The organism is Natronococcus sp. A-GB7, assembly GCF_029688865.1.
In the GTDB taxonomy this organism is placed as follows: domain Archaea; phylum Halobacteriota; class Halobacteria; order Halobacteriales; family Natrialbaceae; genus Natronococcus.
In genome coordinates this window covers 56862-114532 of sequence record NZ_JARUKV010000013.1, presented here as the reverse complement: position 1 = coordinate 114532, position 57671 = coordinate 56862, and the positions used below count along the sequence as shown (strand labels likewise).

Genomic DNA, 57671 nt, shown 5'->3' with positions numbered 1-57671 from the left:
TCATGAGTACGGCTCCTGCTACTAGGTCGTCCGTCTCACCGAATAAGTCTTGGTCGGATTCTACAATTCCAAGAATCGGCCTCTCGGGACGTCATCGCGTCGTTCGACGAGGACGGTGATGCCCAAACGAGGACACTCGTGCGCTGTCAACGGTCGCTTTTCGACCACGCTATCGGAAAATGAACACTTCAATCTCGCTCGTTGCCTCGACCGGGTCTCGAAGGTAACGCGACCACGCCTTCGACGACGATCGGTCCAGGTACTGCGTTTCGGCCGGAGCTCGACGGGCCACGAAACGGTTCCTCGACTTTGTACAATATTCGCACAACCCTTATACCGGCGCGGCTCCTACCTCGATTCAGTAATGGCAAACTCGATGGCGGAACAACTCCAGCAGGACATGCAGTGTGAGGGGCTGCTCGAGTGTATCCACGGTCTCAAACAGCTCGACAAGGACTGCTTCCGGGCGCTCGTCGAGAGCGAGGAGCCGTTGACGATCGACGAGGTCGCCGAACGGGTCGACCGCGAGCGCTCGACGGCGTATCGAGCGATCCAGCGGCTGCTCCAGAGCGGGTTCATCCAGAAAGAACAGATCAACTACGACCAGGGCGGCTACTACCACGTCTACTACCCGACCGACCCGACCCAGATCGCAAACGACATGCAGCGGATGTTGAACGACTGGTACGCGAAGATGGGACAGCTCATCCAGGAGTTCGAGGACAAGTACGAGGGTGTCGAGGACGGGACGCCGGCGGTCGAGGACACTCGAGCCTGATTACCGACCCGTATCGTACTTGTACGTCGCCGTTTCCGGGTCGATACCGAAGTCCTCGGCGCTCTCGTCGTCGTCCTCCTCGGGCTGTTCGGTCGCCCCCTTGAACGCCTCCCGGAGTCGCTCCGGCATCCGGAACCGATCGGTCTCGATCTGAAGGGGCACCGCGTCGGAATCGATCCGCTCGCGTTTTTCACCGTGGCGCTTCTCGAGCGGTGCGGGCAACTGCTCGGCGTCGATCCGGCGGAAGCCGAACCGGGCGAGATAGGCGCTCTCGCCGGTGAGCGCGTAGACGGTGTCGAACCCCTCGTCGCCGGCGTACTCGAGCAGCCGTTCGACGACGTGGGCGCCGACACCCTGGTCGCGCCACCCCTCAAGGACGCCGATGCTGGTCAGCTCGCAGACCTCGTTCGGTCCCTCCTCCTCGGGGTCGGTCCTGTGGATCCGAATCCGCCCGAACCCCGCCTTCTGGCCGGAGACCTCGTCGACGGCAACCACGTAGTCGCGGGAGCGAAACGCCGTGTCGTCGAGTCCCATCGACTCGATGTGGTCGAGCAGCCAGACCTCCTCCCTGTTTTTGGCGTCTCGGACGTACATGATCGGACCTAGGCCATCTGCTACCAAAAGGGTTTGCGAGTCCACGCGGGCGACCGCGACGACGCGCCGGAGCGGGCTCGAGTCGCCGACTCGCGGCACAATAGGTGGCTGAGCTACTACACCTATTGAAGCTATGTGAGCTATTGTACCGAAGTCGGCAGGATTATGTTCCTCTCATCAGCTGTGTCCAGTATCCGCTGAGAGTGACGTTCACGGACGAATAGGGAGCTATCATTCAGTGGATGAGACACACTATGACAGACGAGCCACGCGCGGTAAGCGTAGTCATCTTGAAAGGCGGTGTCGGAAAGTCGACGACCTCGATCAACCTCGCACGGCAGCTCTCGGAGCGCGGATCGACGCTGTTCGTGGATCTGGACCCGAACGGCCACGCGACGAACGGCCTCGGGTTCGAGGAGGCCTACCACAGCGAGACGGATCTCGGAAACGTCGTCCTCGAGGGCGACGCCACGCCCCACGACATCATTCGGCAGACGGAGTACGGGTTCGACCTGCTTCCCTCCTCGGACTCCCTCGAGGACGTCGAGACCGAACTGGCGGGCGCGATGCAGGGGTCGGCCCGCGTCAAGTCAAAGATCGTCGATCCCCTGCTGGGCGACGTCTACGACTACGTCGTCTTCGACTGCCCGGCCTATCCCGGGATGCTCAACAACAACGCCCTGGTCGCGACGGGCAACGTGATGATCCCGATCGAGCCCGGCTCGAGCGCGATCGGCGGCTACAAGCGGACGATGGAGCGGCTGATCGAGCCCGCCCGCGAGTACATCGACGTCGAGGTCCTCGCGATCGTTCCGAACAAGCTCGAGGACCGCATCGATCAGCAGACCGAGGCCCGGGAGCTACTCGAGAGCCTGAACACGGCCGAACACGAGGTCAACCCCGGTCAGCCGCTGCCGGAGGTCGTCCCCGGGTTCGCCCGGATCACCGCCGCCGAGTTCGAGCGCATCGACGCCGGCGAGCTCGAGCCCCCGAAACCGGGCATCCGCCACCGGGCGGCGCTGTCCCGATCGCTGAGCCACGAACAGCCCCTCCAGGACTACGCCCCCGACTCCGACCAGATCGCCTCCTACGAGGAGCTCGCCGAGATCGTCGCGAGCGGAGGTGTCGATCGATGAGCAACCCGTTTGACGATCTCGAGGCCGAGACCGCCGAGTCGCCGAACGTCGAGGACGAGGGAACGACCGAGGCCGCGTCCGTCGACGAGTCGCTCGAGCCCTCGACGGAAGAATCCGCGAGTGCGGTCGAGTCGACGCCCGCTTCGCCCGCCGAGAGCGGTCCCGCCTTCGAGTACGACGCGGTCCGCCAGCGGCCGCTGTACGCCCGCGGCGAGACCTGGGACGCCTTCGAGAAGAAGCTGCGGACGACCATCACGCCGACGCTGGCCCGCGAGGACGTCGTCGACGAGGAGACCCGCGAGATCCACGATGCGGTGCTCCGACTGGCGACCGAGGAGCCCGAACGGATCGCCGAGCTGGTGCTCGAGGCTCGTCGCGAGGAGTAACTCCGTCGCGGTCCGTCCTGATAGCTGCGGAGCTCGTCGGTATTTTTGGTACAGTAGTAGCTGGAACCGTGGGTTCCGAGAGGTGGAAGCGGCCACCTCCTCCCTCTTCGACGTTTCTGCCTTGCAACGTCCACGCTCAGCGATTTTTTCGACTCTCCTGTAGACCCTCTATGAGCCGTTTCGACAGTATCCGAACGATCGCCTCGCGAGCAAGCGACGAACACATTACGTTCTACGCTTCCAGCATTGCGTACTATGCGTTCTTTTCGGTCATCCCGTTGTTACTGCTAACGCTGGCGATCGGATCGTTCGTCGGCCAGGAAGCGTTCGCCGAGCGAATCATCGCTGCGGTCGAAGAGCATCTCTCGGCGTCCGGCCGCGAGATCGTGAGTCAGACGCTCGAGAACCAATCAGGACAGGTCGGCGCGTCGATCGTCGGCGTTCTCGGCTTAGCGTGGTCGGCGGTCAAAGTCGTTCGAGCGATCGATATGGCGTTCGACGAGGTCTACGCAGCGGACGTGGAAACGCCGTTCACACGCCAAATTCTCGACGGGATCGTGGTGTTAGGGTTGGTCGGCGTCGGCGTCAGTCTCATGGTCGGCATTGGAACGTTCATCAGTCGTCCGACCATCGTCGACCTTCCGTACGTCGATATCGTCGGCTGGACCGTTTTGGTGGTTGGACTCACGATCGTGTTTCTCCCGATGTATTACGTCATGCCACCGCAACAGATGAGTCTCGCCGCAGCGCTGCCGGGAACGCTCGTCGTTTCCGTCGGGTGGCTGTTCCTCCAGGCCGGCTTCCAGCTGTACAGCAGCTATGCTGCCGGGTTCGAGGCGTACGGAGTCATCGGCGGTGTCCTGCTGTTTCTCACGTGGTTGTACTTCGCCAGTACCCTCCTTCTCCTCGGTGCGGTCGTCAACGCGGTCCTCGAACAGGACCTCGAGCGAACATCTCCAGTCTGAGGCCGGGAGACGCCGGCGTGACGTACGAAACTCCGGCCACTGCAGGTCGTTCGATCGATGGTCAAGACCTGCACCGCTGTTCCAAGGAGGTGTTCGAAAATCTCCTATCGGCCGAAGCGCCGAGCTATTCGCCCTCGTGCTCGTACTCGAGTGTCGGCCTCGAGCGAGCAGCCCGCTCCTCGTCGCCCTCGTCGGTGTAAACCCCGTGTTCTCGCGGGTAGTCCGCGTGGAGATCCTCGCTGTAGACGTGGACCTTCTCGGTGTCGGGCCCTTCGTCCATCGACTGGCTGGTTGGGGGCGTCGTCTCGCCTGGCTCGGGTCGGCCCTCGGGTTTCGGGATCTCGATGCGCTCGCGGAGGTCGGCCTCGACGTCCATCGCCAGCGTCGTCCCGAGTCGTAGGCTCTCGAGCAACCGTCTCGAGGTGTCCTCGGTAAGGTACTCGCAGGCCGCCCGCTCCTCGCCGACCTCGAACAGTTCACGAGCGTTGGCCTCGACGGCGTCACGCTCCTCGAGCAGCTCTCGTTCGAACCCCTCGATGGTGCCCACCACGTCGGCGTAGAACGCCTCCGGATCGGCCGAGGTGAAGTACAGCAGGCGCTTGAACTCCCGGGTCGCGTACCGAGTGGCCTCCTGGAGCTTCCACTCGTCGTCGAGGAAGTTCGCCGCCGAGTTCGTGGTGAGATACCGGTGCTGGCGGAACTCCGGGGGGACCTCTTCGACGCCGACGGGAACCGGGACGTACGGCGTCGTCACGGCGCTCGTGACGGCGGTCCACAGCGTCTGGAGCTCTTCTCGAGCGTCGGGCCGCAGGTGAGCGACCTGGCCGTAGCCCGCGTGGTCGGTCGCCCAGCGCGGGTCCCGCACCAGCGCGAGCATGTCCTCGAGGCTGACCGGTGCCAGCTCCCGCAGCTCCTCCTCCCGTGCGGGCGGGTAGCGCGCGTCCTGGTAGAACTCGGGAGCCGTGTACTCGTCGGCCTCCGCGGGGAACTCCCCCAGGCCGTAGACCTCGAACAGGTCGAGGGTGTCGCCCTCGCCGTCCCACCACCCCTGTTCTTCCGCGAAGTCGACCAACCGATCCGAGCCGATGAAGCCCGGATCGTCCTCGTGATCGACGGGGAACTCGCGGATGTAACCGAAGTAGGACACCCGTACCTCGTCGGCGCCGAGCCGCTCGGCTGCCCAGAGGTCGCCGTCGGGGTGGGCGAAGTTGATGAACACCCATCCCTCGTCCTCGTCGGCGAACAGGTGGGAGTTCCCGCCGTAGGTCGAGTAGCCGTGCTCGTCCATCAGCCCGCCGACGACTTCGACGGCCTCGCGGGCGCTCGAGGCCCGTTCCATCGCCGCCTTCGCGAGGTCGGAGTACTGCGGCCCCGTCTGGGGCGCCTCCTCCTCGGCCAGTTCGACCAGTTCCGCCCGCGAGGGCGACCAGATGTCCCGGGCGGCGACGCCGTGCTCGTTGAGCCCACCGTTGGTCAGCGGCGGCGGGAACCCCGCCCACTCCGAGTACATCGAGGCGACGTACTTGTTCGTCGTCTCGGCCTGCGGGATCTCGGTCAGCTCGCCGGGGATATCGGCGTCCTCGGTGACGCCGACGGTCACGGTCGCGTCCTCGCCGTGGTCCTGGCGGGGGACGACCTCGAGCCAGTGGCTCGAGGGCTCGTGGCCGAACCCGCCCAGTAGGGTCGATCCGTCCTCGGTGAGCTCGCTGCCGACGTAGAACCCGATGCTCTTCCCGTCGAGGCTGCGGGGATCGCTCGGGTTCTCGAGGCCGGCGTCCGTGTCGAATCCGCGGTCGCCCCGCCCGGCGCCGGCGAACAGCGCCGCGCTCACGCCCAGTGCTCCGAAGCCACGTCTCGAAAGTCGTCTCTTAGCCACGTACTGTCACTCCGTCGAGTACGTTCGACGAATCCCGTGATAATAGTTAGCAATGATTATGAAAGGTGAACGTAACGGTCCAAACCGGTGTGGGAGCCCCGGCATAGCCGGCGACCAGGCGCGGATCCGTCGCGATCGTTCCGGCTTCCGACTCGAGTCGCGGAATCGACTGGGGACAAAACCATAAAATACCACACACTAATAAACCGGAGATCAGACCCTCCACTGATCGCCCCTTGAGGCAAATATTTCGGTTTCCGAGGAATCATTACGATCGTTCATCTCAATTTAACGATAACCCTTATGCGCGACGACCCGCTCGCCTGAGACAGGATGGCACGAGAGAGCTGGGCGAGCCGCGCCGGATTCATCCTGGCCGCGGTCGGGAGCGCGATCGGACTGGGGAACATCTGGCGGTTTCCGTGGATGACCGCCGAGAACGGCGGGAGCGCGTTTCTACTGCTGTACCTGCTCATCGTTCTCTTCGTCGGCGTTCCCGGGCTGCTGGCCGCGTTCGTGATCGGTCGACGCTCGAATCGGAACCCGGTCGGGGCGTTCAGATCGCTCGCGGGATCGCGGGCCTGGACGGGGCTGGGCGTGCTCTGTGTCGTCACCGCGATCATGCTGATGTCGTTCTACAGCGTCGTCGGGGGGTGGATCCTCCGGTACTTCCTCGAGAGCGCGACGGGCGCGTACTTCGCCGACCCTGGTGCCCACTTCGAGACGATCAGCTACGGCGCCGAGGCGTTCGCCTACCAGCTCGCCGTCCTCGCAGCCACCGCCGTGATCGTCACCGCGGGGATCAGACGCGGTATCGAGGCGACGACGAAGCTGATGATGCCCGGCGTCGTCGTCCTGCTGATCGCCCTGGCCGTCTGGGCGGCCCGCCAGCCCGGCGCCGCGGCGGGGTACGAGTTCTACCTCGGCTTCGACGGCGCCTATCTCGCGGAGAACTTCACGTCGGTGCTCGGCTCGGCCGCCGGCCAGGCGCTGTTTACCCTCTCGATCGGCGGCGGAACGATGATCACCTACGCCTCCTACGTCGACGACGACCGATCGCTGCCGCTGGACGCCTCGGTCATCGCCGTCCTCAACCTCGGTATCGGCGTGCTGGCCGGGCTCGTGCTCTTTCCGCTGCTGTTTTCCTTTGCCGCCGGGCCGACCGAGGGCGGTCCCGGCGCCCTGTTCGTCGGCATGGCCGGTGCGTTCGCGAGCCTTCCCGGCGGGCGGATTCTCGGCCTGATCTTCTTCCTCGTCGTATTGCTCGCGGCCCTGACCAGCCTGATCAGCATGCTCGAGATCCCGGTTTCGTTCCTGGTCGACGAGTTCGACCTCGAGCGGAAGACCGCGACGCGCAGCCTGTTCGGGCTGGTCGTCCTCACGGGCGGGCTGAACGCGTTCAGTCCCGCGGTGTTTACGCTGTTCGCCGACCACCTCGTCGACCTGCTGCTCGTCCTCGGACTCACCGGGTTCATGCTCTACACCGCCTGGGTGCTCGGGCCGGACGCCGTCGACGAGTACCTCGACGGGGCGGGTCCGGTCTCGCGCCCGCTCGTCGTCCCCTGGCGGTACGCGATCGGGACCGTCTTCCCGGCGTTCCTGCTCTTTACGTTCTACGCCGACGCCGCGGCGCTGGTCGGACTCGCCCTCGAGACCGAACACCTGCTGCTCGCGACGCTGGTGACGCTCGGACCGTTCGTCCTCTACCTCCGTCAGTCGGATCGCGACGAGCCGAGCGGAACGACCGAACCCGCGGACTGACGCGCTACTCGGCCGTCTCCGGGATCGGAGCCCTGTGCTCCGATTCGACGACGTAGCGGTCAGGGAGATCCGGTTCGGGCTCCCGACCGACGGTGAAAAAGCGCTCGGTGCGGGTCAGCTCCTCGGAGGCGGGGCTCGGTTTCGCCATTCGCTCGTACTCGACGACGACGCCCTCGGGCTCCTCGGCGATGCGAACCGCCGGCAGCTGGTAGGAGGGGTAAAACACCGGCGGGAGGAGCCCGATGATTCCGTCCCGACGGTGGAGCCGCTTGAGCCAGGTTCCGGTGTTGACCAGCAGTCCGCCGTCGACCTCGCGGACCCCCGGACGGTGGGTGTGTCCGTAGCAGAAGATCGTCGTCTTCGGCTGTTCGGAGAAGACCTCGCGGGCCGCCGCCTCGTAGGGCTGTTGGGGATCGACGGTGAGATCGGTCTCGAAGACGCCGAACCGGTCGATAGTTTTCCTGAGATCCCGGCGGATAAAGTACAGCGGGATCCCGACGAGCGTCAGCAGCCCGCCGACGGTGACGTTCAGCGCGAGGAAGAACCAGGCCGCCGTCCCGGCCGCGCCGAACTGGCTGAGGAAGGCTTCGGTCCGGTCGACGGGCATCGACCAGATCCCCGCGAGATCCAGCCCCGCGAGCACCGCCAGCAGGACGCTGATGTTGAACAGCAACAGGAACGGGAACATCGAGTACCGCAACAGCGGGTTCATCTCCCGGTAGAAGTACTTCGAGAGGAGCCAGACGGGCATCCGTTCGGTCGGCGTCACCGCCTGGACGTCCTTCATCCAGTTGTACCGTCCCCGATCGGAGAGCTGCCCCGCTCGGCTCGTGACGAGGGTGTTGTAGTAGTAGCCAAGCGGCGTCGCGTGAGGGTTCCCCCAGTCCTCGATCCGGTTGTTAGCGTCGTGCTGGTGGCCGTGCTCGAAGTGGATCGCCTGATCGCCGATCTCCCGGGAGAGCCACCGCTCCTGGACCAGTTCGACGTTGTACTCGGCGAAGCGCTCGACGTACTCGTCGTAGGCCGCCAGCTCGTGGTCGTGGTTGCCCGGCAACAGCGTGATCGGCACGTTCTCGCCGGTCGCCCGGAACTGTTCGAACAGCGTCGGATAGGTGCGCTCGAGCACCTCGAACTTCTCGATCCCCTCGACGGTCGTAAACTCCCAGAGCCCGAACGCGTCGCCGTTGATGAGCAGCTCGGCGTTCTCGTCGGTCTCCTCGAGCCGCTCGAGGAAGGCCAACAGCTCGTCGAGAAACTCGACGTCCTCGAGTTGCTCGTCGCCGCCGATGTGGAGGTCGCTGATCACGTAGTAGACCCGATCATCGGTCTCGGTGGCCATCATTTCCACACCTCGTCGCCGTCGCAAAAGCTTTGTCGTCCGTCGCTCCCCGCGATACCCGTCGGCTCCTCTCGATTGGCGTGGACGAGCGGACCGTGGCCGGTAGAACGCTCGTTTCGCTCACGTTCCGGATACCGGCGTCCCGCACGTACCTCGATGTGTGGCTCGCTCGAGCCTGCGTCCGACGAGGATTCGATCGGGGCCTCGAGTCCGATAGCGCCCGAAATCGCAAGCCCAACGCCTACCCGGAGCAGCGGAGTAAGAGGGGTATGGTCAGAATCTCGACGATCGTCATCGTACTCGCGATCGTGCTCGGCATCGGCCTCCTGCCGATCCCCGTCATCCCCGGCGTGGGGATCCTCGTCGGTCTCACGGGGATCGTGCTGGGAATCATCCTCCGGTTGCTCGGGTACTAGCTCGGCGGCGCAACGTCCCGGACCGGATTCCCGATTTTCGCACTGCCTCGTTCGAAGCAGCCGTCGGCTCGAGCGTTCGGCTCGTCCGCGACCGCTCTTCGAGGACTGCCCGCTCGAGCGCCTCGCGATCCGTCCCTACCGATACTCAGTGCTCGACGAACTCGAGCAGGATCCCGCCCGTGTCCTTCGGGTGCAGGAACGCGACCGTATGGCCCCATGCGCCGGGGCGGGGCTGCTCGTCGACGAGGGCAACGTCGTGCTCGCGGGCACGCTCGAGGGCAGCCTCGATGTCGTCGGTCGCGAGCGCGAGGTGGTGGATCCCCGGCCCGTTCGCCTCGAGGTAGTCGGCGATCGTCCCGTCCTCGACGGGCTCGAGCAGCTCGAGGTAGCCGTTTCCGCAGTCGAGGAAGACGACCTCCATCCCGTCGAACGTCTCCTCGTGGACGGTCTCGAGGCCGAACAGCTCGCCGTACAGCGCCGCCAGCGCCGCGGCGTCGTCGGTCGCGATCCCCGCGTGGTCGATGTGCATCGGAAGACGGATTCGAGCCCGCGGGGCCTGAGTGTTGTCCTTCCGGCGACGATTTCGTACGGTCTACTGTACGCCGTTTCCGGCGCAACCGCGACCCGAGCGGCGGTTGCGCCGGTAAACCGCTCCAGCGATCCGCATCAGTCGTCGACGGCCGGAAGCGTAACCGAGAACGTCGACCCCTCGCCGAGCTCGGAGTCGACGCGGATCTCCCCGCCGTGGCGCTCGACGATCCGTTCGCAGAGCGCGAGCCCGATCCCGGTGCCGTCGTGGGCGCCGCGGCCGTGCAGGCGCTGGAACATCTCGAAGATCTGGTCGCGCTCGTCGGCCGGTATCCCGATCCCCTCGTCGCGTACCGAGATCTCCCACACCGAGTCGCGTCGCTCGGCCGAGACGTGGATCCGGGGTGGGCCGTCGCTGTACTCGATCGCGTTGTCCAGCAGGTTCTGGAACACCTGTCGGAGCTGACTCTCGTCGCCCTCGACCGTCGGCAGAGGGTCTACGGTGATGTCGGCGTCCGTCGCTGAGATTCGCATCTTGAGATCCGAGCGGGCATCCTCGAAGACGGCGTCGAGATCCACCGGTTCGAGCGGTTCGCCTCGCGTCTTGACCCGGGCGTAGGCGAGCAGCCCGTCGATCATGTTGCGCATCCGTTCGGCTCCCTCGAGGGCAAAGGCGAGGAACTCTCGGCCGTCATCGTCGAGCTCGTCGGCGTACCGTCGCTCGACGAGCTGGAGGTAGCTCGAGACCATCCGCAGCGGCTCCTGGAGGTCGTGAGAGGCCGCGTAGGCGAACTGCTCCAGGCGTCTGGTCTCCGCCCGAAGCTCGTCGATGTACTCCTGGCGCTCGAAGTGAAACGTCATCAGCGTCGCGAGCGTGTCGATCAGCTCCCGCTCCTCGTCGACGAACGGGTCGGGCTCGCGTTCGGGCGGCGGTTCCACGAAGCCGACGTCGATCCGGATCGGCGTCCCGCTGGCCGTGCTGGTACGGGCAGTGATCTGGCGCTCGAAGGTGTCGCAGGCGTCGGTGGCCGCCTCGTGATCGCCGACGGAGACGTGGGCCGCGGTTCGGTCCGGGTACCGGAACGACTGGGGGAGCTCCGAGACGAACTCCTCGAGCAGCTCCTCGACCGGTCGGTCGCCGGTCTCGAGCAGGTTCGTCGCGAGCCGGACCCCTGCGATCTCCTTCTCGCGTTCCTCGAGTTCCCGTTTGCGTCGCTCGACCAGCTCCTTCAGGTCGGTGATGTCGGTTGCAGTGACGACGACCTGCTCGGGAGTCTCCCCCTCGGTGCCGATCGGTGTGGCGTTTATCGACAGCCACGTCCGCGTTCCGTCGGGCCGATCCAGACGGATATCTCGGTCGTAGACGGGCTCGCCCGTCTCGAAGACCCGACCTGCCGGTCGATCCTCGACCGGGAGCAGCCGCCCCTCGGCGTCGTACATGTCCAGACGGCCTGCGGCGTACCCCGAGGACTCGTCCGGCGGGACGCCGAGCAGGGTCGCCATCCGTTCGTTCGCCCGGTTGGTCGACCCGTCGGCGTTGACGACCGCGATGCCGACGGGGCTCGTCTCGAGGATCCGTTCGACCAGGTCGCGCTCCCGTTGCAGCTGTTGTTCGCGCTCCCGGCGTTCGGTCATGTCGCGGGTGACCTTCGCGTACCCCTGGAGTTCGCCGTCCTCCCTGATCGCCGTAAGCGTCACGTTCGCCCAGAACCGCGAGCCGTCCGCGCGGACGCGCCAGCCCTCGTTCTCGACGGTCCCTTCCGCGTCGGCCCGTTCCAAGTTCCGCGCGGGAACGTCGGCCGCTCGATCGGACTCGGTGTAGAACGTCGAGAAGTGCTCGTCACGGATCTCCGACGGATCGTACCCCTTGATCCGTTTCGCCCCCTCGTTCCAGCTCTGCACCCGTCCGTCGGGATCGAGCATGAAGATGGCGTACTCGTCGACCGCGTCGACCAGCGACTCGAAGCGCCGCTCGCTCTCGCGGCGCGCCAGCTGTGACTCCTTTCGGTCGGTGATGTCGTAGTACAGCTCGACGCGGCCGCCGGCGTACCGCCCGGACTCGATCGGCTTGCTTCGGTGCTCGAGCCAGCGTTCCTCCCGGTCGGGACCGTCCGCGATCCGACACTCGAACTGCTCGACGGACGTGTTGTCGTCGTAGGTCGCCAGCACGGTCTCCGCGAACACCTCCGGATCGGCGAGGCGGTCGCGGATCGTCTCCTCGATGACGGTCCGTTTGTCCCGGCCGATGATCTCGTCGCGATCCACGCCGAAGTACGTCTCCACGGTCTCGTCGGCCCAGACGACGTCGAACGACTCGTCGAGGACGAACACCCCGACGTCGGCCTCGTCGATGACCGAGGTAATCGACTCGTTCGTCTCCCAGATCAACTCCGATCGGTCGCGTTCGGGATCCTCGCCGACGTCCCGAACGACGGCGACGACGCCGTCGAACTCGCCGTCGGCCTCGAGGACGCTAAACCGCGCCTCGCTGGGGAGGCTGTCACCGTCGGCGGTCTCGATCGCGAGATCGAACGTCGCCTCGGCGTCCTCGCCGATCTCGAGCCGTTCGCGGAGCTCCCGCTCGAGGCGGGCGGCGTCCTCGTCGTCGAGGAGGACCGAGACGTGCTCGCCGAGCAGCTCCTCGCGATCGTACCCCGTCCGCTCGAGGGCCGCGTCGTTGACCGCGACGAACCGGTTGTCGGCGTCGAGCTGGTAGATACCGTCATCGACCGCATTCATTACCGTTCGATACTGCTCCGGCGAGACTCCTCCGACTGCGCGCTCTCGATCCGCCTCGTCAGGTGCCCCCACACCGTCGCACATATGCGTTCAGTGACGAGTGAGGCGGATAAGTTCTTGCACGAACCTCAGTCGAAGCCGAGCTTGGACGCGATTCTCGCGGTGAGACGCGGATCCGTCAGCTCGAACACCGTCCGCATCTCCTCGCTCGAGAGTTCGAAGTCGAAGATGGCGGCGTTCGCCTCGAGGTGGTCGCGACTCGAGGCCTTCGGGATCGCCGCCACGGCGGGCTGCTGGACGAGCCACCGAAGCGCGACCTGGGAGGCCGACTTGTCGTACCGCTCGCCGATCTTCGCCAGGCGGTCGTCGCCGACGACGGCCCCCTCCGCCAGCGGGCTGTAGGCGGTCAGGCAGACGTCGTTGTCGACGCAGTACGAGAGCAGTTCGTCCTGGCGGTAGTAGGGGTGGTACTTCACCTGGTTGGCGACGATCGGCGTCGTCGACAGCTCCCGAGCGCGCTCGAGCTGTGCGACCGAGAAGTTGCTGACGCCGATATGGTCGACCTGCCCCTCCTCTTGCAGTTCGTTCATCGCGCCGAGCGTCTCCTCGAGGGGCGTGTGGTCGCGGGGCGCGTGGATCAGGAGGAGATCGATCGTCTCGACACCCAGTCGCTCGAGACTCCGACGGGTCGACTCGAGGACGGCATCGCGAGCGAGGTTGTCCGTATCGACCTTGGTCACGACGAAGACGTCCTCGCGGGCCACGTCGCTCGCCGCGAGCGCGTCGCCGACCGCGTCCTCGTTGTCGTACATCTGGGCGGTGTCGAGGTGGCGGTAGCCGGCCTCGAGAGCGGCCGCGACCGCCCGTCGACACTCGTCACCGGTCATCCGTGCCGTCCCGAATCCGAGCGCCGGAATCGCCGCGTTCCCGGCGTCGATAGTGTGGCTGTCGGTCACGCCGGTTCGTTCGATGTCAGCGGGCTTCAGTCCTCCCCACAGACGAGCGGGATCCGTTTCAGGATCGTCGTCTCGTCGGCCGTGTCGACCTCGATACGAGGATTTCGTTTTCCAGCCTAGTAACCTAGTTTCGAGCCTAGTCGTCACCCTTTAGGAATATATAGTTGGCTAGCTTCAATCCTCGAAAAGGTTTTATGGACGGTCGTAAAGGAACGTGTTATGGTTGGAACCGAGGTACCGTGCGTCCCCAAGGTCTGTGCGTACATCACCCGTAACGATCGCGAACTGCTCACGTTCGAGGCGAACGGTCACGACGGCCTCCAGGTCCCCAAGGGGACGATCGAACCCGGCGAATCACCCCTCGAGGCGCTTCGCCGAGAGATCGCGGAGGAGAGCGGGCTTACCGAGTTGGAGTCGATCAGACGGCTGGCCAAGGACGTCTGGATACGTCGGCTCTCGCCGCCGAAGCTCTATCGCCGCCACTTCTTTCACGTCTCCGTCGAGGAGGACCGCGACCGCTGGACCCACGTCGTCACCGGCGACGGCGAGGAGCGAGGGATGGAGTTCGAGTACGCCTGGCGGGAGCTCCCGCCGGCCCGCGAGTTCGCCCTCTCGCTCGACGACTACCTCGGGCGCCTCGAGCCGACCGCACCCGTCGGTCGCCCGTCGACCGATCCCGCCTCGTTCGCGTACGGTGACGTCGGTCGATCGGATTGACTCGCGCCCGGTCGCGTCGCGCTCGTTCCGTTGCCCCGAACCTGCTCGCCTTCGATGACCTCTTTATCGAATACAGTCCCAATGGGAAGACCGTCGTTTCTACCTACATACAGCGTCTAACGGAACTGTTATGTAAACCCTCGCTCGAAGGTATGCGGCTCCCAGCGGACCGATTTCGCGTCCGTGGCATTTCGACAGCGGTGCGTTCGGCGTCCGGTCCCGACTAGTGCGCTATTTACGGCTCGCGTCGTCTCGCCGCTCGAGGCGCGAGGGCGTTCGGTGGTCCCGAAGGGATCTCGAGGGGATCGTCTGACGACTCCGTCGACCGACGGGGCGCCTCACGCTAAACAGCGCTGCCGGGCTGGTACTCGCCGAACTCCTCGCGCAGGACGTTACAGATCTCGCCGACCGTCGCGTACGCCTTCACCGCGTCGACGATGTGGGGCATGACGTTCTGTCCGCCGCGTGCGGCGTCCCGCAGCGACTCGAGGGCCGCGTCGACGGCCTCGTCGTCTCGGTCCTCGCGGACCGACTCGAGCCGATCGACCTGTCGTCGTTCGTCCTCCTCGGTGACCTCCTCGACGTCCATCTCGGGGTCCTCGTCGACCTCGAACTCGTTGACGCCGACGATGACGCGCTCTTTCTCCTCGATCTCCTTCTGGCGGTCGAAGGCCGTATCCTGGATCTGGCGCTGGACCCACTGCTGATCGACGGCCTCGAGCATCCCGCCGCGCTCGTCGACCTCCTCGAGGATCTCGTAGGCGTCGTCCTCGACCTCGTCGGTCAGCGACTCGACGTAGTAACTCCCCGCCAGGGGGTCGATCGTGTCGGCGGCACCGGACTCGTGGGCGAGGATCTGCTGGGTCCGCAGGGCGGTTCGGACCGACTCCTCGGTCGGGAGGGCGAGCGCCTCGTCTTTCCCGTTAGTATGCAGCGACTGGGTGCCGCCGAGCACCGCCGCGAGCGCCTGGTAGGCGACCCGGACGACGTTGTTCTCGATCTGCTGGGCGGTCAGCATCGAGCCCGCGGTCTGGGTGTGGAACTTCAGCTGCTTCGATTTCGGGTCGTCGGCGTCGAAGCGCTCCTCCATGATGTCGTGCCACATCCGTCGCGCGGCGCGGAACTTCGCGACCTCCTCGAAGATGTTGTTGTGCCCGTTGAAAAAGAAGGAGAGCCGGGGTGCGAAGTCGTCGACGTCGAGCCCTGCCTCGAGCGCGGCCTCGACGTACTGGATGCCGTTGCCGAGGGTGAAGGCGAGCTCCTGGGCCGCGGTGGAGCCGGCCTCGCGGATGTGATAGCCCGAGATCGAGATCGTGTTGAACTTCGGGGTCTCCTCGGCGCAGAACTCGAAGATGTCCGTGATGATCCGCATCGACGGCTCGGGCGGGTAGATGTAGGTGTTGCGCGCGATGTACTCCTTCAGGAGGTCGTTTTGAATCGTCCCCCGAAGCTCCGCACGGTCGGCGCCCTGCTGGTCGCCCACCGCGATGTACATCGCCAACAGGACGGAGGCGGGCGCGTTGATCGTCATCGAGGTCGAGACCTCGTCCAGGGGGATGCCGTCGAAGACGGTCTCCATGTCGGCAAGCGAGTCGATCGCGACGCCCGCTTTCCCGACCTCGCCGGCGGCCATCGCGTCGTCGGAGTCGTACCCCATCTGGGTCGGCAGGTCGAACGCCATCGAGAGCCCGGTCTGACCCTGATCGAGCAGGTAGTGGTAGCGCTCGTTGGTGTCCTCGGGCGTCGAGAAGCCGGCGTACTGGCGCATCGTCCACAGCCGGCCTCTGTATCCGGTGGAGTACACCCCGCGCGTGTACGGCGGCTCGCCGGGGTTTCCGAGATCCTCCTGGTAGTCGAAATCGTCGACGTCCGCGGGGGTGTAGAGGCGGTCGACCTCCTGGCCGCCCGTGTCGGTCGTAAACCGATCCTTGCGCTCGCCGAAGCGCTCGAGCACCGGCTCGACCTCCTCCTCGTGCCACTGCTCGTGGCTCTCGCGGATCTCCTCGAGTTCATCGGGATCGAACATTATCGTTACCGTCGGTCGGCGTCGGCTTCAACCTTTTCGAGTCGCGATCCCGTGGGGCCGAAAAGAAACGGTGTGAGATCCGGATCAGTCGCGAATCTACAGTATGTCGACGTTTTCGAGGTCCGGGTCACTGCTCCCGGTGAGTGCCGACCGATACGACGCATCGATAGCGCCGTTCTTGAGGGTTACGTCGGAGCGACGTATTTGAACGCTACCGCCGCCGGAAGTAGTGATGTCCTCGACATCGAAGTCCTCGATGAGGACTCCTCTCGGGTCCGTGCTACTCGTCTCTGTACAGCGGATTGCGGGGGCTTCGACGTTGGCACCACAGAACAGATCGAGACCCTTGATATGGCCACCATCGGCATCACTGTTGACCCTGACGATGTCGTTCTGGGCGTCACTGCCGTCGATCTCGATGCGTTCGGCGATCGGCTGACCGCCGTTGAGCCAGAGCGCCGCACCTGGATACAGCTGCTCTGACCCTTTGTCGAGGAAGACCTTACAATCACGAGCCGTATCCCCAACACCGAGTCGAATGTTCCCGCTACCACAGTTCGCTGCGACGCATCGGTTGAGAACGTTCTCGCCGGGGCTGTTTCGCACGTAGAACCCGTTTCCGACGGTCTTTTCGACGAAACACTGCTGCCAGATATTTATTCCGTCGTGAGGTGGGTCAGCACTGATGCCGATCGAGTGGTTGCCGACTGGCTGCAGATCAGGGTTCGCGATGTCGCCGTCCGGAATAGTTACGTTGCGGATCAACGAGAGCGCATCTTCATCCAGCGTGTTAATGAGACAGCTGTATCGGACGCCCCCCTCGGGCCCGTACGGCATGCGCTGTCCGATGAGTTCGACGTTGTCGATCAGACACCGCCCGACGTGGGCGGTGATCAGCGAGGCGTCCCGCTCGTCTCGATCGTCGATGTCGACGTCGACGTTCCGAACGACGACGTGCTGTGGTGGGTTGCTGTCGTCCCACGTTCCGAACCCGAACGCGAAATCGACGTCTTCGTCGCGGATCTCGAGGGTCGCCCGCAGGTCGCCTCGAATTTCGATATACTCGACGGGATCAGTGACGTAGAACTCCGTGTTCCAGCGGTAGGTTCCCGTCGGAATGACGATCTCGTGGTTGACGACGCTCTGAGAGTCGAGATACGCCAGTATTTCCGCCGACAGATCGCCGTCTTCGTCGATAGACGGTTCGTCGACTACGTTGACGGTCGTTACGTCGTCAGGACGCCGTTTAACGTCGGCCAACAGTCCGTGAGTCGCACCGGACGGCGCCGGAGCCGACTCCGGCTCCGGCTCGTGTTCCTCCGGCTCGGTCGGCTCGATACGCTCGAGACAGTACCGATAGCTGTCGGACTCGTAGTCGCCACCGTAGATCCCGTGTGTCGCCTCGAGGAAGTCGCTCTCGACCGGGTACTCGATCGCGGTTCGACCCCGAACGTAGCTCTCACCGTCGGCGTCGAGGAGAACTCTGTAGGCTTCGTCGGCCTCGAGTTCGCCGTTGAGCACGAACGCGTCGCCGGCCTCGAGGGTCCCGATCGAGCGCTCGTCGAGGACGTCGCCGCCGTCGTCGGTCAGGACCGCCGTCGTGACGCCGTCGGTCTCCGCCGAGAGCCGACACTCGAGCGCGTCGACGCTCTCGGTCGCGACCAGGCGAACGCCGGAGCGGTCGTCCAGCGAGCTCCAGGACTGACCCTCCTCGTCGTCGCCGAGCTCGAGCGCGGGGACCTCCGGTTCGGTCGGTTCGCTCTCGGCCTCGTCGGACGACGAACCGCCCTCGACGACGATCCGATCGACGCAGTACCGGTAGTTCTCCGACTGGAGGTAGCCGCCGTAGATCCCGTCGGTCACCTCGAGGAGGTCGCCGTCGATCGGATAGTCGGCCCCGGCTCGTCCACGGACGTAGGTGTCACCCTCCGCGTCACAGACGATCCAGCGGACGTCGTCAGCCTCGAGGTCGACGTCGAACGCGAACGTGTCGCCTGCCTCGAGGTCGGCGATCGACTGCTCGTCGAGGACGTCGTCCTCGGCGGGAGTGGCCGTCGTCACGTCGTCGGTTGTGAGATACGCCGTCGTGACGCCGTCGGTCTCCGCCGAGAGCCGACACTCGAGTGTGTCGACGCTTTCGGTCGCCCGGATGCGAACGCCCGAGGGACTGTCCAGGGAGTCCCTGGACTGTCCCTCCTCGTCGTCGCCGAGATCGATCGTCTCGACCTCGGGTTCGGGTTCGGATTCGGACTCCTCCTCGTTCTCGACCGGAACCTCGTACTCCCGCTCGGCGGCGATCCGATCGACGCAGTAGCGGTAGCTCTCGGACTCGTACTCGCCGCCGTAGATCCCGTGAGTGACCGAAAGCAGGTCGTCCTCGAGGGGGTAGTCGGCTTCGGCCCGGCCGCGAACGTAGCTCTCACCGTCGGCGTCGAGCAGGATGCGGTAGGCCTCGTCGGCCTCGAGGGCGGCGTCGAAGGCGAACGTTTCGCCGGCCTCGAGGTCGTCGACCGACTTCTCCTCGAGCACCGATCCCGAGTCGTCGGTCAGGGCTGCCGTCGTGACGCCGTCGGTCTCCGCCGAGAGCCGGCCCGTTACCCTCGAGAGCTCCGCTTCGGTCCGGAACCGAACGCCGGAGCGGCGGTCCAGCGTACTCCAGGACTGGGCCTCCTCGTCGCTCCCGAGGTCGAGTTCGGTCTCCTCGGTCTCCGTCTCGTAGCCGCCCGAACCGGCGCTCTCGACGGAGAGCCGATCGAGACAGTAGCGGTAGTCGTCGGTCTCGAGGTAGCCGCCGTAGATCCCATGAGAGATCTCCAGCAGATCGTCCTCGAGGGGGTAGTCGGCTCCGGCTCGTCCACGGGTGTAGCTCTCGCCATCCGCGTCGCAGCCGATCCAGTACGTTTCGCCAGCTTCGAGGGCGGTGTCGAAGGCGAACGTCTCTCCGGCCTCGAGACCGTCGATCGATTGCTCCTCGAGGGCGTCGCCGTCATCGTCGGTGAGGTACGCCGTCGTGACGCCGTCGGTCTCGGGCGAGAGTCGACCCGTGATCCTCGAGAGGTCCTCTTCGGCCCGGAACCGAACGCCGGACAGCTGATCCAGCGATCCCCAGGACTGGCCCTCCTCGTCGTCGCCGAGATCGATCGTACTCTCCGTCGACCCGGATTCCTCGGGCTCGGACTCCTCGGGTTCGCTCGGTTCGGAGTCGGCGATCGAAACGGTGATTCGATCGACGCAGTAGCGGTAGCTATCTGACTCGTAGTCGCCGCTGTAGATCCCGTGGACCGCCTCGAGGACGGCGCTCTCGAGAGGGTAGTCGGCCGCGGTTCGGCCACGAACGTAGCTCTCGCCGTCGGCGTCGAGGAGGATCCCGTAGGTTTCGCCGGCCTCGAGCTCGGCCGCGAAGGCGAACGTGTCGCCGGCCTCGAGATCGTCGATCGACTGCTCGTCGAGGACGTCGCCGCCGTCGTCGGTCAGGACCGCCGTCGTGACACCGTCGGTCTCCGCTGAGAGCCGACACGTGACGTCGTCGACGGCCTCGTCGACCCGGAACCGGACGCCGGAGGGCTCGTCGAGCGAACTCCAGGCCTGGCCCTCCTCGTCGCTTCCGAGGTCGAGCGTGTCCGTCTCCGGGTCGTCGGTTTCCGATTCGTTCTCGCTCTCGTAGCCGGTATCCGAGACCGCTCCGGCGTCGCCGGGTACGATTCGGTCGAAACAGTACCGGTAGCTATCGGACCGCTGGCCGTTGCCGTAGATCCCGTCGGTGACCGAAAGCGACTCCGACTCGAGGGGGTAGTCGACCGCAGCCCGTCCGCGAACGTAGCTCCGCCCTCGCGCGTCACAGACGACTCGGTAGGTTTCGTCGGCCTCGAGTTCCGCCTCGAACGCGAACGAGTCCCCGGCGTCGAACGCGCCGATCATCTGTCGCTCCAGTACGTCGCCCGAGTCCGTAGTGAGATACGCCGTAATGAGGTTTTCCGAACGTTCCGAGAGGCGACATTCGAGTCCGTCGACGGCCTCCGTGGTCCGGATTCGAATCCCCGAACGGCCGGTCAGCGAACGCCAGGATTGGCCCTCGTCGTCACTTGCAAGATCGATCGCTCCCTCCCGTTCCCGCTCGCGGATCGGTCCGATCCGGTCGATGCAGTATCGGTAACTGTCCGACTCGAGACCGCTTCCGGTGTAGATCCCGTGACTAACGGTAAACGAGTCGTTCTCGAGGGGGTACTCGACCTCGGCTCGTCCCCGAACGTAGTTGCGTCCCTGGGCGTCGCATAGGATCTGATAGGATTCGTTCGCTTCGAGTGCCGTTTCGAACGTGAAGGATCCTCCCGGATCGACGGCCGCAACTGTCTGCCGTTCGAGAACTGTTCCGGAACTGGTCGCCAGATACGCCGTAATGAGGCCCTCGCTCTTCGTAGAAATACGGCATTCGAGGCCGTCGAGTGGTTCTGCTGTTACGAATGCAAAACCGGATCGGTTGCTCTGGTGGTGTTGTGCTTCGTCGTCGCTGCCGAGATCGAGCGTCTCCGAGTCGCTGTCGATCTCTACCCCATCGGCGTCAGTGGTTCGATTGTGAATTTGTGGTGTCATCGTTTCGCGTTTTCGCTTCCGTTGACCGCGTGTGGCAATTTCGTACTGCTGTCCTTCCTTGATCTTAGTCGGCTCCGATTAGTTTCAGATTTTGTTAGTCGTTTTAGATATAATATAACTGCAGCAATATAAACATTCAGGACAAGAACACAGTCTATATCTACGGACTATCCTTAGCGTGGACAGCCTGGTCACTTGATAGGTATAAGTCTTCTAGAAGCGAGGTCGGGTCGGACCGAACCACCGGGATCGGCCGCTCCGGAATACGTCGGTCAGACGAACGCGAGCAGGAGCATAACGAGCACACCGATGGGGGTGCCACCTACCAGCCCGGCCTTTCCGCCGCGGCGCAGCTCCTCGCCGACTGCCGGCAGCTCCGGAACGAACTCCGTGAGAACGAAGTAACTCATCGTCCGGCGGCGAAGCCGAACCCGAACGGGAGCAGCTCCCGTGCAACCTGAACGAATCCGAACGCAAGGACGGCGCCGATCGGCTGCAGAGGGCTCGAGAAGATCGTCCCTCCGGACCAGCCTTCGGGTCGCCACCCGAGTGAATTTAGCGGGATCGAGATGGCGGTCCCCTCCGGAACGTTGTGAATCGAGATCCGACCGTCATGAACACCAGCAGCGGGACGGTAACGCCGAGCAGGGAAACCCCACCTTCGCGGCCGAGATCGGCAAAGGAGATGCCGATGGCGATTCACCTCGGGAAGCTGTGAACTGTCGACACTCCTGGAATGAGGACGAGTGTTCCGAAGACCGACGCCGAGGCCACGACTCCGGAAGAAAAGCCCCAGACGTTTCGTCGATCGCTGATCTCGTCGAAGCAATAGAACGGAATCGCGCCGAGACCGGTCGCTAATGCGGTGACCTGTCCCGCGAGGGACGCCAGCGCGAGGTTCCCGGGGAGAACCATTCTGTCAAAGTCCCGCTCCGGGACCGGTTACCGCTCGAGCGTCCGAACCGACAACACCGGCACCGGTGCGGTGCCGATCACCCGCTGGGAGACGCTTCCGGCGACGACCCGATCGAGTCCCGAGCGACTCTCCGTGCCGACGACGACGAGGTCGACGTCGCGCTCGTCGGCGTAGGCGACGATCTCCCGGTGAGGGATCCCCCGCTCGATCGCGCGTTCGGTCTCGAGACCGCGTTCGCTCGCCCGCTCGGCGATCGCGCTCGTCGAGCGCTCGCCGATCTCCTCGAACGCGTCGAGGACGACGTTCATACTCGAGTGAACGTCGTCGACGACGTACAGCGAGTGGACGCGCGAGCCGCAGGCCGCCGCGAGGTCGAGCCCCCGGTCGACGGCCGCTTCCACCCCCGGCCGGCCGTCGGTCGCGATGAGCACGTCGTCGATCTCCTGGATCGGCTCCACAACGGTCGCGTTGACGGTAAGCACCGGACACTGTGCCTCGCGGACGACCGCGATCGCGACGCTCCCCATGAGCCAGCGCTTCAGGCCGGTTCGACCGTGGGTTCCCATGACGATCAGTCCGACGTCGCGCTCGTCGGCGTACTTGAGCAGTGCCTGGCCGGGTCGACCGGAGCGAACGCTCGTCTCGACGGCGAGGCCCCGATCGCGGCAATCGCGTTCGACGCGCTCGACGAACTCCCGATGGCGCTCGTGGACCGACTCGTCGTCGGCGTCCGCTCGGTCGACGACCGAGACGACGTGGACCGTCGCCTCGAGCCGTTCGGCGATCTCGAGTCCCTGGTCGGCGGCGGTCGCCGCGATGTCGCTGCCGTCGGTCGCGACGAGAATGTCCCCGTTCATCGGAGCGGAGTACGACGGCAACCCCTATGAACGTGGGGTGGCGTCTCACGCTCTGTCGGTCATCGGCCAGTCGGTCGTCCCCTCGAGTCGGACGCTGACGACGCTGCCCCAGGAGGATCGAGTGTGCGGGTCAGAGAGCGTTGTCGCCGGCGAAAATCAAACCGCTGCTGGAGGCTGTCGTCAGTAGAACTCGCGGACGAGGTCCATCGCGTCCTCGGGGGCGCCGTCGGGAATCTCGGACATGTCCTCGGTGACGCCGTGTTGTTCGTTGTACGGCACCGAGTTCTCGTTCTGGTACATCACGCCCTGGTACTCCTTCTCGCTGTCGAGGATGACCTCCTTCGCGGCCTCGTAGTCGTTCGGATCGTGGTCCTCGTCCTCCTGGAGATCGACCAGCGAGTCGCGGAAGTAGTCGTAGGTGTCGACGTCGTTGAACGTCACACAGGGACTGAACACGTTGACGAAGCCGAACCCGTCGTGTTCGATCGCCTTCTGGACGATCTCCTGGTGGCGCAGGGCGTCGGAGGCAAAGGACTGGGCGACGAACGACGCGCCGGATGCCAGCGCGAGCGCGAGCGGGTTAACCGGGGGCTGTTTGGGGCCCTCGGGGGTCGTCGAGGTCTCGAAGTCCGACCGCGAGGTCGGCGAGGCCTGGCCCTTCGTAAGCCCGTAGATGCGGTTGTCCATGACGACGTAGGTCATGTCGACGTTCCGGCGGACGGCGTGGACGAAGTGGCCGGCGCCGATCGAGTAGCCGTCGCCGTCCCCGCCGGCGACCATCACTTCGATGTCGGGGCGGGCCATCTTGACCCCCTGACCGACGGGTAGTGCACGGCCGTGGACGCCGTGGAGGGCGTAGCTGTGCATGTAGGTCCCGATCTTGCCGGAACAGCCGATCCCGGCGACGACGAACGTGTTGTCCGGGTCGTTTCCGGTCTCGGCGAGGGCTTTCATCATGCCGTTCATCGTCCCGAAGTCGCCGCATCCGGGACACCAGGTCGGCTGCTTGTCGGACTTGAAGTCTGTGAATCTAACGTCGGAGCTCATTGTGCGGGCACCTCCTCGGTGAGTTTGGTCGTAATCTCTTCGGCCAGCTCGTCCGCCTTGAAGCGGACGCCGGTGTACTTGTTGATGCGTTTCACGCGGGTGAGGACGTCGTGTTCGATCACGTCTGCGAACTGGCCCGTCGCGTTACACTCGACGACGATCGTCTCCTCGGCGGCCTCGATCTCGTCTGTGAGGTCGGGTCGCGGGAAGATGTAGGGCACCGAGATCACGCGGACGTCGACACCTTCGTCCTCGAGGTACTCGAGGGCTTCGACCAGCGCACCCTCGTTCGATCCCCAGGAGATGACGAGGTTCTCCGCATCGGGGTTGCCGAACTCGCGGTACTCCCACTCCTCCTCGTTTTTGGCGGTCTCGACCTTTCGGTTTCGCTTGTCGACCTGCTGGACGCGGATCTCCTGTTCCTCGGTCCGGCGACCGAGTTCGTCGTGCTCGAGCCCCGTGCTCATGTGTGCGCCGTCGGTCGTGCCGGGGATGGAACGCGGGCTGACGCCGTCCTCGGTCGCGGCGTGGGCGCGGAACCGACCCTGGCTGTCGAGCCACTCCTGAACTTCCTCGTCGTCGACGAGCTTGCCGCGGTCGATCTCGACGGCGTCCATGTCGAACGCTTCCGGCGGGAACGTCTGCTCGGTCACCGACATCGCCAGGTCGGAGACGAGGAAGACCGGCGTGTTGTACTTCTCGGCCAGGTTGAACGCCTCGATGGTCTTCCAGAAACACTCGGTGATCGAGGTCGGCGCGACGACGAACCGCGGAATCTCGCCGTGGCCGCCGTACAGGGCCATGTTCAGATCGCCCTGCTCCTGTTTGGTCGGCATCCCCGTCGAGGGACCCGAGCGCATGACGTCGCAGATGACCATCGGCGTCTCGCTGGTCGCGACCAGGCCGAACGTCTCGGTCATGAGGTCGATTCCGGCACCCGAGGTCGCCGTCATCGAGCGGGCGCCCGATCGGGCGGCACCCAGCGTCATGTTGATCGCCGAGAGCTCGTCCTCGGCCTGGACGACGTGGCCGCCGTACTCCTCGATTCGGCCCGTTAGATACTCCATGATCGAGGTCGCGGGCGTGATCGGGTAGCCCGCATAAAAGCGACAGCCGGCGGCGATCGCACCCATACCGATCGCCTCGTTGCCGTTGAGCAGGACGTAGTCGTTGTCGGTGGTCTCCATGTCGTAGCCGAGGTCGCCGACGTCGTAGTGCTCCTGGACGTACTCCTGGCCCAGGCGGGCGGCCTCCTTGTTGTTCTCGACGATCTGGGTCCCCTTCCCACCGAAGCGCTTCTCGAGGGATTCGTCGAGGTACTCGACGTCGAAGCCGGTGATCTCGCAGGCGGCCCCGAGCGCGACGATGTTACGCATGATCGCGCCGCCGGCGTCCTCGGCCAGCGACTTCAGCGGGACGTCGATCCCCTTCATCTCCTCGGGGATCTCGGCGTCCCAGGAGCGTTCGCCGTCGTAGATGATCGCGCTGCCGTCGTGGAGTTCGTCGAGATTCTCGTCGATCGTTCGCTGTGTAAGCGCGACGAGGATGTCGAGTCGGTCGACGACGCTCTGGACCTCGTCGACAGACGTTCGAATCTTGTAGGCCGTGTAACCGCCACGGATCCGAGACGCGAAGTCCTTCGAGGTGAATACGTGTCGCCCGGCACGCGAGAGTGCTTGAGCGAAGATTTTGCCGGTGGAGTCGATGCCGTCGCCAGCCTCGCCTCCGATCGCCCAGTTGAGGTCCGCTGCCATGTTATGCAGAACCTTGCTCCCAGTAAATGAAAAGGCTTCTGAAAGCCCTCATAGAGGCTTACTCGAGCGTGAGTATATCCGCAAGTCGGCTCCGTTCGGCCTGGACGGAACGGAACCGCTTTTCACGCTCCTCCCGAACTTATCGAACATGGAAGGGACGCCAGTCGCCGTCGACGCCGTACGCGAGGTCGGCCCCGAAACCGTCGCGCTCGAACTCGAGACACCCGACGGGTTCGACGCGCTTCCGGGACAGTTCGTGTTGCTCCGGGCCGTGCCGGGAGCCGACGACCAGCAGGCCGATCACGACGAGGACGACGTCGTCGCGCGCCACTACACGCTCTCGTCGTCCTCGGTCGAGGACACGTTCGAACTCACCGTCGGCGTCGATCCCGACGGCGACCTCTCGCCGTGGCTCGCCGACCTCGAACCGGGCGCGGTCGTCCACGTCGAGGGCCCGTTCGGCGAGATCACCTACGAACAGGACCGGGATATCGTCGCCGTCGCGGGCGGCCCCGGTGTCGGTCCCGCGGTCTCGATCGCCGAGGCCGCTCACGACGCGGGCCACGACGCCGTCGTCGTCTACCAGGACGACGAACCGGCCCACGTCGACCGCCTCGAGGCCCTCGAGGATGCCGGCGCGACGGTCGTCTTCGTCGACGAGGACGACGAGGAGAGCCTGCGCGAGGCGATCGAGGACCACCTCGAGGACGGCCAGCTCTACGCCTTCGGCTTCCACGACTTCGTCGCGTTCGTCGCCGAGACGATCGACGAGGCCGGCGGCGATTCCGACGAGGCGCTGATTGAGAACTTCGGCTGAGTCCTCTCGAATCCGGTTCCGTCGTTTTCGCTCGATCAGATTCGTCAGCGCTGTCGACGAGAACCCCTCGGACGGTTTACTGGATTCTGTCGTTTCCGGCGCGCCCGCGACCCGGGGCGGCGGTTGTGCCGGAACATCGGTACAGCGATCTGTCTCAGACGCGGTCGGTCCGTGCGAGGGAGATACCTCTTGCGATCACGTACAGCAACACGTTGGCGCCGCCGAGAACGAGCACGAAGTACCCGACGTATCGAGAGCCGAGACCGATTACGCTGTCCGAATCGACGAACGCGTAGTAGGCCAGCGGAACGACGGCAATAGCTGACCAAGCTGCCAACAATTTGAACATTTCGATGCTTTCTCCCAACAGTTCGCGTGTGTTTGTCCCTGTTCGTGCCATAATTTCATTTGTTATTGCTGCAGTTCTATCGACATTCCATTTACATTCATTTTAGCGTGGTTATTTAATATATCTATATCTATGAATATAAGATTTCTTTGAGGTCATCGTCATCGAACGGAGGGCACTCGCTACTATTTCGGGGAAGTCAGCAGGGACCTGAATTGGTCGTTTGTGCCTTGGCTTCCGTCGACCAACTGAGGCCGATTCCGCTCTCGAGGTCCGGAATGACCACCGAACTTCGAAGTTCGGAATAACCGATGGTGTCGGTGACGTCTCTTTCGCTACACCCGGAGAACCTGACCGAGTACTCTCCGGCGCTACCTGGTGAATATTTCCCAGGGCCGATTTGACCGTTATCTACGTACACAGGATAGGAAAGGGAGAATCCGACCGATCTGGCGCTTCCTTCGAGGCTAACAGTGGCGTAGTCGCCGTCGATAGTCCGTGTCGTACTTGGATCCCGGTCAGTTAGTTCAACATTGCTGTTACTGATGTCCAAGTGATTATCCAGGTGGGTTGTCTTCGGATCACCGTGCCACCACCTATGTTGCCCCTCCGATTTCGAATAGTGTTCGAAAACGTAGACGTATCGTCCCTCGTAATCCGTCACTCGATTGCCGTAGTCGTCGATCAACTCTAGAAGCGTTATTACGTGGTCGGTTTCGGCGATAGTCGCTCCAGTTTGGTCCGAATTGACGTCGTAATCGTGTTCCCAGTGATCGACGTACTCCAGATTATCATCGTTTTCTCCGACAGTCGCTAGCGCACCAAAGTCGAAATCGACTCGCTCCTCGAATCGTCGTTTGCGCTCTTCCTGTAGCTCCTCGTAACTCTCTCCGGGTGCGCTGTTCTCGTTCGTCAATTCGTTCTCGTACGAGTTCGATCCCGAGAGTTCCATCGTTCGTCTTCGGTCGCTTTGCGAGTGTTCTCGGCTGTTTCCTCGGCCTCGATTGTCTTCTCCCGTAGCGACACCTACGCCACCGAGAGAGGCCGACCCCGCGATTGCTCGAAGTACGGTACGTCGCCGAGATGTCCGCTTGTCGGTAGACATCACTCAGTTTGGTACTACTTTTCTATTTATACTATAGCATTAATATTTAAGTATAATTATCCAGATATAGAGGCGATCTAACAGCCAACGTATCGCTGAATCAGCTTCTAATTACGAACACGCGGTTAGGGGGCATGCTCGAGTTGCTCGACCGAGAAATCGCTGACGCGACGAGACGCTGCACGAGGTAATCGAGGACCCCACCTCGAGGGCGGCCAGCTCTACGCCTTCGGCTTCTACGACTTTGTCACGTTCGTCGCCGAAACGATCGACGACGCTGGTGGCGATTCCGACGAGGCGCTGATCGAGAACTTCGGATAGCTCGCCTGTCGTCGTTTCCGGCTCAACTCATGTGCTCGAGTAGCCCGGGACTCGTCCTGCCGAATCGGCTGAGCAGGACCCGAAAGCGGATTGCCACCGGCTGAGGTGTCGTCCTCGCGGTCTGCTCGCAGTGGTGTGTGCTCTAGTGGGCTCGCCGCGACCGAGCGGCGAACCGCGTATTACAGAGCCGACGGACTGACGGTTTCGCTCGCGTACTTGCTCTCGTACACCGCTTGGCGGACTGCCTCAATAGCGGGCTCGTCTTCCAAAGCTGTCAAAGCTACCATCATCAGTAGCCGCGCGTTCCACGCTGGTATGTCTTCCATCGTGACGAGCGACCCTTCTTCGTCAGCGGGGGTAGGGCCTGAACTCATCGGGCCCCAGTAGACGCGAGTACTCGCAGTGACTGGGATACCTGCCTCGAGTGCTTTGTCCCGTGCCTCTGTGATTGGTGGCTGCACCCCTCCATTGCCAGTGGTATGTAGAACGATGCCGTCCACATCGTACTCACCCGCGGTTGCCTGCTCGAAGATGAATGGATCGTATCCGGCACCTGTGTCTGCGATTGGAACGGTCTTGTTCGGTACCTCATCGAGGTTTTCACAGGAGAGGTCTGCGGTATAACTTCCCGGCTCACGATACAGGACGATTTCGCTATCTGTGAGGATGCCGATCGGGCCAGCAGGTCCGGATTCGAACGTATCGACCATCGATGTGTGCGATTTCCGGACGTCACGAGCTGCGTGGATCGTATCGTTCATCACCATGTAGACCCCGCTCGGTTCGTCCGCTAAGTGGAACTCTTCACGAGTGCAGAGGCGAACGGCTGAGAGGAGGTTTGCCGGTCCATCAGCGCTTATTGCGTCCGCCGGACGCATCGCTCCAACGAACACGACCGGAATATCAAGATCGAGAACGAGGTCCTGAAAGAACGCGTTCTCTTCGATCGCGTCTGTCCCATGAGTGACAAGTATACCGTCAACTCCCTCTCTCGCGGCGTCCATTATCGCCTTCGAAATTTCGACAAAATCTTCAGCGTTGAGAAATGGACTTGGTTTTTGGACGGGTTGATCGAAGGTAATCTCAGCGAAATCGTCAAGTACTGGGACAGCGTCGACGATTGCTTCTGCCTGCTCGTCGAGCGAATAGCCGCCATCTTCGGCCGCCTCTTGGGTACTTGCGATCGTTCCACCGGTTCCGACGACTCTGACCTCTGGACGGTCTTCGTAGTCAGGAAGTTCTGCGTTCTCTACCTGGTCGCTCGCTGCTGTACTGCTCGCAAACATGAATCCGGATCCGGCTGCTGCACCAGTCAACTGCAAGAATGTACGCCTATTCGGCATTATACTACCGCCTTCCCCTCTCAATCTCTTTTCCATGGTTACAATCTATCTCTTTTTAGAGACAGAAATGTGTGAATTCCCTCAAAATATAACTGTTTCCTATCAGGTGATTGATGATGTTCGTATGTATGAAGAGGAGGGTGACATTGTTATGAATACAATTCTCCTAGTATACTGGCCACTCGGTCTTGTTTCAAAATGCTATAAATCTCAATAATATCATATTGTTGACTTTACTACTTCTGGTTAGTGTTTGTTAACTTATTTGCCTGGTAGGCACTTCATCCAGATCCTCCGAAAAAACGAGGAATAGACCACTTTTTGCTGAATTCAGTCTCTGTATCCGCAGACAGTTATTTGTAATCTACAGCGGACTTCAGCAGAGCCGAGTGAGTACCGGGCGGTACGAGTCGTGAGTGGACGAATTGGATAAGGAGACAGGATGGTACCGTGTGGCTCGCGAGAAATAACGATCCGGAAGTGTCACACCGAATTGACTGCCAGTCGTCCCACTCATTCGGCGTAGACTCGAGACCGCAGACGACTTTTGACGGTCCTACTCATGGAGTCGTTCGAGCCGCCCCACGCTGTCTGCGTCCTCAGGATCCTTGTCCGAGCGCACGCCGACGAATCGCGGGAACCGCAGGGCGTAGCCCGACGAGTACGTCGGCGAGGTCTGGATCTCCTCGTAGCCGACCTCGAAGACGACCGCGGGCTCGAGCTCGACCGTCTGGCCGTCCTCGCTCGCGACGTGGGGCTCGAGCAGTTCCGTCAGCTCCGCGAGCTTCTCGTCCGTGATGCCCGTCGCGACCTTGCCGACCGTCTCGAGGTTCTGCGGTTCCACCGCAGAGCCAGCGGAACGTCGTTCCTCACTGTCGTCGTCTCGCACCGACAGCTCGAACGTGCCCAGGTACGTCGCCCGACGCCCCTCGCCCCACTCCGCGCCCGTGACGACGCAGTCCAGCGTCTCGACGTCGGGTTTGCGCTTTCGCCAGTTCTTCCCGCGACGGCCCGGGGAGTACGTCGAGTCGAGGTCTTTGAGCATGATCCCCTCGTGGCCCGCCTCGAGCGCGTCGGTATCGATCCGTTCGATCTCGTCGGGATCGTCGGTGCGCCACAACAGGGACAGCCCCTCGACCTCGTCGGGCTCCTGTCCGGATTCCTCGCGGAGAACGGCCTCGAGACGGTCGTGGCGAGTCGTCAGCGGCTCTTCGAGCAGGTCCTCGCCGTCGGCGTGCAGACAGTCGAAGAAGACGGGCCGAACGGCGACGTCCTCGCGGGCCTTCGCGACGTCGTGTTTGCGACGGAAGCGCTTGAGAACTTCCTGAAACGGCAGCGGGGAGCCGTCGTCGTCGATCGCGACGACCTCGCCGTCGAGGATGGCGGGTTCGGCGAGGTGGTCGTCGGCGAACTCGACGACCTCCGGGAGCGCGTCGGTGACGTCCTCCATGTTTCTCGAGAAGACTCGGGTGTCGCCCGCGGAATCGTCGACGACGGTCGCATCCGCGTCGTCGACCGCTACGCCGTCCGGATCGTGGTGGAGTTGCACCCTCGCTCCGTCGTACTTCCACTCTACCCCTGCCTCGTCCCAGTCCTCGAGCGCGTCCGTGACGGTGCCGGCCTGGGCGAGCATCGCCTGGACCGGTCGGCCGACCTCGAGTTCCATCGCGTCGAGTCCCTCGCGGCCGTCCCCGAGCGCGACCCGAGCCACCTCGCCGTAGTCGTTCGACACCTGCAGAGCGCGCGCAACGGCTTCGACGGGGACGTCGAACGCCTCGCCGATCGCGTCCCGAACCGTCCCCTCGCCGACGCCGATGCGCATCTCCGAGAGCACGAGGCGGGCGAGGTACCGAGCTTCGTCGCTCGAGCAGCGGTTGAACAGGCCGAACAGCAGGTCGACCTTGCGGTCCTGGCTGCCTGCTCCCTCGGCGGCCGCGAGCTCGCGTAAGGTGTCGTCGACTTCCAGAACCGTGAGGTCGCCGCCTCCGTTCGCGTTGTCGCTGTTCCCGAAGGCGCCCAGTCCCCGCTGGCCGCCGAAGTCGTAGCTCGCGGCCACGTCGCCGATCTCGCCGACCTCGGCGAGCCGATCCTCGACGTCGTCGGTGGAGACGTTCGTCCCGGCCGCACGGGCGATCGCCTCGTAGCAGGCGCTGGGTCCGATGTCGAGCGTTCTCGAGGTCCAGGCGGGGAAGACTCGCCCCTGGACGTAGCGGGCGACGACCTCGACGGTCCGGCCCCCGTCCCCGTCGGCCGCGTCCTCGAGCAGGGTCGCGACGCGGGCGACGATCTCGAGGTCCGCGGGCTCGGCTTCGATCGCGGCGGCTCGGTCGGCGAACGTGGCGAACTCCATCGGTAGCGTGTAGCCGTCGGCGGGTGTAAAACCGTTCGGAGACCGGTCGATCCTCGATGGCGTGCTTTCAAGACAGTCGGGCGCGGACACGGGTGTATGCCATCAGGAGAGGCGGAGCTCGCGTCGCGGGTCGCGGACGTGCTGTCCGTCGACGCCGACGAGTTTCGCGACCGAGCCGAGGCCGACGCCGAGGTGATCAAGGAGGCCGTCGAGGAGGGGGTCTTCGACAACCCGCAGGCGATCGTCGGTTTCGAGTACGAGTTCTACGCCGTCAAATCCGACGACTGCACGCTCCGGCGGGTCCCCCGACGGCTGCTCGAGCTGATCGGCTTCGAGAAGGAGCTGGGGCTGCACAACGCCGAGATGACGACCAGCCCCCAGCCGCTGAGCGCGTACGGGCTGGTCGCCCAGGAAGCCGAGATCAAAGCTCGTCTGCAGACCGCGCTGCGGGTAACTCGCTCGGAGAGGATGCGACTGGTGAGCGACTCGCTGTGGACGATCCCGCCGGAGGGCGAGGACGCCCGGACCTACCTCACCGACAGCATCGAGCAGACGATCACGGCCGAGAACGGCACCGAACGGACGATCCGCGTCGCGACGAACATGAGCGACTCGGGTCGCTACCACGCGATGGCGAACACGAGCGGAGCCGACACCGCAGGGATGCGTATCGAGGCGCCAAACGTCTCCCTGCAGGCCGACACCGTTATGCCCGAGAGCCTGATCACATCGATCCAGCCCCACTACCAGGTCGCTCACGCGTCGGACCTCCCGTACTACTTCAATTACGCGCTGCGCGTCGCCGGCCCGCTGCTCGCACTCGGCGTCAACTCCCCGTTCTTTCCGCCCGATCTGTACGACGAGTCGGCGACGGCCGAAGCGGTCCTCGCGGACGCCTGGATGGAACACCGGATCAGCGTCTTCGAGACGGTGCTCAACGATCCGGCGACGGGCGAGGGGAAGGTCCGGTTCCCGAAGGACTTACAGAGCGTCGAGGAAGCGATCGATCGCATCGCCACCGACGACACTATCGTCCCGATGCCCGTCGAGGGCGGCGAGCGCTTCGACGACAGCTTCTCTCACTTCCGGCGCAAGCACGGCACCTACTGGCGGTGGATCCGCCCGGTGTTCGGCGGGCCGACCCGCTCGGCCGCCAACGCCCGCATCGAGTTCCGGCCCGTCGCCGCCCAGCCCACGGTCAGGGATTCGATCGCCTTCCTCGCGGCCTTCGCCGGCCTGCTCGAGAGCCTGACCCGACTCGAGCATCCGATCGTCGAACTCGACTGGGAGGTCGCCCGCGAGAACTTCTACGCCGCGATGCGCGAGGGATTCGACGCCGAACTGACCTGGATCACCAACGACGGACGGGAGACCACCGACCGACTCGAACTGTACGAGGACCTGCTCGCCCACGCCGAGGACGGGCTCACGAACCGCGGGCTCACCGAGGAGGAGGCCGCGAAGTACCTCTACCCGCTCCGGCGGCGGGTTCGCCAGAAGATGACCCCTGCCCGCTGGAAGCACGACCGGGTCCGAGAGGCGGTCGACGACGGCGCCGACCTCGAGACGGCGATCGAATCGATGCAACAGCGCTACGTCGAGAACCAGTCCGAGACGCTGCTCGAGGGGAGCTTCGCCGACTGGTTCGTCGATCGGTAGCGTTCTCGAAGAGTCCACTACAGGCCGATTCCGCCGGAAGTGTACTCGAGGCCGACAGTCATCTACAACTCTTTTATCAACTCGCGTGCATTCGTACGTATGAACCGACGACGCTACCTCGCGGGAACCGGATCGGTGGTCGCGGTCGGAACGGCCGGCGGCTACGCGGTCGGGCGCGCGGGCGGTGACGACGAGGACGACGCCGATCCGACCGAGACGGAGAGCGACGGGGAGACGACCCCGGAGGAGTCCGAGGAGGAACCCGCCACGGACGACGAGGAGCCGCCTATCAGGACGATCCTCCACCTGACCAGCGGCGACGAGGCCGATCACGACCGGGCGCTGAACAATCTGGAGAACCTGCTGGCCGACGAGACGACCGACACCGACGCGGTCGAGTTCGTCGTCAACGGGCCCGCCATCTCGGTCTACGTCGCCGACGAGACCGAGCACGCGGATCGGATCCGCGCGCTCGCCGACGACGGCGTCGCGTTCAAAGGCTGTGCGAACTCCCTCGAGGGGTTCGGGATCGACGAGTCGGAGCTGCTCGAGGAGGCGACGATCGTTCCCGCCTCGGTCGGCGAGATTGCGACACTCCAGGCGGAGGGGTACGGCTACATCAAGGTTCCCTGAGCCGCGGTTCGATCGATCCTCCTCGGCCGACCGATTCCAGTGCGTCGCCGCACTCGGAGCCCGCCTCGCCGCGTTCCCCGATCCCACCTTGCCGCTTTCCTCACCCCCGAGTGACGGGTCGACGTAGCGGATCCCATGCCACCGACGGAGATCCCACAGCCTGGTCTGGGCACCTCGGGTCACGAGGACGAGGCCTGCACCGAGGCCGTCCTGACTGCGCTCGAGGCCGGCTACCGCCACATCGACACGGCACAGATGTACGACAACGAGGCCGCCGTCGGCCGCGCGCTCGAGGAGAGCGACGTCGACCGCGAGGACATCTTCCTCGCGACGAAGGTCCACCCCGAGAACCTCGCGCGCGAGGACGTCCTCGAGACGACCGAGGCGAGTCTCGAGCGCCTCGGCGTCGAGCGGGTCGACCTGCTGTACGTCCACTGGCCGACGGGCGCCTACGACCCCGAGGAGACGCTGCCCGCGTTCGACGAGGTTTGCGACCGCGGCTGGACCGACCACGTCGGGGTTAGCAACTTCACGACCGACCTGCTCGAGGAGGCGATCGAGATCCTCGAGGCACCCGTCCTCGCCAACCAGGTCGAACTTCATCCGGAGCTCCAGCAGGACGATCTCGTTTCCTCCGCGCGCGAGCGGGACGTGACGACCGTCGCGTACTGTCCCATCGCGAAGGCCGAGGTCAACGAGATCGACGAGCTCCGGGAGATCGCCGACGCCCACGACGCGACGCCGATCCAGGTCGCGCTGGCCTGGCACTACGGGCGGGAGGGCGTCGTCCCGATCCCAAAGGGGACCGGCGACCACATCCGCGAGAACTACGCGGCCCTCGAACTCGAGTTGACCGACGACGAGCGCGAACGCATCGACGCGCTCGACCGCGGCCAGCGGCTGGTCGACCCCGACGAGGCCGCCTGGAACCGGTAGCGGCGCTCTCGATTTCGATGACTCAGCCTCAGTATGCGTGTGAAAGGAACAGCCGGCGATACATCTGCAGTGCGAATCTAACGCGATTGAATTCGTTAGGTATCTGAGTTTTTGACAAAGCCGTGGTGAATACATAGCGCGAATCTTGCACGATCCGGGGGCAGAATACGCGCGATCTCAGTTCCGTCGATGACGGAAAGGAGTATAGGGGGTTCAGCCCATCATCGAGACTACTCCTACATACTACCCTCTACCTTTTGGTATTCGATCATCTACATAGGCGTATGGTTGGTAATGGTCCAGAGGAGAATCAGCTGAGCGAGTCGGAGATAGACGGGTTCTTAGCTCGTGTCGATACCGGAGTTCTCTCGTTGTCGACACCAGCCGACGAGCCACCACACAGCGTCCCCGTTTCGTTTGGATACAACGCCGACCAGACTGCCTTCTTTTTCCGGGTTGCAGATCTCCCGCCCCAACAGAAAGGTAACCTGGAAGAGAGATCTGTGACGTTCGTCACCTACGGTGATGATGGAGAAATCGGTGGCTACGTTAGCATCGTCGCACAAGGCTCTCTAGAACCGACGACAGGTGCCGAAACTGCCACGGAAGCGCTCTCAGGGCTCGAAGGAGTCACGATTCCGTTTGTGGATATATTCGGTGATCCACCCAAAGATATCAGCTTTTCGTTCTACCGACTCGTTCCAGAGACCCTCACCGGTCGCAAAGAGACAATAACGGAACTGTGACGTCTCAAACAACCGCTTTATCTGGTATTGATCGAACATTGCGACCACTCTGCTGCATCAATCCTCCGTATCTTGCATACGATTTCTGCCAACTACTGAATAGGTCGAGCGAAGCGCGCAAGATACAGAGCGCGAGTGTAGCACAAATGGAAGGGCGGCTACCAAGGAATGCGCCTCTCCAGATAGCTACCAGTGATCACCCACTTAGCGATGAGGAGTCTTTCGATAATCCTGATGACCAATCAGTGAAGTAGAGAAATAGCTTATCGCCAGGATCTCAAACAAAGGGACGTGTCTCCGAACATTCGATGTGCAGTCCCAGACGACGCGACGGCAATCCAGGAAATCGCTCGTAAGAGTTGGCACGCCGCCTACGACTCGATTCTCGGAGCCGAGATCGTCACAGAGACGATCGACCAGTGGTACGCACTCGAGGACCTCAGGGCATCGATTACTGAGGCATGTACCCGTGAGGACGCCGTCTTCTTGATCGCCGAGGAAGCGAACGAACCCGTCGGCTTCGCGCATGCCGGTCCGCACCGCGAGCGCCCATCGGTCGCGTCGCTGAACCGGATCTACGTTCGTCCTGACCGATGGGGCGAGGGGATCGGCATGTCGCTCCTTACGCGCATACAAGACTCCCTCCGCGGGGAGTACGATCGGCTGTATCTTGCCGTCCTCGCGGGCAACGAGGTGGCCGTCTCGTTCTACGAATCGGCCGGCTTCGAACGGATCGGAACCCAGAGTAGCAATCTCAAACCGGACGTCGAGGAGTACGTTTATGAGACCTCACTCTGATCCGACCCCTACAGCATTGTGTATAATATCTGTCGTAGTGTTACTTTCAGCTCCGCGTGAATCGGTTAGCTTCGACTTGGGTGGACGAAATAAGCGGCCTTGCTGAAATTCTCAGTCGGAAATTGGTTTTAGCGGGCTCGCTGATACACGGTGCGTATCTCGCACAGAGTCTCGTTCAGGAGGGGTTAGCTCAGAGTGATCGGAGGAAACTCACTAATAACTCAGGAACCGCTCAAAACCGGAATTCCACAGTCACTTATCATAGCCGGCATAGATTTCGAATATGCACGATACCGAGTTCAATGGAGTAATGGCGGATGTTTCCTCGTGGAACTGGCTTCACTGGACGGGACTGTTACTGTCGGTATGCGTTGCAGCGATAAATATCTATATCGGGTATACGGAGAGTCAATCGCCGTTTTTTGTTATCGGTGCCAGTTTTCTCCTCGGTGTCGTGTTGTTCATGACTCGATTTTGGAACCCGATTCTGTACCTCCTGGGGGTTCTCCACATCGTGGCTCTAGGCATTATCTGGTTTCTTGACGGTATGCGGTTCCTAGCTTTCGGGATTGCTACCGGGATTCTCAGCACCGGGCTTACCGTGATCGCACTGTATCTATTTTTTGAAGAGGCGAAAGCTAACGCTCGATAAGCAGCTTCAGTCACCGGAACACCCGAATACAGATCGGGTGATTAGTCCAGTCGTTGTGCTGAACTTATCCTCTATATTCAGCAGCCTCCTCTTGACAGCCATCGGAGGGATCAATTGCTACGCCGTTACCTACTTGCCCTGTACGTACCGTTCTCGCAGCTGGAATCTATGAGCTGTTTGATGGTTTCCTCACACCCTTGGTCGCGCAGGGTCGCAACGCATTAGACGCCCTCGCTCGAGAGACTCGCGTATGGTTACGTTTCTCTCCGGGGGCACCGGGACGCCGAAGCTGCTCGACGGCCTCGAGGCCGCGTTCTCGCCGTCGGAGACGACGGTCGTCGCCAACACCGGTGACGACATAGAACTCGGCGGGCTGTTCGTCTCGCCGGACGTCGACACCGTCCTCTTCCAGGGCGGGAACGTCCTCGACCGCGAGACGTGGTGGGGAATCGCGGACGACAGCCACGAGACGAACGCCGAACTGATGGCGATCGCCGACGCCGCGGAGCTGCCGACGGGACCGCAGTACCTCGCCGCCGCCCGACAGACCGCGGGTCGGGAGCTCGCGAACTGGCGGCGCTTCTCGGGGGTCGCGGAGTTCATGACGATCGGCGACCGCGACCGTGCGGTCCACATCACGCGGACGAGTCTCATCGATCAGGGACGCTCGCTGAGCGAGGCGACCCGCAAGCTCGGCGAGGCGTTCGATCTCGAGATCGACCTGTTGCCGATGAGCGACGACCCCGTCGCGAGCATTGTCCACACCCCCGACGGCCCGATGCACTTCCAGGAGTACTGGGTCGCCGAGCGCGGGGAACCGACCGTCGAAGACGTCGAGTTCCGCGGCGCCGAAACGGCAGAACCCGCACCGGGCGTGCTCGAGGCCCTGTCCGAGCCCGTCGTCCTCGGACCCTCCAACCCAATCACCAGCATCGGTCCGATGCTCGCCGTGCCGGGGATCGCCGACGCGCTCGTGGAGACGACCGTCGTCGCCGTCTCCCCCTTCCTCGGCGACGAGGCGTTCTCGGGGCCCGCCGCGGAGCTGATGGATGCGGTCGGCTACGAACCCGGGACGGCGGGGCTTCCCGAGGCCTACCCCTTCGCCGACGCGTTCGTACTCGACGCGGACGACGGGACGAGCCTCGAGGCGCCGACGGTCCGAACCGACATCCGAACCGACGACCCGGCCGACGCCGAGCGCGTCATCGGCGCGGTCGAGGACGCCCTCGAGCGGGTGCGCTGAGATGTTCGAGCCACCGCTCGCGCTGGCGAGTCTCAGCGGGGAGGCCGACGCCGACTGGGCCCGCGCCGGCGCCGACTACGCGGGCGCCGCGTTCCTCGGCGGGATCGCGCTCGACGCGGAGTCGAGAGCTGCGGCCCGCGAGATGGTCCGCGACCGCGATCGGACCGAGTTCCTCCCCGAGGACCCCCTCGCGTTCATCGATCACGAGTTGGCCGCCCTCGAGGACGTTCCGATCCGTCCGGGATTCAACGTCCGCAGCGCGACTCCCGAACCGGTCGTCGACGCGGCGCGGGTCTGTCGGGATCGGGGGGCTGTCCTCGAGATCAACGCCCACTGCCGTCAGGACGAGCTCTGTGCCGTCGGCTGCGGCGAGACGCTGCTGCGGGATACCGAACGCCTCCACGAGTACGTCGCTCGCGCGACCGAGACGGGCGCGGTCGTCGGGGTCAAGGTCCGCGCAGAGGTTCCGGGCGTCGACCTGCCCGCGCTCGCCGCCGAACTCGAGGGCGTGGGCGCGTCGTTCGTCCACGTCGATACGATGGACACCGAGTCGGTGATCGCCGAGGTCGTCGCGGCGACCGACCTGTACGTGATCGCGAACAACGGCGTCCGCGACGACGAGGCGGTCCGGGAGTACGCCGACTACGGGGCCGACGCTGTCAGCGTCGGGCGACCGAGTACAGATCCGGCCGTGCTCGAGCGTGTCCGCGAGGCGGTCGCTCGACGCTTCGACGATTGATCGGGCATCGGTGTCGGTGATAGCGCTCCGGAATCGCCGGGCGCGATTCGTACTTTTTTCGATCGATTATTTGGTGGTTACTATGGCGATTCGGGGTCGAAGAGCCTCCACCGACCCGGATAGTTCGATCCGCGCTGTTCGAGTATATATTGATGGGCTTATTCTAGATACAATTGTGCGCAACTGTTGTGCATAGAATAAGTTCTCCCGTAGCAACCTGATAGCAATAGTCGTCTCGACGGGAGGGCGTGTATGGCAAACTGGCGTCGTCGATCGGTGCTGTCGACCGGTGTAGCGCTCGCGGCGGGAGGCGTGTTGGCCTCCGCCGGAACGGCCGAGACGGAGTTCGAGGGGACGACGGCTGCGGAAGCGGACGGGTGGTCGTCCTACCGCGGGAACGCGGGAAACACCGCGTTCGTGCCAGCGAACGGTGCATTCGCCGAACCCGAGACGGTAGCGTGGACGTACGGCCGGGCGGGCGACCTCGCGGCCGTTGACGGGACGGTCTACCTCCGAACCGGGGCGGGCGTCCACGCGCTCGACGATAGCGAGGGATCGGTAGCCTGGACCGCGGAGGGGCTCGGCGCCGACGGCACGCCGGCCGTCGCGGACGACACGGTTTACGTCGGTGGCGAGGAACTCACGGCCCTGGACGCCGACAGCGGCGAGGTGCGGTGGACGGCCGACCTCGAGGGCGGGGAGTCGACGTCCCCGACGGTCGCCGACGGAACCGTCTACCTCGTCGCCGACGGGGAACTGCTCGCGGTCGACGCGGCCGACGGCGACGTCGAGTGGCGCCGCGAGTCGGTCGCCCTCGAGCGAGAGGCCGAGACCGGAACGCCCGAGATCGACGACGCGACAGTTTCGTTCGCGGCCGTCCCCCTCGCGGTCGCGAACGGGTCGATATACGCGGCAGTCGGCGACGGAACCGGCGCCGACGGCACCGCGGGCTTCGCTGCGCTCGATGCGGAAACCGGCGAAACCCGGTGGACCTACTGGGAGCAGTGGCGGTGGGATCCCCACGGCTACGTGATGGCGACCGCCGACAGGGTCTACACCGGCTCGATCGCCGACGGCGACACCTATCCGGTACTCGACGCCGAGACCGGAGCGGAAGTCGAGCGGCTCACGTTCAGGTTCCCGCCCGCGATGACCGACGGGACGCGTGTAACGGCGGGTCGACACGGTTTCGAGAGCGCCGACCACGGAGCAGGCGAGAACTGGAGCGAGGGGGGCGGGACGGACGCCTGGCGTCTTCCGGTGATCGTCGGCGAGACCGTCATCGTCCCCTACTATCCGGGCGACGACCACGTGAACGCGCTGTACGGGTTCGACCTCGAGGACGGTACCGAGCAGTGGACGTTCACCCACGACGACCTCGATATCGGCGATCTCTCGGACTGGTACGCCGCCAGCGAGGACACCGTCTACGTCGCAGCAAGCGAGGATGCAGGTGACGAGCGGCTGGTGGCCGTCCGCTCCGGATCGGGCGGCGAGGACGAGGAATCCGAGGAGCCCGCCAGCGACGACGGAAACGATTCCGCAGACGAGTCCGAGAGCGACGACGGTGACGGCGAGGCCGGCTCCGACGGGGACGGAAGCGACGGTTCGGACGGCGACGATGGGGCTGCTGACTCGGAGAGCGATGACCCCGAGGAGATAGCGGACGGTAACGGCGACGATAGCTCCGAAACCGACGACGGCTACACCGGTGAGGAGACGGACGGCGACGCCGACGGGAACGCCACTGTTGACTCCGAGGACACCGACGACGGAACGACGGGCAGCGACGAAACCGATGCCGGAGCGACGGACGACACGACCACTGGCGATGACGACGTGACGGCCGACGGCTCGGACGACGACGGAACTCGAGAAACCGAGGAGAACAGCTCCGCGAGTAGCCGGGACGGCGACGAAGTCGATGAGCCGGACGACGGTGACCCCGTCGACGAGGACGACGACACCGAGGGAATGCCCGGCTTTACGGCCGGCGCCGGGATCGCCGGCGGCGCGCTCGGCCTCGAGTGGCTGCGCCGACGCGCGAGCGTCGAGGAAGACGACCGCGAGTAGCTCGAGTTCTCATACTGTCTGCTGGACGCCAGTTCCGGAGGGACCGCGATCCGGCCTGCGGTCCCACCGGCAACTCGGTACAGCAAACCGTATCACTCGACGGTGACGCTCTTCGCGAGGTTGCGCGGTCTGTCGATCGATCGGCCCAGTCGGTTGGCGACCCAGTAGGCGAGCAGTTGCAACTGGACGTTCGCCAGGATCGGGTAGAACCGCCAGTGGGTCTCGGGGACCCGAAGGACGTGATCGGCGTGGCCCGCGACCGCATCCGGATCGTCCGTCACCGCGACGATCGGCGCCCCTCGAGCCTCGACCTCCGTGACGTTGCCGAGCATCCGATCGGTGTTCTTCCGGCCGTTGACCAGCGCGATCACCGGCGTCGCCTCGCTCACGAGCGCGAGCGGTCCGTGTTTGAGTTCGCCAGCCGCGAACCCCTCCGCGTGCTCGTACGTGATCTCCTTCATCTTCAGGGCGCCCTCGAGGGCGACGGGCGCCTCGTACCCCCGGCCGATAAAGAAGTAGGCGTCGGCGCCGACGTACTCCTCGGCGACGGCTCGCGCGTTCGAGGTATCGAGGACCGACTGGATCCCGTCGGGAAGCTCGCGCAGCGCCTCGACGAACTGCCGCGAACAGTCGTCGGTGAGCGCGCTCGAGAGCGTCGCCAGGGCGACCTGCTGGGAGGTAAACGTCTTCGTCGCGGCGACGCCGATCTCCGGTCCCGCGCGGATGTACATCGCGTGATCAGCCTCCCGTGCGGCCGAGCTGCCGACGACGTTCGTGACGGCGAGCGTTTGCGCACCGACTCCGCTCGCGGTCCGGAGCGCGCGCAGGGTGTCGGCGGTTTCGCCGCTCTGAGTGACGCCGACGACCAGCGTTCGGTCGTCGAGCGGGAGCCGCTCGACGTCGTACTCGCTCGCGAGAAACGCCGTCGCCCGAACGCCTCGCTCGCGGAACAGTCTCGCGGCGTACAGCGAGGCGTGGTAAGATGTGCCACAGGCGACGAACTGCACGTCGGTCGGCCGCGCCAGGCCGTCGAGTTCCTCGATCGCGATCGACCCCTCGAGCGGTCGGAGCCGTCCGCGGAGACACTCCCGGATCGACCGGGGCTGTTCGTAGATCTCCTTCAACATGTAGTGGTCGTAGCCGCTCTTGCCCGCGTCCTCGGGATCCCAGTCGACGGTTTCGACCGAGACGTCGACGAGCGCCCCTCGCTCGTCTCGGACCTCGATCCCGCTGGGTCTGATCGTCGCGAACTGCCCGTCCTCGAGGTACACTACCTGATCGGTGTACTCGAGGAAGGCCGGAACGTCGCTGGCCAGTAGCGCGCAGCCGTCGTCAATACCGAGCACGAGCGGCGACTGGTCGCGCGTCGCGTACACCTCCTCCCGGCCGTGAAACACCGCGGCGACGGCGTAGCTCCCTTCGAGGCGCTCGATCGCCTGCCGGAACGCAGCGTCCTCGTCGGCACCCTGTTCGAGGGCCGTCTCGATCAGGTGGGGGATGACCTCGGTATCGGTCTCGCTGTCGAAGACGTGGCCGGCCGCCTCGAGTTCCTCGCGAAGTTCGCGGTAGTTCTCGACGATCCCGTTGTGGACGACGGCGACGCGGCCCTCACAGTCAGTGTGAGGGTGGGCGTTCTCGTCGGACGGCGGCCCGTGAGTGCTCCAGCGAGTGTGGCCGATTCCCGCCAGCGCGTCGACGGTTCCGTCGGGGAGCGTCTCCTCGAGGGCCTCGAGTTCGCCCTTCCGTTTGTAGACCGACACCTCCGGAGCGACCGCGATTCCGGCCGAATCGTAGCCGCGGTACTCCAGCTTCGAGAGTCCGCTCGAGAGCACCTCGACGACGTTCCGGTCCGCCTGTCCACCCGCGTATCCGATGATGCCACACATCAGGAACGCACCTCCGTTCCGCCGGCGAGCGTTCCGCGGACCGTCGTCCCGGTCTGGATGTCCGTTTCGGGCCCGACGAGTGCTCCGGGGACGTAGTCGATACCGCCGCGGTCGAGAACGCGGTCGGCCAGCAATGCGCCGAGGGCTTCGTCCTCGTAGACGGTGTCGCCGACGCGGACGTCGCCCGGGCCGCCCGGGATCGTCGATCCCGGGCCGATCGCGACGCCGGTTCCGGTAACGCACTCGACGACGGTCGCGTTTGCGCCGATCGTGGTGTCGGCGTCGACGACGCTCCGTTCGACGACGGCGTTGGCGCCGACCGTCACGTTCTCGCCGAGGCAGACGCCGGGACCGACGACGGCCCCGGGTCCGATCGCGCAGTCCCGATCGATCACGACCGGACCACGGACGACTGCGTCGTCGTGGACCGTCGCCTCTCGGCCGCCGATCTCCGGATCGCCGTTGACGAACCCCGCCTCGAACAGTTCGGCGGAGACCTCGAGGAGGTCCCAGGGGTAGGTCGCGTCGGTCCAGAGCCCCTCCGAGGCGACTCCCCGAACGATCTCGCCGGTTTCGACGAGCGTCGAGAGACCGTCGACGAGGAGGTGCTCCCCGTTTCTCGAGTCCGCCGCTCGAACGCCGTCGAACGCCGCCGGCTCGAGCGCGTAGACGCCCGCGTTGAGTCGGTAGTCCCGCCCGTCCTGCGGGTTCTCGACGATATCGGTCACGAGTCCGTCCTCGACGAGGACGCCGCCGTAGGACTGGACGTTCGGCCGATGGAGGTACGCGACCGTCGCGGCGGCGCTCGAGTCGTGAGCTCGCACCACGTCGCCGATGATCCGAGAGTCGACGATCTGGTCTCCGTTGATCGCCAGACAGGTACCGGTTACCTCGGACTCGGCTGCGAGCAGGGCGTGGCCAGTTCCGAGCTGTTTCTCCTGGACGACGTAGCTGATCGGAACGTTTCGGTAGGTCGAGCCGAAGTAGGACTGAACGCGCTCGCGCCGGTAGCCGACGACGACGACGAGTTCCGAGACGCCCGCGTCGACGAGCTGGTCGAAGACGTGCTCGAGGATCGGTTTCGTCGCCGCCGGCAGCATCGGTTTCGGACGGTTCTGGGTCAGGGGTCGGAGCCGGATCCCCTCTCCGGCGGCCAGAACGATCGCGGAGTCGATCGACATACACGGCAGTAGATGCGGCGCCCTCTTGGGACCCGTCGACAGTCTCTCGAGTCAACCGTCGATATACGGCGTGAATCGCGTTCCGGCGCACCGTTACCGGTAGAGGCCCGCTCGTAGAGCACCGTGCGGGCCGGCGGTCACTCGAGGTGTCGACGGTCGCATTTCGGATGAAACGGTTGCGATCCGTGTCGGGACGAGGAGACCGTGACGGCGTCACGGCCGACTTCACTCTCTCGTTTCGCGCGGACGATCGATCGGAACGGTGTCTACGACCGATTACTCGTGACTGGCGGCGATAATACCGAATTACCAGTTTCGACGCCCGTCGCCGTGGTACCGACTCGTCGATTCGACAGCTCAGAGGTAGCGGCGAGCACGGTGGGTCGTTCGAACGGGAGATCCGGACGCGAACCTCTCCGCCCTCGAATGCGCAGAATTACCAGTTCGGAACAACGATAGTATGCCAAAGAAAGCACAATATTAGGTATCAGGATGCAGGGTGGCGATCGAGTAGCCAACTATCCGGAAGAGGAGCGCTTCAATGGTTCCATACACCTGGATTCCGAATGCACGCTTGTCGAGAGACGCAATGTTCGATCACCACCCAACTGACCGAGCCCGTGACGCGTCTCGAGGACAAACGGAACTTGGAGAGGTCTATCCTCCGCGACGCTCGAGCTATCGCCCTCGTTACTCGCCAATTGTTGGTCCGGCTTCTCCGCACCCCCCTCCTTGGATGTCCATATACTTTGCAATACTATTTCCAGATAGGAATATTATTGACATACCGTGCGATCGAGGACGCTGATACCGCGAGTACGGCCGTTCCACTCGCGTTGGTAGTTCGGTATCCGCCAGAACCGGTCGGGCTTCCAGCGAAGCGGTCGCTCGAAATCATCGTTCCGACGGCCGAAACGTAACGAGCGTCGTTCCCTCGGCTTTCCACGCGTTGTGTGAGCTCTGGCACGCAATGTTCATTTGGATCGGCCCCGAAGTACTCCGGGACCATGCCCACGAACAGCGTTCCGCTCGTACCGAGAGGACGACCCACGTTCCGAGCCGATCCGACCGTCCGTCCGCCGGGAGGCGACGATGGATGACCGACACACGAACCGACGCGATCGAGCTACACAGAAGACAGCTACTGACCGCACTGATCGTCGCGGGTGCCCTCGGAGCGACTCCAGCCGCGAGGGGAGACGGCGATACAGGCGTCGATCGGGGGAGTAGTACGATGGATACCGAACGCTCTCACCTCCGGCTCGAGTGGTACCGCGACTCCGAAGGCGCGCTTCCCGACCCCGGTATCGAAAACCGAGTCGTCTACGTCGAGGAAGGCGGGTCCGACTACCCCGCGGGAACGGTGCTCCGCGACACCGGAACGGAGTGGGTTCGACTCGAGTTCGTCACAGGGGACGACCGGTGGGAGACGGACGACGACGGGACGCTGGTGCCGGTCGACGAGCGGCCGGTTCGGGTTACGGACTCGGCCCACGTCGGCGATCACTCGACGATCCGGGAGGACGAAACCGACGACGGCGAACCGCACCTTCGGATCGCGTTCGACCCGACTTCGAACCCATGACGTTCGGCATCGTCGGCGATCCGTACCGCGACGTTGACTGGGAGTCCGTCGAGCAGTATCGAACCGAGATCCACGCTCATCCGCGCGGAGACGAACACGAGACGCCGAGGGACGTCTGGGATCTGTACGTGGGGGAACTCGGCTACGACGTCATGTCTATCAACGGCGTCGGGGAGACCGTCTGGCCGCTCGAGGACGAGGGTATCGATCCCGAAGCCGACGGCGTGATCGCCTTCCCCGCGATGGAGTCCCGTCCGAACGAGCACGTCCACGCGCTGTTCTCGACAATCGACGACTCGAGGATCCACGCGCACGATCCCCGATCCGAGACGATCCGCCACATTCTCGGCCGGAGACGATTCGACGAGCCGCGCGCGCTGGCGGTATACGCGCACCCGCAGGGGTACGCCGACCCGGACGAGTGGGGTCGGTACGAGGACGAGCTGGTGGCGTTCTCCCGGGAGCGGGGGCTCGTCGGCGTCGAGGTGTACAACGGCTGGGACGGTGATGCAGTCGAGCTGTGGGACGAACTGCTCGCGAACGTCCGAGGGGATGTACTGGCGTTCGGCGCGGACGATCCTCGAGACGAGTTCGTCGTCGGAGAGGACGTCGATCGCCGGTGGACGAGCGTCCTCCTCGAGCCGGAGCGCTACGACCCCGCCGAACAGGCGGACTCTCGGGCGGCGATCGTCGAGGCGATCACCCGGGGACGGCTCCTCGCACACGAACGCGACCCGTTCGACGAGGGTCGCTCACCGTCGGTCCCGTCGGTCGACTCGATCGACGTAGACGTGGTCGGCGGTACCCTCTCGATCGAGTCGAGCGACGCCGACGAGACACGCTGGATCAGCGACGGTGTCGTCGTCGAAACGGGTCCAACCGTCCGGATCACCGACGAACTCGGGAGCTACGTCAGGGCCGAACTCGTGAACGGCCGCGGCGTGACGGCGACCCAGGCGTGGCAACTCGGCGAGTTCAGCGCGATGCGACAGTTCAGCGACCGGACCGAACTGGAGACCGACCTCGCGGTGTCGGGGAGTCTCGAGGGGACGACGGCGAAACTGGTCGAACTCGTCCTCGCGACCCTCGAGGCCGAGGACGGCTCGTTCGTCACCGCGAACATCGCCGAGGATTCCCAGCGAAAGCGGCTGGCGACGGTCGACCTCGCCGGCGAGTCCCAGGTCGAACTCGAGGTTCCCGGCTCCTTCGACGCGTACTACCTCGGCTTCGACGGGCTGCGCCTCGCGGACGACAACGACGAAGCATTTCGGATGCGGCTGAACGGCAACGACGACGACGAGTACCAGTTCCGAACGACGGACGGCGAGGTCCACGACGACGAGTCCAGCATCCTGCTGACGGACGATCTGCGAACCTCCTTCGAGCACTACTACACCGGCGAGGTGCGAATCGACACGACGGGAGGCCGGCATCGAATCTTCGCACAGGCCGTCGGCGGGCGGGATCTCGCCGAGGGGACAGACCTGTGGCACGGGCTCTCGCGGGAGACGGCGGGCGAACTCGAGACGATCGAGCTGTTCACCGAGGGCGCCGTCTTTCGCGAGGGGGCGTCGGTACACCTGCACGGACGGGAGTGGTGAGAGGGCGGAGCGCTCGAGTGTTCCTCGAATCGACCCTAGTCCACTAGTCGCTCGCTCCGCTTCTCGGGCGATCCCGACGACCGCCGCTGCGGTCCCGCGATCCCGTCGTCGCCGATCGAGGTGATCTTCGGCTCGGTTGCGGCGGACACGCCCGTTCGATCCTAGAGACCACTTATCACCGACGGCGTGCTGTGGAGGGCCGTATGAGAACGCTCGTGATCGGGTTAGACGGAGTCGGATTCCCCGTGCTGGATCCACTGATCGAGAGGGACGTCGTTCCGAACATCGGACGGTTCCGCGATCGAAGCGCCGCCGCACCGCTCGAGTCGCAGCTGCCGCCGTGGACGCCGAGCGCGTGGCCGTCGATCTATACCGGCGTCAACCCCGGCAAACACGGCGTGTACGACTTCCTCCGCTTCGACGGCTACGACTGGACCATCGCGAACCGGGACCACGTCAAGGAGCACGCGGTCTGGGAGCTCCTGTCGATGGAGGGGTACACCAGCGTCGTCCTCAACGTCCCGGTCACGCACCCGCCACGACGGTTCGACGGCGTCCTCGTTCCCGGCTACACCGCCCCGGAGGAGGCCGACTGTCACCCGAGCGGCGTCCGGACGGAGCTCGAGGCCGAACTCGGGGAGTACAGACTCTACACCGAGACCCCCGGCGCGAGCACCACGAAGCGCGAGCGCGTACGCGGTTACGAGCGGCTCACCCGGATGCGCGGCGTGGCGTTCCGAACGCTCGTCGAGAAACACGATCCCGACTTCGGATTCGTACAGTTCCAGCAGTGCGATTCGGTCTTCCACGACTTTCCGGGGGACGACGACGTCGTCCGCGGCGTCTTCGAGGCCATCGACCGGGAGGTTGGGGCGATCCTCACCGCGTGCGATCCGGACGTCGTTCTGATCGTCAGCGACCACGGAATCGGCCCGATGAACGGCTACGAGTTCCGGGTGAACAACTACCTCCGCGAGACGGGGTTCGTGACCGCGACGGCCTCGGGCGAGGGGATGCCCTCCTGGAAGAGCGTCTCGCGGAAGCGATCGCGTCGAGGTGAGAGCGGCGGGTCGACGACGCCGACGGTCCTCGAGCGAGCGGTCGAGGGGCTCGCCCGGGCGGGTATCACCAGCCAGCGCATCGGCGCCGCGGCGAAGCGACTGGGGATCGACGACGTCGTTCTCGAACTCGCGCCGGACGACGTCGTCAGGGCGGGCGGCGAACAGGTCGACTTCGCGTCGTCGGTCGCGTACATGCGCTCGCGAACCGAGATGGGCGTTCGACTCAACCTCGAGGGCCGAGAGCCGGCGGGCGTCGTGTCCCCTACGGAGTACGAGCGAACCCGAACCGCGGTGATCGACGTCCTCGAGGGAGTGACGACGCCCGACGGTGATCCGGTTTTCGAGGGCGTATACCCGCGCGAGGACGTCTACGAGGGTCCGTACCTCGAGGACGCACCCGATATCGTGACCGTTCCGAACGGGTTCGACCAGTTCCTGGTAGCGAACCTGAAGGAGAGTCGCTTCGGCGAGCCGACCGAACCGTGGGAGCACAAACTCGACGGGATCGTCATGGCGGGCGGAGCGGGCGTCGAGACGGACGCGACCCTCACGGACCCCCACGTGTTCGACATCGCACCGACGGTACTGGCGACCTTCGGTCTCCCGAGCAGCGACCGAATGGACGGAGCGCCGCTTCCGATCGTCGAGCCGATCGGACGGACGGAGTACGTGTCCTTCGAACCGAAGGAACCGGCTCGCACCGACAGCACCACCGTCGAGCAGCGCCTCGCCGATCTAGGGTATCTCGAGTGAGAGGCGGATCGAACGCCTCTCCTCGCCGGCGGACGACTCGAGCGGGTACCGGTATTCGTCGTACGGTGTAGCACGGATGGGGCTGTGGCTCACGGGACGAGAGTGGAAACTGTCGCTGAACACGTGTCCGGCGTCATCGGAAACTCCCGTACCTCATGGGCTCCGGTCGTGCTCGACGAGCCGGCGGGGAGAGAACGCCAGCGCTCGTTTCGTCCGTCGCTTCATCAGTTACCGAGGAGGTTTAGAGATTTTACCGGACTCCGCCCGAACGGAGTTTTTCCGTGAGCAGCCAACTGGTAGGCACCCTTGGCGGCTTTCAGTCCCAGGCCGGGCGACTCGATAATGTAGTACGGTTCCAGCTTTCCACCGAACGAACTCTTGTACGGGGACAACCGTTCTTCGTTCGCGGAGTACATATCGTACCGTTCGATCGAGTCCAGCGCCGGATCCTCGAGAATATCTTCGATGATCCTCCAGTGAAGCACGCTGTTCGGACTCACCGGGAAGTCGTTGTTTGCGTTTTTCGTACTCCCCTTCCAGTTGTACGCCGTATCGTTCGAGTAAAGGACCAGCACTCCGCTGACGAACTCCCCCTCGGCGGTTTCGGCTACGTACATCCGAACCCGGTCGTCGAGCGTTTCGATCAGGTCACGAACAAACGCCCACTCGTGCGGAACTTTCAGATTCTGCTCTCGATACCGCGCCCGTATCGATTCGTACGTCTGCTTTGCGTCCCGCATCCCTCCCGTCCGAACGACGAGGAGGTCGTCGTCCCAGTTCCGGATCTCCTTGCGTCGGTCACTACTGAACGAGTGTAGTACGTCGTCGGGAGTAGTCGACTCGAGATCGAGTTGGTAAGTGAACGAGGGTTCGATGCTGAAACCGGTCCACCGAAACGGACGGGGATCCCCGTACCGGGGATCGCACGCGATGCGGAAGAGCGTCGACCTGCTGTTCGCTTCCAGGTGTTCGATAACGCTCCGAACAAATTTCTTGTTCACGGATTCGCGCTTCCGCGGTTTCGGACTGGTCGGCATCACTAACGGACCGAGTCTGACGACTCCGTACCCCAGTGGTGGAGAGCTGACGAGCCGTCCGACCGTGTAGTTTCGTTCGAACACCGGGAACAGTCCGATCGGTTGTTGACCCTTGAACCCCCCGAGCAGATGCAGATCAGCGGTAGTGTGCCTGTTCAGAAGCCGGAGTGCTTCCGTCGAGTGAAACACGTCGAAGCCAGTATCCGGAAGCATCTCTTCCCATTCGTCGAATTCGAGCTCTCGTATCTCCATATCCGTGCCTCGGCAGGTACGGTTCTCGGCTATTTATAACTGCAACGTACCGGGGCAGCTGTCCTGCGATCCGGTAATTCGCTTTCGTCGGTACTAGTCGTGCGGACGCTGCAATCTCTATATACGCAGCGGTGAACCAGCGAGTTGCACGACGCATGACCTCTGCCCCAAACGACCTCTGTGTGCTTGCCGATCCGTATCTGAGAGCGTATCAGGTTCGATCCCTCGAGAACGCAGTTGCCGAACTCGGGATCGACATCTCCCTCGTTGTCGTCAGTAACCCGGACGCTCCCGATATCGACCCTGAGTTGAAGGCGAGCGCGGCGAACGGGCGAATCGGCTTCGCAACTGTTCGGGCTTTCACCAACTACCTTCTCCGCGAACGAGCGTGGGCGCTCGTGTACGCCGAAAAGAAGATCACCGAACAGTTCGGGGCCGACTTTCCGTCCACGAACCGCGTTCCCGTAGAGGCCGTCTCCTGCTTTTCGGATGCAGAGATTCGCCACGTAACGCCGATCACGGATGGGAACTGGATCGAGCTCCCCTCTCCGACGGTCGATCTGATCGAGGCAAACTGCGACGTAGCCGTCAGATTCGGGTTCGGATTGATCGCGGGTGACGTTCTCAGCGCACCCGAGTACGGTGTTTTGAGCTTCCACCCGGCAGATATCAGACGATACCGCGGGCTCGGAACACCCCAGGCCTGGATCGACGACCGCGACACCATCGGCGTCACGCTCCAGCAGCTGACCGAAGAGATCGACGGCGGAAGGATCGTCGCCTGCGGCGAAACCGACGTCACGGAGTGTCCGACGCTCTGGGAGGCCTACGAGAACGTCTACGATCTGTTTCCGACGGTCCTCGTCGAAGGCCTCGAGAACCTCCGCGACCCGTCGTTCGAACCGGTAGAGCCCGACTCGCTCGGACCGTACTATCCGACACAGTCCCGTCAGAGCATCTCGTTTGCCGGTCGGACGCTCCTCAAGAACGTGAAGGGGAGAGCCGGCTCGAGCCTCTCGACGCGTTGATCGCTCGAGCACGGGGGGTTCCGACACCGCACGCCTCCCGTCTACCAACGCTGAGACGCTTCGATGGAAGGTCGGAGGAAGCGCACGTGTGCCGAATGCGGAACTCGAACGGGGTTCCTCACGCTCCACTCGTGGAGACTACTGCTTTCTCGACGGGGCTCTCGCGGCCTCGGCGGTACCTCCGCTCGTGTCACGATTCAAGACCGCGTCCCTTTTGTCCCTATCCAGCAAGAACTGGACGCTCTGTACGGCGGTTCCGACCACGGGAGAGGGGTCGGTAGCCGAGAGAACACCGTAGCAGACCGTCCCGTCCCAAAACCGGACCATGTCGACGAAGTCGGGAACCCTGTCGCCGGAATCGATGAGACGGAGTATCTCGTTCGGAAGCACCCATCGGTACGTGACTCCGGTGTCGTACCTCTCGTGGCGATTTACCGGATTGTTCTGAGCCAGTTCCGCGACGAGATACGGAAAGTCGACGCCGGAAACGACCGCGAGGTGAACCGGCATCCAGAACCTCGGGTTCACCTCGAGGAGACGTGGTCGTCCGTCCTCGTCGATGATGAACTCGACTTCGGCGGGACCCTTCCACCCCGCTTCCTCGAGAAGGTCGATTGCGAACTGCTTCGCTCGAGCATCGTCCGTACTCACTCCGACGACCGTCGGACCGCCACTGAGCGGGTACTCCTTCACCCGTTCGTACGAGAAGGATGCGATTTCGTTCTGGTTGTCATCTAACAGGACACACGCGGTAGTGTAGCCGGTTTTTTCGATGAACTCCTGAATGATGGGCGTGCCGTACTCGGACGCTATCGAGGGGTACTCGCTGCGGAGTTCGTCGGGAGAGTCGACCCGTCTGATGCCCCGCGAACCGGAACTTCGCCGAGGTCTGATCAGTGCGGGGTAGGAAACCTCGGATGCTATCGAATCGACGTCGATCCGTTCCGGAAAGTACGTCGGTGGAACCGGCGTCCCTATGGTAGAGGCGAGTTTGATCGTCTCGCCCTTGTCCATAAACCGATCCATCACGTCGGGCTCCGCCACGTACAGGTTCGTGAAGCGTTCGAACTGCTCCCGGTGTTCGGCTATCCGTTGGGTCGTCGCGTCCCGAGTCGGTATCAGGACGTCGTAGTCGACACTGCGCACCCGCTCGAGCAGTACCTCGATGAAATCGGTCGGTCGGTCTTGGGCCGACGGGTAGGTGATCGATTCAGCGACGTACTTGGAAAACCTCGTGAGGTTCCAGTCGAAGGTATCACCGCAGTGAACCGAGTACCCTCGTCGGCCCAGCGACCTGCACACCGCGAGACTCGATAGCGTCCGTCCGTCCAGGACCAGTGCTCGTTTCATCTGTTAGTTCCTTTCGTCGTGATTTTCGAGGGCATCTCTTCGGTGGCGGCGTCATCGACGAGCACAGCGGTACCCGTTTCGCCGACTCCGGACGGTATCGGCGTTGGGCCGCCGTCGATCCCGACCAGCGGATCCGAGCTAGTCGATCGGCGGTGGTACGTTGCGCCCCGTTGTCACGGTTACTCGTGGAGGAGTCCGTCAATCTACTTCAGCGTTTTGCCACCCGTTCGTTCGTCTACCTGTCCCGGACCCCGAGCCGGACGGATCGGCCGTCGAACGACGAACTGTGACGACTCCTCTTCTTACTCGCGGTGAACGAACCGCGAGACGATCCGCGTCGTCCGACGGAGGAGGAGATAGATCTCGCGCCCGACCGGCATTCCGTCGTAGATCCACAGCAGTACGCCGAGTATCGGCAGCCCCACGACGAGCCACGTGTACGGTGACTCGGGCGACTGGCTGACGTAGAGTGCGTACTCCGTGATGTTCTCGAAGAACGTCTCCGCGAACCCGGAGTCGTCGCTTTCTCCCGTGGTTCCCGTCTCTCCGTCGTTCTCGTCCGGTTGAAACGGCCAGATGATTCGATAAACCGGAGACCGACCGGTACGCAGCTGGGTCGGCAACACGTCGGCCGGAAGATGGAGAAGATAGCCGATCCCGAACGCCAACCCGTATCGGGGCCGACCTCGAGCCGAGGCGACCAAACCGGCGGCGATCGAGAGCGGGACCGCGAAGAAAATCGAGTGTCCGATCGCGTAGCCGCTGGAAAACACGCCGAACTCCCAGGCCAACGGTTTGTCGATCAGATCGGGCAGCACCGAAGCGAAGACGACGACGAGCGTCTCCCTGCTCGTCGGAGTATCTCGATAGATGACGTGAACGAAAACCGAGTAACCGAGATAGCCCACGATCGCGTGTTCCCAGGGCATCATGACGGTTCTATCGTGTGGGCGACTGGAGCGCAAAAGCGTTTTCCTAGTGTCCGAGTACCGAGCGATGGAGTGGATCGTCGAACGGTCACTCGAGTCGGCGACCGACGGGGATTTTCCGGGGAGTTCCGATCGAAGCTGCGACTCGTGCGCTTCCGATCGAAGCGATTCCGGCGAGTCGAGCAGCTTCCTAGTACTAGCGCTCGGATCCGGGTGGCTGGCCTGAGATCCGTTGTCCGAACTCGCTACTAGCGGCTACGACCACTTATGGACGCGCGGGTCGACGTCAGGTTCTCGCTCAATCCATGAGTTCGAACGATCACATAGACCTCTACGACGTTATCGAAGGAGCCGCCCGCCGCGCGGTCGAAACGCAGCGTCCCGACGGCTCGATGCCGCCGGGACACAACGGTCCCTACCACGACCCCGAGACGCCGGTCCGGAACACCAGCCACTGGCTGGTGACGTTCCTGCACGCCTACGACACTACCGACGACGACCGATACCTCGAGGCCGCGACCGACGCGACGGGCTACCTGCTCGGCGAGGAGGCTCGTCCCGGATCGGCAACCTTTCACCACCGAACCGAACCGAAAAAGAACGGCTGTAACGGCCTCATCGGACAGGCGTGGACGATCGAGGCGCTGGCGGCCGCCGCCGCGGCGCTCGAGGACCCGAGGCCCGCCGAGGTCGCACGTACGGTGTTTCTCGCGCACCCGTTCGACGACGAACTGGGACTCTGGAAGCGCGTCGAGATCGACGGAACGGTGCTGTCGCTCGACGGAACGTTCAACCACCAGCTATGGTTCGCCGCCGCCGGAGCGCTCCTCTCGCGCTCGTGCGGAAACGTGCCCGAAGTGGATCGCAGGGTGCGACGGTTCCTCGACAACGTCCCGCGGAACGTCGGACTCTACCCCGACGGTCTGATTACTCACGCGGTCGACGCCAACCAGTCGCTCGCCCGGCGTCTCCGGGTGCTCCGGGTCGACGAACGCGGACGCCTCTTTTTCCTGATGACGATCGGCCGGAGCGGACTCACCGAGGTTCAGCTCCTCCGAGATATCGTCGATCATCCGGCGTTTCCCGTCCGTCGGGCGCCACTGCGTCGATCGGCGATGCGCGAGAAGGCGATCGGCTACCACTCCTTCAACATGTACGCGTTCGCCCTTCTCGGGGAGGTCTACCCCGAGGATCCGTTCTGGAGCAGCGAGACGTTCGAGGCGGCGCTGTCGTACATGCGCTCGGAGACGTACGCGGCCGCGCTCGAGGACAACGAGTACGGCTACCCCTACAACCCGCCCGGGTTCGAGGTGCCGTACGTCCTCGAGGTGTTCGACGGAGATCCGTCCCGCGAGGAGCAGGCGCGGTGGGTGTCCCGGCAGCTGACCCGCTGTTACGATCCGGCGTCGTCGCGGCTGGCCCGGAACACGCCGGATCCGACCACGATGACCGCCAGGCTGTACCAGGCGACACGACTCCCGAACCTTAGGGTTCGGGCGTCCCGAGCAGCACCGTGAACAGGAGTGCCGTCGTGTCGATCTTCTCGTCCAGGAGTCGCGCTCGCTTCGCCGCCCACTCCTCGTCGTCGTAGTCGTCCAGCAGTTCGAGGGCCTTCCGAAGGCCGCGTTCCTCTCGCCGCTCGTCGTCGTAGTTGAAGACGAGCCCGTACTTCGATTCGAGCTCGTCGGTGTATCCACGTCGACTCGAGGAGATGAAGACCGCAGGCGTGCCCAGAACGGCGCTCTCGGTCGCCATCGTCGCGCTCTCGCCAATGTACGCGTCGGCGTAGTACTGCAGGTGGTGCATCCGGTGGGGCGGGACGGCGGCTCGACGGTCCTCGAGGGACGCCGGAAGGGGCGCCTCGGAGGTGATCAACACGCGAACGCCGGTGTCCTCGAGCGCCGAGACGACGTCGGCGACGTTCGCGAAGCCGCTGTCGCCGACATCGTGAAGCGAGTCCCAGGAGACCAACCGGAGGATGACGAACCGCTCGTCCTCGTCGAGCCCCGCCTCCGAAACCGCGGTTCGGTCGGGAGTGAACCGATTCGGGTGCAAGTACGCAAGCTCCTGGTAGCCGGGGTAGCGAACGTGGTTCGAGCCGATCTCTCCCTGGTAACACGTCGGCGTGTAAACCCGATCGGCGAACGGGTACGTTACCGCGTTCTGGATCGTCGCGTGCTCCGTATCGTAGAACACGACCGACTTCGCGCTGGCGATCGTCGAGACGTGAGCGACGGACGTTCCGCCGATCGCCGTGAGGACGTCCGCGTCGAACCGTCGCACGCTCCTGTACGTACGAAGCGTGAGCTGGGGCTGGTTGACAAGCGCCGCGAAGTTCGATCGGAGGGGGTCGAGTACGACCTCGTGGTCGATCCCGTAGGCATCGAGCAGCGTCGGGGTGATACCACGGTTCGTCGAGATGACGTGGACCGGGTGTCCCTCCGATCGGGCTCCCTCGACGAACGGACGGAAGAAGTGGACGTGGGCGGGATGGTTCACCTGTACGAGGACTCGCATCGTCACCACCTGGAGCTCCGAACACGGGGACGCTCTTGTCGGCACAGCTGGCGGTGCGATCGACCTCCGAATCGACGATCGGCTCTCACGGATCCTTCCACCAGCAGCGACGACTAATAGTTGTCGTACGCATAGTCCGAAAAGGTTCTCGGCCAATGACCGGTCGTGCCGGACGGACCGACCGCGGCGGAGCGGCGAGGTCTGCGAGCGCGGCCGACCGCTCCCGCTCGAGCGGACCGTCCCTCTCTCTGCGGCTACCGGTAAGGCGGGGTCGGGAGCCGAGACCCACCTCGTCGCTACGGGACAGCGTGCTTCCTGGGGGCACTCAGCGATAGTGTCCGTGCTGCACGCCGGCTACCCCGGGCAACGGCTCGACGAGCCGCCGACCGAGTGCTATCGCTCCCGTCCGGCGACCGGTGTGACTCCGCTCTGCTCGGGCCGTTGGTCGAGTTCGCCGACCGCTGGCGCCCGTCAACGGTCCTTTTTCCAGGGAGGATTCGCCGAGCGAGCAGTGTCCCCTCTCGGAAACTCCCCAGTCGTCTTCGATCGGAGTTGTGTCCGGAGCGGCCCTCGAGAGCTATCCCCCGGGCTGCAACGCTGGACCGAATCAGTCCGGATAGTGTGAGGTCGGGGTATCGAGCCGCGTTTGTGATTTTCCCTCGAGATAGCCTGAGGCGATAGTCAGTAACAAGTGATGTATTCGACCAGACCGCCGCTGACGACGGTTTCGCGGACGGAAATCGACGCCGACTCTCCCGTTCGACGGAGGCGACGGCGTCCGTCGTGAAACCCGTGGACGACGGCACGAAACCGCCGACGTGCTGCGACCGATCGGTTTCACCCCTCGAGAGACCCGGTGGGCGAGCCGTTTCCGCCGTGAAGAAACCTTTTCACCGATAAACTCGCCGTGTACCCGAGCGCCCGAACGATTCCCGTGGTAAGGTAACTCATACAACGACGCCGCCTCGGAGTTGGTTTACATCCATACTGTCGTAATAGAATCGAGGTGGTGGTAACTGGGAGTTACGCCGAGTTCGAGCCGGCTATAATCGAAGGTAAGCGGCTGTCAGTCTCGCGAACGGACTCGAGCCGCTACAGATCCGGGGCACGGTCGGGCGAATGCTGCCGATCGTAGTTTCGACCCCCTCACGTGGGACAGCGAGACGTTCACCCGAACCGCCGCCGGGCGTCTGCTCGCCATCGCGTACAAAATCCGCCGTTTCACCCTGCAACGGATGCCGAACGTAGCGAGAGATCCGAGGAAAACCACCCCTAGTTGTCCTCCGGCGGTCGATCCGCTCGAGGCGGGACGACGTTCGCAGGTTCCGTCCTCGCGACGAGGGGAG

44 protein-coding genes and 2 pseudogenes (1 of these 46 only partly in view) are annotated in these 57671 nt (G+C 64.0%); 23 read left to right on the top strand and 23 right to left on the bottom strand.

Translation table 11 applies throughout. The features are described 5' to 3' along the window. Positions 1–4: the 5' portion of an OsmC family protein gene (locus QA609_RS13360; RefSeq protein ID WP_278303111.1), read on the bottom strand. It extends 422 nt beyond the left edge of the window; the window shows 4 of its 426 coding nt (coding positions 1–4); its start codon is at positions 2–4; its stop codon lies beyond the left edge, outside the window. A gap of 360 nt (positions 5–364) precedes the next feature. Here QA609_RS13360 and QA609_RS13355 point away from each other — a divergent pair, with 360 nt between their 5' ends. After that, positions 365–778, top strand: a complete 414-nt coding sequence (locus QA609_RS13355; RefSeq protein WP_278303110.1) for a helix-turn-helix domain-containing protein — start codon at positions 365–367, stop codon at positions 776–778. Here QA609_RS13355 and QA609_RS13350 read toward each other — a convergent pair whose 3' ends face one another. Further along, positions 779–1372 (bottom strand): GNAT family N-acetyltransferase, encoded by a 594-nt coding sequence (locus QA609_RS13350; RefSeq protein ID WP_278303109.1) that lies wholly within the window; start codon positions 1370–1372, stop codon positions 779–781. Positions 1373–1626: 254 nt separating this feature from the next. Here QA609_RS13350 and QA609_RS13345 point away from each other — a divergent pair, with 254 nt between their 5' ends. The 3 genes from QA609_RS13345 (at position 1627) to QA609_RS13335 (ending at position 3859) form a co-directional block, all read left to right on the top strand. After that, complete coding sequence (locus QA609_RS13345) at positions 1627–2508, top strand: ParA family protein (RefSeq protein WP_278303108.1); 882 nt, start codon at positions 1627–1629, stop codon at positions 2506–2508. Next, entirely contained in the window at positions 2505–2894 is a 390-nt protein-coding gene (locus QA609_RS13340) for a hypothetical protein (protein ID WP_278303107.1), read from the top strand. The genes QA609_RS13345 and QA609_RS13340 overlap by 4 nt, the downstream gene beginning before the upstream one ends. Positions 2895–3064: 170 nt before the next feature. Further along, positions 3065–3859 carry a YihY/virulence factor BrkB family protein gene (locus tag QA609_RS13335; RefSeq protein ID WP_278303106.1) on the top strand — a complete coding sequence of 265 codons (795 nt, stop codon included), beginning with the start codon at positions 3065–3067 and terminating at the stop codon, positions 3857–3859. 124 nt (positions 3860–3983) lie between these two features. Here the strand turns inward: QA609_RS13335 and QA609_RS13330 are convergent, their stop codons facing one another. After that, entirely contained in the window at positions 3984–5690 is a 1707-nt protein-coding gene (locus tag QA609_RS13330) for a C69 family dipeptidase (RefSeq protein ID WP_278303104.1), read from the bottom strand. Between the two features lie 378 nt (positions 5691–6068). Between QA609_RS13330 and QA609_RS13325 the strand changes: the two genes are divergently transcribed. Beyond that, a complete protein-coding gene (locus QA609_RS13325) occupies positions 6069–7496 on the top strand; it encodes a sodium-dependent transporter (RefSeq protein WP_278303103.1) in 1428 nt (475 codons plus the stop codon). 4 nt (positions 7497–7500) lie between these two features. Here the strand turns inward: QA609_RS13325 and QA609_RS13320 are convergent, their stop codons facing one another. Continuing rightward, positions 7501–8835 carry a metallophosphoesterase gene (locus QA609_RS13320; protein ID WP_278303102.1) on the bottom strand — a complete coding sequence of 445 codons (1335 nt, stop codon included), beginning with the start codon at positions 8833–8835 and terminating at the stop codon, positions 7501–7503. A 269-nt stretch (positions 8836–9104) separates the two neighbouring features. Here QA609_RS13320 and QA609_RS13315 point away from each other — a divergent pair, with 269 nt between their 5' ends. After that, complete coding sequence (locus QA609_RS13315; protein ID WP_278293320.1) at positions 9105–9251, top strand: hypothetical protein; 147 nt, start codon at positions 9105–9107, stop codon at positions 9249–9251. Between the two features lie 145 nt (positions 9252–9396). Here QA609_RS13315 and mce read toward each other — a convergent pair whose 3' ends face one another. From mce to QA609_RS13300, 3 genes are all read right to left on the bottom strand, one after another. Continuing rightward, entirely contained in the window at positions 9397–9780 is a 384-nt protein-coding gene (gene mce / locus QA609_RS13310; RefSeq protein ID WP_278303101.1) for a methylmalonyl-CoA epimerase, read from the bottom strand. 137 nt (positions 9781–9917) lie between these two features. Continuing rightward, the gene (locus tag QA609_RS13305; RefSeq protein WP_278303100.1) at positions 9918–12602 is read right to left on the bottom strand and encodes a PAS domain S-box protein; all 2685 of its coding nucleotides are present in this window, start codon (positions 12600–12602) and stop codon (positions 9918–9920) included. Between the two features lie 44 nt (positions 12603–12646). Beyond that, the gene (locus tag QA609_RS13300; RefSeq protein WP_278303099.1) at positions 12647–13474 is read right to left on the bottom strand and encodes an aldo/keto reductase; all 828 of its coding nucleotides are present in this window, start codon (positions 13472–13474) and stop codon (positions 12647–12649) included. 219 nt (positions 13475–13693) lie between these two features. Between QA609_RS13300 and QA609_RS13295 the strand changes: the two genes are divergently transcribed. Further along, on the top strand, positions 13694–14191 hold the full coding sequence (locus QA609_RS13295; RefSeq protein WP_278303098.1) for an NUDIX domain-containing protein: 498 nt from the start codon (positions 13694–13696) through the stop codon (positions 14189–14191). A gap of 343 nt (positions 14192–14534) precedes the next feature. Here the strand turns inward: QA609_RS13295 and QA609_RS13290 are convergent, their stop codons facing one another. The 6 genes and pseudogenes from QA609_RS13290 to QA609_RS13265 form a co-directional block, all read right to left on the bottom strand. Next, complete coding sequence (locus QA609_RS13290) at positions 14535–16217, bottom strand: methylmalonyl-CoA mutase family protein (protein ID WP_278303097.1); 1683 nt, start codon at positions 16215–16217, stop codon at positions 14535–14537. A gap of 96 nt (positions 16218–16313) precedes the next feature. Continuing rightward, positions 16314–20807 carry a hypothetical protein gene (locus tag QA609_RS13285; protein ID WP_278303096.1) on the bottom strand — a complete coding sequence of 1498 codons (4494 nt, stop codon included), beginning with the start codon at positions 20805–20807 and terminating at the stop codon, positions 16314–16316. A 272-nt stretch (positions 20808–21079) separates the two neighbouring features. Next, positions 21080–21722: pseudogene (locus QA609_RS13280) on the bottom strand (ZIP family metal transporter). Positions 21723–21749: 27 nt separating this feature from the next. After that, positions 21750–22580, bottom strand: a complete 831-nt coding sequence (locus QA609_RS13275) for a universal stress protein (RefSeq protein WP_278303095.1) — start codon at positions 22578–22580, stop codon at positions 21750–21752. A gap of 180 nt (positions 22581–22760) precedes the next feature. Next, on the bottom strand, positions 22761–23627 hold the full coding sequence (locus tag QA609_RS13270) for a 2-oxoacid:ferredoxin oxidoreductase subunit beta (RefSeq protein WP_278303094.1): 867 nt from the start codon (positions 23625–23627) through the stop codon (positions 22761–22763). After that, a complete protein-coding gene (locus QA609_RS13265; RefSeq protein WP_278303093.1) occupies positions 23624–25381 on the bottom strand; it encodes a 2-oxoacid:acceptor oxidoreductase subunit alpha in 1758 nt (585 codons plus the stop codon). The genes QA609_RS13270 and QA609_RS13265 overlap by 4 nt, the downstream gene beginning before the upstream one ends. Positions 25382–25529: 148 nt before the next feature. Here QA609_RS13265 and QA609_RS13260 point away from each other — a divergent pair, with 148 nt between their 5' ends. After that, positions 25530–26198 (top strand): FAD-dependent oxidoreductase, encoded by a 669-nt coding sequence (locus tag QA609_RS13260; protein ID WP_278303092.1) that lies wholly within the window; start codon positions 25530–25532, stop codon positions 26196–26198. A 154-nt stretch (positions 26199–26352) separates the two neighbouring features. Here QA609_RS13260 and QA609_RS13255 read toward each other — a convergent pair whose 3' ends face one another. After that, positions 26353–26598 (bottom strand): hypothetical protein, encoded by a 246-nt coding sequence (locus tag QA609_RS13255; protein ID WP_278303091.1) that lies wholly within the window; start codon positions 26596–26598, stop codon positions 26353–26355. A gap of 148 nt (positions 26599–26746) precedes the next feature. Next, complete coding sequence (locus QA609_RS13250; protein WP_278303090.1) at positions 26747–27499, bottom strand: hypothetical protein; 753 nt, start codon at positions 27497–27499, stop codon at positions 26747–26749. A gap of 354 nt (positions 27500–27853) precedes the next feature. Here QA609_RS13250 and QA609_RS13245 point away from each other — a divergent pair. Beyond that, positions 27854–27973, top strand: a pseudogene (locus tag QA609_RS13245) (oxidoreductase); the annotation flags it as partial. A 179-nt stretch (positions 27974–28152) separates the two neighbouring features. On the opposite strand, the gene QA609_RS13240 reads toward QA609_RS13245, so the two are convergent. Continuing rightward, positions 28153–29352: an asparaginase gene (locus tag QA609_RS13240; protein ID WP_278303089.1), complete on the bottom strand. Its 1200-nt coding sequence runs from the start codon at positions 29350–29352 to the stop codon at positions 28153–28155. A gap of 520 nt (positions 29353–29872) precedes the next feature. Next, complete coding sequence (ligA, locus tag QA609_RS13235) at positions 29873–31666, bottom strand: ATP-dependent DNA ligase LigA (protein ID WP_278303088.1); 1794 nt, start codon at positions 31664–31666, stop codon at positions 29873–29875. A gap of 96 nt (positions 31667–31762) precedes the next feature. On the opposite strand from ligA, the gene QA609_RS13230 reads away from it, so the two are divergent. From QA609_RS13230 to QA609_RS13190, 9 genes are all read left to right on the top strand, one after another. Next, the gene (locus tag QA609_RS13230; RefSeq protein WP_278303087.1) at positions 31763–33325 is read left to right on the top strand and encodes a hypothetical protein; all 1563 of its coding nucleotides are present in this window, start codon (positions 31763–31765) and stop codon (positions 33323–33325) included. Positions 33326–33424: 99 nt separating this feature from the next. After that, complete coding sequence (locus QA609_RS13225) at positions 33425–33958, top strand: DsrE family protein (RefSeq protein WP_278303086.1); 534 nt, start codon at positions 33425–33427, stop codon at positions 33956–33958. A gap of 135 nt (positions 33959–34093) precedes the next feature. Then, a complete protein-coding gene (locus QA609_RS13220) occupies positions 34094–34894 on the top strand; it encodes an aldo/keto reductase (RefSeq protein WP_278303085.1) in 801 nt (266 codons plus the stop codon). Positions 34895–35178: 284 nt separating this feature from the next. Further along, a complete protein-coding gene (locus QA609_RS13215) occupies positions 35179–35640 on the top strand; it encodes a pyridoxamine 5'-phosphate oxidase family protein (protein WP_278303084.1) in 462 nt (153 codons plus the stop codon). A gap of 291 nt (positions 35641–35931) precedes the next feature. Next, entirely contained in the window at positions 35932–36438 is a 507-nt protein-coding gene (locus tag QA609_RS13210; RefSeq protein WP_278303083.1) for a GNAT family N-acetyltransferase, read from the top strand. 283 nt (positions 36439–36721) lie between these two features. Beyond that, positions 36722–37090 carry a hypothetical protein gene (locus tag QA609_RS13205; RefSeq protein ID WP_278303082.1) on the top strand — a complete coding sequence of 123 codons (369 nt, stop codon included), beginning with the start codon at positions 36722–36724 and terminating at the stop codon, positions 37088–37090. 250 nt (positions 37091–37340) lie between these two features. Continuing rightward, the gene (gene cofD / locus QA609_RS13200) at positions 37341–38333 is read left to right on the top strand and encodes a 2-phospho-L-lactate transferase (protein WP_278303081.1); all 993 of its coding nucleotides are present in this window, start codon (positions 37341–37343) and stop codon (positions 38331–38333) included. Position 38334: 1 nt separating this feature from the next. After that, positions 38335–39072, top strand: a complete 738-nt coding sequence (locus QA609_RS13195; protein WP_278303080.1) for a tRNA-dihydrouridine synthase — start codon at positions 38335–38337, stop codon at positions 39070–39072. Between the two features lie 252 nt (positions 39073–39324). After that, positions 39325–41145, top strand: coding sequence for a PQQ-binding-like beta-propeller repeat protein (locus QA609_RS13190; RefSeq protein WP_278303079.1), 1821 nt, complete (start codon positions 39325–39327; stop codon positions 41143–41145). Positions 41146–41237: 92 nt separating this feature from the next. Here QA609_RS13190 and glmS read toward each other — a convergent pair whose 3' ends face one another. After that, complete coding sequence (glmS, locus tag QA609_RS13185; protein WP_278303078.1) at positions 41238–43031, bottom strand: glutamine--fructose-6-phosphate transaminase (isomerizing); 1794 nt, start codon at positions 43029–43031, stop codon at positions 41238–41240. Continuing rightward, entirely contained in the window at positions 43031–44212 is a 1182-nt protein-coding gene (locus QA609_RS13180; RefSeq protein ID WP_278303077.1) for a sugar phosphate nucleotidyltransferase, read from the bottom strand. The genes glmS and QA609_RS13180 overlap by 1 nt, the downstream gene beginning before the upstream one ends. A 1096-nt stretch (positions 44213–45308) precedes the next feature. Between QA609_RS13180 and QA609_RS13175 the strand changes: the two genes are divergently transcribed. The 3 genes from QA609_RS13175 to QA609_RS13165 all read left to right on the top strand — a co-directional run bounded on the left by QA609_RS13175 (position 45309) and on the right by QA609_RS13165 (position 49212). Beyond that, positions 45309–45797 carry a hypothetical protein gene (locus QA609_RS13175; RefSeq protein WP_278303076.1) on the top strand — a complete coding sequence of 163 codons (489 nt, stop codon included), beginning with the start codon at positions 45309–45311 and terminating at the stop codon, positions 45795–45797. Then, the gene (locus tag QA609_RS13170; RefSeq protein WP_278303075.1) at positions 45794–47398 is read left to right on the top strand and encodes a hypothetical protein; all 1605 of its coding nucleotides are present in this window, start codon (positions 45794–45796) and stop codon (positions 47396–47398) included. The genes QA609_RS13175 and QA609_RS13170 overlap by 4 nt, the downstream gene beginning before the upstream one ends. A gap of 203 nt (positions 47399–47601) precedes the next feature. Continuing rightward, positions 47602–49212, top strand: a complete 1611-nt coding sequence (locus tag QA609_RS13165) for an alkaline phosphatase family protein (protein WP_278303074.1) — start codon at positions 47602–47604, stop codon at positions 49210–49212. Between the two features lie 224 nt (positions 49213–49436). Here the strand turns inward: QA609_RS13165 and QA609_RS13160 are convergent, their stop codons facing one another. After that, the gene (locus tag QA609_RS13160; protein WP_278303138.1) at positions 49437–50249 is read right to left on the bottom strand and encodes a GNAT family N-acetyltransferase; all 813 of its coding nucleotides are present in this window, start codon (positions 50247–50249) and stop codon (positions 49437–49439) included. 407 nt (positions 50250–50656) lie between these two features. Between QA609_RS13160 and QA609_RS13155 the strand changes: the two genes are divergently transcribed. Then, a complete protein-coding gene (locus QA609_RS13155; protein WP_278303073.1) occupies positions 50657–51529 on the top strand; it encodes a formyltransferase family protein in 873 nt (290 codons plus the stop codon). A 138-nt stretch (positions 51530–51667) separates the two neighbouring features. Here the strand turns inward: QA609_RS13155 and QA609_RS13150 are convergent, their stop codons facing one another. Together QA609_RS13150 and QA609_RS13145 are read right to left on the bottom strand one after the other, a co-directional pair. Continuing rightward, positions 51668–52543, bottom strand: a complete 876-nt coding sequence (locus tag QA609_RS13150; protein ID WP_278303072.1) for an ATP-grasp domain-containing protein — start codon at positions 52541–52543, stop codon at positions 51668–51670. 638 nt (positions 52544–53181) lie between these two features. Next, positions 53182–53811 carry a metal-dependent hydrolase gene (locus tag QA609_RS13145; RefSeq protein ID WP_278303071.1) on the bottom strand — a complete coding sequence of 210 codons (630 nt, stop codon included), beginning with the start codon at positions 53809–53811 and terminating at the stop codon, positions 53182–53184. Between the two features lie 302 nt (positions 53812–54113). Between QA609_RS13145 and QA609_RS13140 the strand changes: the two genes are divergently transcribed. Beyond that, positions 54114–55325 (top strand): agl cluster protein AglQ, encoded by a 1212-nt coding sequence (locus QA609_RS13140; RefSeq protein WP_278303070.1) that lies wholly within the window; start codon positions 54114–54116, stop codon positions 55323–55325. Here the strand turns inward: QA609_RS13140 and QA609_RS13135 are convergent. Further along, positions 55294–56325: a DUF354 domain-containing protein gene (locus tag QA609_RS13135; RefSeq protein ID WP_278303069.1), complete on the bottom strand. Its 1032-nt coding sequence runs from the start codon at positions 56323–56325 to the stop codon at positions 55294–55296. The two genes, QA609_RS13140 and QA609_RS13135, sit on opposite strands and share 32 nt — an antisense overlap. Between the last annotated feature and the right edge of the window lie 1346 nt (positions 56326–57671).

Bases quoted from the DNA above. Each gene is read 5' to 3' on its own strand.
- QA609_RS13355 (WP_278303110.1), top strand. From the start codon at position 365: ATGGCAAACTCGATGGCGGAACAACTCCAGCAGGACATGCAGTGTGAG.
- QA609_RS13350 (WP_278303109.1), bottom strand. From the start codon at position 1,372: ATGTACGTCCGAGACGCCAAAAACAGGGAGGAGGTCTGGCTGCTCGAC.
- QA609_RS13345 (WP_278303108.1), top strand. From the start codon at position 1,627: ATGACAGACGAGCCACGCGCGGTAAGCGTAGTCATCTTGAAAGGCGGT.
- QA609_RS13340 (WP_278303107.1), top strand. From the start codon at position 2,505: ATGAGCAACCCGTTTGACGATCTCGAGGCCGAGACCGCCGAGTCGCCG.
- QA609_RS13335 (WP_278303106.1), top strand. From the start codon at position 3,065: ATGAGCCGTTTCGACAGTATCCGAACGATCGCCTCGCGAGCAAGCGAC.
- QA609_RS13325 (WP_278303103.1), top strand. From the start codon at position 6,069: ATGGCACGAGAGAGCTGGGCGAGCCGCGCCGGATTCATCCTGGCCGCG.
- QA609_RS13320 (WP_278303102.1), bottom strand. From the start codon at position 8,835: ATGGCCACCGAGACCGATGATCGGGTCTACTACGTGATCAGCGACCTC.
- QA609_RS13315 (WP_278293320.1), top strand. From the start codon at position 9,105: ATGGTCAGAATCTCGACGATCGTCATCGTACTCGCGATCGTGCTCGGC.
- mce (WP_278303101.1), bottom strand. From the start codon at position 9,780: ATGCACATCGACCACGCGGGGATCGCGACCGACGACGCCGCGGCGCTG.
- QA609_RS13305 (WP_278303100.1), bottom strand. From the start codon at position 12,602: ATGTGCGACGGTGTGGGGGCACCTGACGAGGCGGATCGAGAGCGCGCA.
- QA609_RS13295 (WP_278303098.1), top strand. From the start codon at position 13,694: ATGGTTGGAACCGAGGTACCGTGCGTCCCCAAGGTCTGTGCGTACATC.
- QA609_RS13290 (WP_278303097.1), bottom strand. From the start codon at position 16,217: ATGTTCGATCCCGATGAACTCGAGGAGATCCGCGAGAGCCACGAGCAG.
- QA609_RS13285 (WP_278303096.1), bottom strand. From the start codon at position 20,807: ATGACACCACAAATTCACAATCGAACCACTGACGCCGATGGGGTAGAG.
- QA609_RS13275 (WP_278303095.1), bottom strand. From the start codon at position 22,580: ATGAACGGGGACATTCTCGTCGCGACCGACGGCAGCGACATCGCGGCG.
- QA609_RS13270 (WP_278303094.1), bottom strand. From the start codon at position 23,627: ATGAGCTCCGACGTTAGATTCACAGACTTCAAGTCCGACAAGCAGCCG.
- QA609_RS13265 (WP_278303093.1), bottom strand. From the start codon at position 25,381: ATGGCAGCGGACCTCAACTGGGCGATCGGAGGCGAGGCTGGCGACGGC.
- QA609_RS13260 (WP_278303092.1), top strand. From the start codon at position 25,530: ATGGAAGGGACGCCAGTCGCCGTCGACGCCGTACGCGAGGTCGGCCCC.
- QA609_RS13255 (WP_278303091.1), bottom strand. From the start codon at position 26,598: ATGGCACGAACAGGGACAAACACACGCGAACTGTTGGGAGAAAGCATC.
- QA609_RS13250 (WP_278303090.1), bottom strand. From the start codon at position 27,499: ATGGAACTCTCGGGATCGAACTCGTACGAGAACGAATTGACGAACGAG.
- QA609_RS13240 (WP_278303089.1), bottom strand. From the start codon at position 29,352: ATGGAAAAGAGATTGAGAGGGGAAGGCGGTAGTATAATGCCGAATAGG.
- ligA (WP_278303088.1), bottom strand. From the start codon at position 31,666: ATGGAGTTCGCCACGTTCGCCGACCGAGCCGCCGCGATCGAAGCCGAG.
- QA609_RS13230 (WP_278303087.1), top strand. From the start codon at position 31,763: ATGCCATCAGGAGAGGCGGAGCTCGCGTCGCGGGTCGCGGACGTGCTG.
- QA609_RS13225 (WP_278303086.1), top strand. From the start codon at position 33,425: ATGAACCGACGACGCTACCTCGCGGGAACCGGATCGGTGGTCGCGGTC.
- QA609_RS13220 (WP_278303085.1), top strand. From the start codon at position 34,094: ATGCCACCGACGGAGATCCCACAGCCTGGTCTGGGCACCTCGGGTCAC.
- QA609_RS13215 (WP_278303084.1), top strand. From the start codon at position 35,179: ATGGTTGGTAATGGTCCAGAGGAGAATCAGCTGAGCGAGTCGGAGATA.
- QA609_RS13205 (WP_278303082.1), top strand. From the start codon at position 36,722: ATGCACGATACCGAGTTCAATGGAGTAATGGCGGATGTTTCCTCGTGG.
- cofD (WP_278303081.1), top strand. From the start codon at position 37,341: ATGGTTACGTTTCTCTCCGGGGGCACCGGGACGCCGAAGCTGCTCGAC.
- QA609_RS13195 (WP_278303080.1), top strand. From the start codon at position 38,335: ATGTTCGAGCCACCGCTCGCGCTGGCGAGTCTCAGCGGGGAGGCCGAC.
- QA609_RS13190 (WP_278303079.1), top strand. From the start codon at position 39,325: ATGGCAAACTGGCGTCGTCGATCGGTGCTGTCGACCGGTGTAGCGCTC.
- glmS (WP_278303078.1), bottom strand. From the start codon at position 43,031: ATGTGTGGCATCATCGGATACGCGGGTGGACAGGCGGACCGGAACGTC.
- QA609_RS13180 (WP_278303077.1), bottom strand. From the start codon at position 44,212: ATGTCGATCGACTCCGCGATCGTTCTGGCCGCCGGAGAGGGGATCCGG.
- QA609_RS13175 (WP_278303076.1), top strand. From the start codon at position 45,309: ATGACCGACACACGAACCGACGCGATCGAGCTACACAGAAGACAGCTA.
- QA609_RS13170 (WP_278303075.1), top strand. From the start codon at position 45,794: ATGACGTTCGGCATCGTCGGCGATCCGTACCGCGACGTTGACTGGGAG.
- QA609_RS13165 (WP_278303074.1), top strand. From the start codon at position 47,602: ATGAGAACGCTCGTGATCGGGTTAGACGGAGTCGGATTCCCCGTGCTG.
- QA609_RS13160 (WP_278303138.1), bottom strand. From the start codon at position 50,249: ATGCCGACCAGTCCGAAACCGCGGAAGCGCGAATCCGTGAACAAGAAA.
- QA609_RS13155 (WP_278303073.1), top strand. From the start codon at position 50,657: ATGACCTCTGCCCCAAACGACCTCTGTGTGCTTGCCGATCCGTATCTG.
- QA609_RS13150 (WP_278303072.1), bottom strand. From the start codon at position 52,543: ATGGACAAGGGCGAGACGATCAAACTCGCCTCTACCATAGGGACGCCG.
- QA609_RS13145 (WP_278303071.1), bottom strand. From the start codon at position 53,811: ATGATGCCCTGGGAACACGCGATCGTGGGCTATCTCGGTTACTCGGTT.
- QA609_RS13140 (WP_278303070.1), top strand. From the start codon at position 54,114: ATGAGTTCGAACGATCACATAGACCTCTACGACGTTATCGAAGGAGCC.
- QA609_RS13135 (WP_278303069.1), bottom strand. From the start codon at position 56,325: ATGCGAGTCCTCGTACAGGTGAACCATCCCGCCCACGTCCACTTCTTC.